This is a genomic window from Gemella haemolysans, from assembly GCF_901873445.1.
GTDB lineage: Bacteria > Bacillota > Bacilli > Staphylococcales > Gemellaceae > Gemella > Gemella haemolysans_C.
Window position 1 is genome coordinate 1 of record NZ_CABFLN010000012.1, and the last position, 43,414, is coordinate 43,414.

At 31.8% G+C, this 43,414-nt stretch carries 46 protein-coding genes; 7 read left to right on the top strand and 39 right to left on the bottom strand.

Annotated features, from left to right (window positions below):
* Positions 1-143: 143 nt before the first annotated feature.
* From tuf to rpsL, 4 genes are all read right to left on the bottom strand, one after another.
* Positions 144-1,331, bottom strand: coding sequence for an elongation factor Tu (gene tuf, locus JX287_RS01665; protein ID WP_048802541.1), 1,188 nt, complete (start codon positions 1,329-1,331; stop codon positions 144-146).
* A 122-nt stretch (positions 1,332-1,453) separates the two neighbouring features.
* A complete protein-coding gene (gene fusA, locus JX287_RS01670; protein WP_204641494.1) occupies positions 1,454-3,529 on the bottom strand; it encodes an elongation factor G in 2,076 nt (691 codons plus the stop codon).
* A 101-nt stretch (positions 3,530-3,630) separates the two neighbouring features.
* Positions 3,631-4,101: a 30S ribosomal protein S7 gene (gene rpsG, locus JX287_RS01675; protein ID WP_003144697.1), complete on the bottom strand. Its 471-nt coding sequence runs from the start codon at positions 4,099-4,101 to the stop codon at positions 3,631-3,633.
* A gap of 49 nt (positions 4,102-4,150) precedes the next feature.
* Positions 4,151-4,570 carry a 30S ribosomal protein S12 gene (gene rpsL, locus JX287_RS01680; RefSeq protein ID WP_003146927.1) on the bottom strand — a complete coding sequence of 140 codons (420 nt, stop codon included), beginning with the start codon at positions 4,568-4,570 and terminating at the stop codon, positions 4,151-4,153.
* 432 nt (positions 4,571-5,002) lie between these two features.
* Here rpsL and JX287_RS01685 point away from each other — a divergent pair, with 432 nt between their 5' ends.
* A complete protein-coding gene (locus tag JX287_RS01685) occupies positions 5,003-5,746 on the top strand; it encodes an ABC transporter ATP-binding protein (protein ID WP_204641495.1) in 744 nt (247 codons plus the stop codon).
* Between the two features lie 281 nt (positions 5,747-6,027).
* Positions 6,028-7,350: a hypothetical protein gene (locus JX287_RS01690; RefSeq protein WP_239650305.1), complete on the top strand. Its 1,323-nt coding sequence runs from the start codon at positions 6,028-6,030 to the stop codon at positions 7,348-7,350.
* A gap of 49 nt (positions 7,351-7,399) precedes the next feature.
* Here JX287_RS01690 and JX287_RS01695 read toward each other — a convergent pair whose 3' ends face one another.
* On the bottom strand, positions 7,400-8,737 hold the full coding sequence (locus JX287_RS01695) for a DUF438 domain-containing protein (RefSeq protein WP_204641497.1): 1,338 nt from the start codon (positions 8,735-8,737) through the stop codon (positions 7,400-7,402).
* Positions 8,737-8,970 (bottom strand): DUF1858 domain-containing protein, encoded by a 234-nt coding sequence (locus tag JX287_RS01700; protein ID WP_204641498.1) that lies wholly within the window; start codon positions 8,968-8,970, stop codon positions 8,737-8,739. Before JX287_RS01700 ends, JX287_RS01695 begins: the two co-directional genes overlap by 1 nt.
* A 618-nt stretch (positions 8,971-9,588) precedes the next feature.
* On the opposite strand from JX287_RS01700, the gene JX287_RS01705 reads away from it, so the two are divergent.
* On the top strand, positions 9,589-10,518 hold the full coding sequence (locus tag JX287_RS01705; protein ID WP_204641499.1) for an Abi family protein: 930 nt from the start codon (positions 9,589-9,591) through the stop codon (positions 10,516-10,518).
* A 344-nt stretch (positions 10,519-10,862) separates the two neighbouring features.
* On the opposite strand, the gene pyrE is transcribed toward JX287_RS01705, so the two are convergent.
* The 29 genes from pyrE to JX287_RS01840 form a co-directional block, all read right to left on the bottom strand.
* Complete coding sequence (gene pyrE / locus JX287_RS01710; protein WP_204641500.1) at positions 10,863-11,477, bottom strand: orotate phosphoribosyltransferase; 615 nt, start codon at positions 11,475-11,477, stop codon at positions 10,863-10,865.
* Positions 11,478-11,511: 34 nt separating this feature from the next.
* The gene (gene pyrF / locus JX287_RS01715) at positions 11,512-12,210 is read right to left on the bottom strand and encodes an orotidine-5'-phosphate decarboxylase (RefSeq protein ID WP_204641501.1); all 699 of its coding nucleotides are present in this window, start codon (positions 12,208-12,210) and stop codon (positions 11,512-11,514) included.
* A gap of 14 nt (positions 12,211-12,224) precedes the next feature.
* Positions 12,225-13,139: a dihydroorotate dehydrogenase gene (locus JX287_RS01720; RefSeq protein ID WP_102170187.1), complete on the bottom strand. Its 915-nt coding sequence runs from the start codon at positions 13,137-13,139 to the stop codon at positions 12,225-12,227.
* 9 nt (positions 13,140-13,148) lie between these two features.
* Positions 13,149-13,913 carry a dihydroorotate dehydrogenase electron transfer subunit gene (locus tag JX287_RS01725; protein WP_204641502.1) on the bottom strand — a complete coding sequence of 255 codons (765 nt, stop codon included), beginning with the start codon at positions 13,911-13,913 and terminating at the stop codon, positions 13,149-13,151.
* 109 nt (positions 13,914-14,022) lie between these two features.
* A complete protein-coding gene (locus tag JX287_RS01730) occupies positions 14,023-14,379 on the bottom strand; it encodes an Imm51 family immunity protein (protein WP_204641503.1) in 357 nt (118 codons plus the stop codon).
* 10 nt (positions 14,380-14,389) lie between these two features.
* Positions 14,390-17,566, bottom strand: coding sequence for a carbamoyl-phosphate synthase large subunit (gene carB, locus JX287_RS01735; protein WP_204641504.1), 3,177 nt, complete (start codon positions 17,564-17,566; stop codon positions 14,390-14,392).
* 45 nt (positions 17,567-17,611) lie between these two features.
* Positions 17,612-18,706 carry a glutamine-hydrolyzing carbamoyl-phosphate synthase small subunit gene (carA, locus tag JX287_RS01740; protein WP_204641505.1) on the bottom strand — a complete coding sequence of 365 codons (1,095 nt, stop codon included), beginning with the start codon at positions 18,704-18,706 and terminating at the stop codon, positions 17,612-17,614.
* Between the two features lie 31 nt (positions 18,707-18,737).
* Positions 18,738-20,018, bottom strand: a complete 1,281-nt coding sequence (locus tag JX287_RS01745) for a dihydroorotase (protein ID WP_204641506.1) — start codon at positions 20,016-20,018, stop codon at positions 18,738-18,740.
* Positions 20,019-20,031: 13 nt separating this feature from the next.
* On the bottom strand, positions 20,032-20,913 hold the full coding sequence (locus JX287_RS01750; protein ID WP_204641507.1) for an aspartate carbamoyltransferase catalytic subunit: 882 nt from the start codon (positions 20,911-20,913) through the stop codon (positions 20,032-20,034).
* A 194-nt stretch (positions 20,914-21,107) separates the two neighbouring features.
* Positions 21,108-21,632: a bifunctional pyr operon transcriptional regulator/uracil phosphoribosyltransferase PyrR gene (pyrR, locus tag JX287_RS01755; protein WP_204641508.1), complete on the bottom strand. Its 525-nt coding sequence runs from the start codon at positions 21,630-21,632 to the stop codon at positions 21,108-21,110.
* A 715-nt stretch (positions 21,633-22,347) separates the two neighbouring features.
* Positions 22,348-23,691, bottom strand: a complete 1,344-nt coding sequence (locus tag JX287_RS01760; RefSeq protein ID WP_204641509.1) for a DUF4026 domain-containing protein — start codon at positions 23,689-23,691, stop codon at positions 22,348-22,350.
* Between the two features lie 238 nt (positions 23,692-23,929).
* A complete protein-coding gene (locus tag JX287_RS01765) occupies positions 23,930-25,159 on the bottom strand; it encodes a DUF695 domain-containing protein (protein WP_204641510.1) in 1,230 nt (409 codons plus the stop codon).
* Between the two features lie 19 nt (positions 25,160-25,178).
* Positions 25,179-25,424: an immunity 17 family protein gene (locus JX287_RS01770; protein ID WP_204641511.1), complete on the bottom strand. Its 246-nt coding sequence runs from the start codon at positions 25,422-25,424 to the stop codon at positions 25,179-25,181.
* 118 nt (positions 25,425-25,542) lie between these two features.
* Positions 25,543-26,094, bottom strand: a complete 552-nt coding sequence (locus JX287_RS01775) for a DMP19 family protein (RefSeq protein WP_204641512.1) — start codon at positions 26,092-26,094, stop codon at positions 25,543-25,545.
* A gap of 145 nt (positions 26,095-26,239) precedes the next feature.
* Positions 26,240-27,445, bottom strand: coding sequence for a DUF695 domain-containing protein (locus JX287_RS01780; protein ID WP_204641513.1), 1,206 nt, complete (start codon positions 27,443-27,445; stop codon positions 26,240-26,242).
* A 121-nt stretch (positions 27,446-27,566) separates the two neighbouring features.
* Positions 27,567-28,214 (bottom strand): DUF4304 domain-containing protein, encoded by a 648-nt coding sequence (locus JX287_RS01785; RefSeq protein WP_204641514.1) that lies wholly within the window; start codon positions 28,212-28,214, stop codon positions 27,567-27,569.
* 55 nt (positions 28,215-28,269) lie between these two features.
* Positions 28,270-28,806, bottom strand: coding sequence for a DMP19 family protein (locus JX287_RS01790; RefSeq protein ID WP_204641515.1), 537 nt, complete (start codon positions 28,804-28,806; stop codon positions 28,270-28,272).
* A 103-nt stretch (positions 28,807-28,909) separates the two neighbouring features.
* Positions 28,910-29,545: a hypothetical protein gene (locus JX287_RS01795; protein WP_239650306.1), complete on the bottom strand. Its 636-nt coding sequence runs from the start codon at positions 29,543-29,545 to the stop codon at positions 28,910-28,912.
* Positions 29,546-30,038: 493 nt separating this feature from the next.
* The gene (locus JX287_RS01800; RefSeq protein WP_204641516.1) at positions 30,039-30,509 is read right to left on the bottom strand and encodes a hypothetical protein; all 471 of its coding nucleotides are present in this window, start codon (positions 30,507-30,509) and stop codon (positions 30,039-30,041) included.
* A gap of 100 nt (positions 30,510-30,609) precedes the next feature.
* Complete coding sequence (locus tag JX287_RS01805; RefSeq protein ID WP_204641529.1) at positions 30,610-30,906, bottom strand: hypothetical protein; 297 nt, start codon at positions 30,904-30,906, stop codon at positions 30,610-30,612.
* Between the two features lie 292 nt (positions 30,907-31,198).
* Positions 31,199-32,311, bottom strand: coding sequence for a tetratricopeptide repeat protein (locus JX287_RS01815; protein ID WP_204641517.1), 1,113 nt, complete (start codon positions 32,309-32,311; stop codon positions 31,199-31,201).
* A 54-nt stretch (positions 32,312-32,365) separates the two neighbouring features.
* Positions 32,366-33,040: a DUF6678 family protein gene (locus JX287_RS01820; protein ID WP_204641518.1), complete on the bottom strand. Its 675-nt coding sequence runs from the start codon at positions 33,038-33,040 to the stop codon at positions 32,366-32,368.
* 58 nt (positions 33,041-33,098) lie between these two features.
* Positions 33,099-33,383: a DUF2695 domain-containing protein gene (locus tag JX287_RS01825; RefSeq protein WP_204641519.1), complete on the bottom strand. Its 285-nt coding sequence runs from the start codon at positions 33,381-33,383 to the stop codon at positions 33,099-33,101.
* Positions 33,384-33,420: 37 nt separating this feature from the next.
* Positions 33,421-33,840, bottom strand: a complete 420-nt coding sequence (locus JX287_RS01830) for a hypothetical protein (RefSeq protein ID WP_204641520.1) — start codon at positions 33,838-33,840, stop codon at positions 33,421-33,423.
* Positions 33,841-33,880: 40 nt separating this feature from the next.
* Complete coding sequence (locus JX287_RS08890; protein ID WP_239650307.1) at positions 33,881-34,069, bottom strand: hypothetical protein; 189 nt, start codon at positions 34,067-34,069, stop codon at positions 33,881-33,883.
* A gap of 131 nt (positions 34,070-34,200) precedes the next feature.
* Entirely contained in the window at positions 34,201-34,386 is a 186-nt protein-coding gene (locus JX287_RS09100) for a Fic family protein (protein ID WP_239650309.1), read from the bottom strand.
* Positions 34,349-34,585, bottom strand: coding sequence for a hypothetical protein (locus tag JX287_RS08900; RefSeq protein ID WP_239650310.1), 237 nt, complete (start codon positions 34,583-34,585; stop codon positions 34,349-34,351). Before JX287_RS08900 ends, JX287_RS09100 begins: the two co-directional genes overlap by 38 nt.
* 109 nt (positions 34,586-34,694) lie before the next feature.
* On the bottom strand, positions 34,695-34,820 hold the full coding sequence (locus tag JX287_RS09020; protein ID WP_275576616.1) for a hypothetical protein: 126 nt from the start codon (positions 34,818-34,820) through the stop codon (positions 34,695-34,697).
* 390 nt (positions 34,821-35,210) lie between these two features.
* Positions 35,211-36,566 carry an ATP-binding cassette domain-containing protein gene (locus JX287_RS01840; protein ID WP_204641521.1) on the bottom strand — a complete coding sequence of 452 codons (1,356 nt, stop codon included), beginning with the start codon at positions 36,564-36,566 and terminating at the stop codon, positions 35,211-35,213.
* 207 nt (positions 36,567-36,773) lie between these two features.
* On the opposite strand from JX287_RS01840, the gene JX287_RS01845 reads away from it, so the two are divergent.
* Together JX287_RS01845 and JX287_RS01850 are read left to right on the top strand one after the other, a co-directional pair.
* On the top strand, positions 36,774-37,928 hold the full coding sequence (locus tag JX287_RS01845) for a M20 metallopeptidase family protein (protein ID WP_204641522.1): 1,155 nt from the start codon (positions 36,774-36,776) through the stop codon (positions 37,926-37,928).
* A 5-nt stretch (positions 37,929-37,933) separates the two neighbouring features.
* On the top strand, positions 37,934-38,215 hold the full coding sequence (locus JX287_RS01850) for a peptidase dimerization domain-containing protein (protein WP_204641523.1): 282 nt from the start codon (positions 37,934-37,936) through the stop codon (positions 38,213-38,215).
* 74 nt (positions 38,216-38,289) lie between these two features.
* Here the strand turns inward: JX287_RS01850 and JX287_RS01855 are convergent, their stop codons facing one another.
* The 3 genes from JX287_RS01855 to JX287_RS01865 all read right to left on the bottom strand — a co-directional run bounded on the left by JX287_RS01855 (position 38,290) and on the right by JX287_RS01865 (position 40,473).
* Positions 38,290-38,874, bottom strand: coding sequence for a uracil-DNA glycosylase family protein (locus JX287_RS01855; RefSeq protein WP_204641524.1), 585 nt, complete (start codon positions 38,872-38,874; stop codon positions 38,290-38,292).
* Between the two features lie 16 nt (positions 38,875-38,890).
* On the bottom strand, positions 38,891-40,246 hold the full coding sequence (rlmD, locus tag JX287_RS01860; RefSeq protein ID WP_204641525.1) for a 23S rRNA (uracil(1939)-C(5))-methyltransferase RlmD: 1,356 nt from the start codon (positions 40,244-40,246) through the stop codon (positions 38,891-38,893).
* Between the two features lie 71 nt (positions 40,247-40,317).
* A complete protein-coding gene (locus JX287_RS01865) occupies positions 40,318-40,473 on the bottom strand; it encodes an SE1561 family protein (protein ID WP_003144715.1) in 156 nt (51 codons plus the stop codon).
* A gap of 244 nt (positions 40,474-40,717) precedes the next feature.
* On the opposite strand from JX287_RS01865, the gene cls reads away from it, so the two are divergent.
* Positions 40,718-42,235 carry a cardiolipin synthase gene (gene cls, locus JX287_RS01870; protein WP_204641526.1) on the top strand — a complete coding sequence of 506 codons (1,518 nt, stop codon included), beginning with the start codon at positions 40,718-40,720 and terminating at the stop codon, positions 42,233-42,235.
* 62 nt (positions 42,236-42,297) lie between these two features.
* On the top strand, positions 42,298-43,236 hold the full coding sequence (locus JX287_RS01875) for a peptidylprolyl isomerase (RefSeq protein ID WP_204641527.1): 939 nt from the start codon (positions 42,298-42,300) through the stop codon (positions 43,234-43,236).
* Positions 43,237-43,333: 97 nt separating this feature from the next.
* Here JX287_RS01875 and JX287_RS09105 read toward each other — a convergent pair.
* Positions 43,334-43,414, bottom strand: an 81-nt coding sequence (locus JX287_RS09105) for an IS3 family transposase (RefSeq protein WP_430537379.1), incomplete at its 5' end; no start/stop codon positions are given.

The window sequence follows — 43,414 nt, forward strand, 5'->3', positions numbered from 1 at the left end:
ATCGAAGAAGGAACTCGTTTCTCAATTCGTGAAGGTGGACGTACTGTAGGTTCAGGTGTAACTTCAATCGTTAAATAATAATTGAATTGAAACACATAAAGCAAGGTGAAATTCACCTTGCTTTATGTGTTTCAATTCAATTATTATTTAACGATTGAAGTTACAACACCTGAACCTACAGTACGTCCACCTTCACGAATTGAGAAACGAGTTCCTTCTTCGATCGCGATTGGAGAAATAAGTTCTACATTGATTGATACGTTATCCCCAGGCATTACCATTTCAGTACCTTCTGGTAAAGTAACTACACCAGTTACGTCAGTAGTACGGAAGTAGAATTGAGGACGGTAGTTTGTGAAGAATGGAGTGTGACGTCCACCTTCTTCTTTAGATAATACGTACACGTCAGCTACGAATTGAGTGTGTGGAGTGATTGTTTTAGGAGCTGCTAAAACTTGTCCACGTTCGATATCTTCACGAGCAACACCACGTAATAATGCACCGATGTTATCTCCTGCTTCAGCGTAATCTAATAATTTACGGAACATCTCAACACCTGTTACAGTAGTTGAAGCTGGTTCTTCAGTTAATCCAACGATTTCTACTACGTCTCCAACTTTAACTTGTCCACGTTCAACACGTCCAGTAGCAACTGTACCACGACCTGTGATTGAGAATACGTCCTCAACTGGCATCATGAATGGTTTAGCGTTATCACGTTCTGGAGTTGGGATGTACTCGTCAACTGTTTCCATTAATTCGATGATAGCTTTTTCTGCATCAGCGTCTCCTTCAAGAGCTTTAAGAGCAGAACCTTTGATTACTGGTAGTTCATCTCCGTCGAATCCGTATTCAGATAATAGTTCACGAACTTCCATTTCAACTAATTCTAATAACTCTTCGTCATCAACCATATCACATTTGTTTAAGAATACAACGATTTTTGGTACTCCAACGTTACGAGATAATAGGATGTGCTCACGAGTTTGAGCCATTGGTCCATCTGTAGCAGCGATTACTAAGATAGCTCCGTCCATTTGAGCAGCACCAGTGATCATGTTTTTAACATAGTCAGCGTGTCCTGGGCAGTCTACGTGTGCGTAGTGACGTTTTGGAGTTTCATACTCGATGTGAGAAGTGTTGATTGTGATACCACGTTCTCTTTCTTCTGGTGCGTTATCGATTGAAGCGTAGTCTTTAGCTTCTCCACCATAAGTTTTTGCTAATACAGTAGCGATAGCTGCTGTTAAAGTAGTTTTACCGTGGTCAACGTGACCAATTGTTCCAATGTTAGCATGTGTTTTACTACGGTCAAATTTTTCTTTTGCCATTTTAAAAATGTCTCCTTCAAGTTAATAAAATTTTATTTTTTTTAATTAGTCACATAGCATTCTATGATAACTATATTTTATAATGTTACAACAAAAATTGCAACTATAAAGAATAATTTTTATTATCCTTTATTTTTTTTGATGATTTCTTCAGAAATTGATTTAGGTACTTCTTCGTAATGATCGAATACCATTGAGTAAGTACCACGTCCTTGAGTTGAAGAACGTAGAGAAGTTGCATATCCGAACATTTCAGATAATGGTACTGAAGCACTTACTACTTGAGCGTTACCACGAGCTTCCATACCTTCAACACGTCCACGACGTGAAGTGATATCTCCCATGATGTCTCCTAAGTATTCTTCAGGCATAACAACTTCAACTTTCATGATTGGTTCTAAGATTACTGGGTTACATTTTTTAGCAGCTTCTTTAAGAGCTAATGATGCAGCAACTTTGAACGCCATTTCAGATGAATCGACATCGTGGTATGATCCATCGAATAATTTAGCTTTAACGTCGATTAATTCGTATCCAGCTAATACCCCGTTTGCCATAGAGTCTTTTAATCCTGCTTCTACTGCTGGGATGTATTCACGTGGAACTACCCCACCAACGATAGCATTTTCGAATTCAAATCCTGCACCTGGCTCATTTGGAGTGAACTCAATCCATACGTCCCCGTATTGTCCACGTCCACCAGATTGACGAGTGAATTTACCCTGTACTTGTGCAGCTTGTTTGAATGTTTCACGGTAAGATACCATTGGAGCACCTACTGTACATTCAACTTTGAATTCACGACGCATACGGTCAACGATGATGTCTAAGTGAAGCTCACCCATACCTGCGATGATAACTTGTCCAGTTTCTTCGTCAGTTCCAGCACGGAATGTTGGGTCTTCTTCTTGTAGTTTTTGTAATGCTGTAGCCATTTTATCTTGGTCAGCTTTTGATTTTGGTTCAACAGAAAGTTGGATAACTGGTTCTGGGAATTCCATTGATTCAAGAATAACTTCGTTTTTCTCGTCACAAAGTGTGTCCCCAGTAGTAGTATCTTTAAGACCAACAGCTGCAGCGATATCACCAGCGTAAACTTCAGCGATTTCGTTACGAGTGTTAGCGTGCATTTGTAGGATACGTCCTACACGTTCACGTTTACCTTTAGTTGAGTTTTTAACGTATGAACCAGATGATAAGATACCTGAGTACACACGGAAGAAAGTAAGTTTCCCTACGAATGGGTCAGTCATAACTTTGAAAGCTAGGGCTGCGAATGGCTCTTCATCAGAAGAGTGTCTTTCTGTTTCTTCATCAGTGTTTGGATCGATACCTTTAATAGCTGGTACATCTAGTGGAGATGGTAAGTAGTCAACTACTGCATCTAACATAGGTTGTACCCCTTTATATTTGAAGGCTGATCCACATACTACAGGGAAGAATTCTACTGATAAAGTAGCTTTACGGATTGCAGCTTTAAGCTCGTCAATTGTAATTTCTTCTCCACCTAAGTATTTTTCCATGAAGTCTTCATCGAATTCTGCAACAGCTTCGATAAGTTTTTCACGGTATTCTTCAGCTTGATCTTGGTATTCAGCTGGGATTTCTTTTTCAACAAGATTTTCCCCAACGCTACCTTCGTTGTAGATAGCTTTCATCTCAACAAGGTCGATTACACCTTCGAATAAATCTTCAGCTCCGATTGGAAGTTGAATTGGGTGTGCGTTAGCTTGTAATCTGTCGTGGATTGTTCCTACAGAGTATAGGAAGTCAGCTCCTGTTTTATCCATTTTGTTAACGAATACAATACGAGGAACTCCATAAGTTGTAGCTTGACGCCAAACTGTTTCTGTTTGTGGTTCAACACCTGATTGCGCATCTAATACTGCTACTGATCCATCAAGTACACGAAGTGAACGTTCAACCTCAACTGTAAAGTCTACGTGTCCCGGTGTATCGATGATGTTGATACGGTGGTTTTTCCACTCAGCAGTTGTTGCAGCAGATGTAATAGTGATACCACGTTCTTGTTCTTGTTCCATCCAGTCCATTTGAGAGTTACCATCGTGAGTATCTCCGATTTTGTGGATTTTCCCAGTATAGAACAGAATACGCTCAGTAGCAGTTGTTTTACCTGCGTCAATGTGAGCCATGATACCGATATTACGAGTATCTTTTAAAGAAAATGCTCTAGTCATGAGTCAATTTTCTCCTTTCATAAATTTTTAAATGTTTTGAGTAATTTGTCTTTTATAGTGAAAAACTCAAGCTATAAAATAGCTTGATATTCACCCTATAATTACCAACGATAGTGAGCAAATGCTTTGTTAGCTTCAGCCATTTTGTGAGTATCTTCACGTTTCTTAACAGCTGAACCAGTGTTATTTGCTGCGTCTAAAATTTCATTAGCTAAACGTTGTTCCATAGTTTTTTCTCCTCTTAAACGAGAATAGTTAACTAACCAACGTAGACCTAATGTAGTTCTTCTTTCAGCACGTACTTCTACTGGTACTTGGTAGTTAGAACCACCAACACGACGAGCACGAACTTCAAGAACTGGCATAATGTTGTTTAATGCTTCTTCGAAAACTTCCATAGCATCACGTCCTGATTTTTCTTTAATTAAATCAAACGCTGAATATAAAATTCTTTGTGCTGTACCGCGTTTCCCATCTAGCATTAATTTGTTAATCAATTTTGTAACTAATTTTGAGTTATAAATTGGATCTGGCAAAACGTCACGTTTTGCAACTGGACCTTTACGTGGCATAGTGTCTGCCTCCTTTCACGAATTCTTTTTATCAAATTTTTATCTTATATTATTTTTTCTCTTTTGGTTTTTTAGCACCGTATAGTGAACGTCCTTGTTTACGGTCGTTAACTCCTGCAGTATCTAAAGCTCCACGGATGATGTGGTAACGTACCCCTGGTAAGTCTTTTACACGTCCTCCACGAATAAGTACAACACTGTGTTCTTGTAGGTTGTGTCCGATACCTGGGATATATGCTGTTACTTCGATTTGGTTTGATAAACGAACACGTGCATATTTACGTAAAGCTGAGTTAGGTTTTTTAGGTGTCATAGTCCCAACACGAGTACAAACTCCACGTTTTTGAGGTGAAGAAATGTTAGTTTCTTTCTTTCTTTGAGAGTTGTAACCTTTGTTAAGTGCTGGTGAATCTGATTTCGATACTTTTGATTTACGAGGTTTACGAACTAATTGGTTAATAGTTGGCATTTTCCTGATTTCCTCCTTCCCTGTTTATTTGTGAATCACCTATCCAGGTGTATCACATTTTTAAATTTTTTATAAGCCTTAGTGGCTTTACACAGAGTGCCGTAACACTCACGTACTAAATAATACCACTTTTATTTTTTCTTGTCAACACTTTTTTAAAATTTTTTTATATCTTTTTTACTTGTCATTATCACATTCTATTTTCACACTTAACCAGGTGTATCATTTTCAACTTATAAATAAACACTTCCAGGTGTATCATATATAGAGTTTTAGCTAACTTTTCCAGGTGTTCCACATACGAACTACAAAATTATGTTTTTATATATATATTTCTTTTATCATAATTATAGAAATAATTTATCCATCCCTCTTGTTGAATAAATCGATTTCAAGTATAATATAGCTATAGATAACATTGGAGGGATACTTATGATAAACATTAAAAATCTTACCGTAAAATTTGATACAAAGTGTGCTGTTGATGATTTAAGTTTTACAATCAATGATGGAGAAATATTCGGACTTATCGGACATAACGGAGCTGGTAAGTCTACTACAATCAAATCTCTAGTTAGTATATTAGAACCTACTTCAGGAGAGATTTACTTCAATGACCTACTTTTAAAAAATAATAGATTAGAATGTAAAAAACAAATTGGCTATGTTCCCGATACTCCTGATATGTTTCTTACATTATCAGCCTTTGAATATTGGTCTTTAGTCGCTAGCATATATGAAATCGATAATAAAACAAGAGATGATATTCTTAATAGGTACTGCAAATTATTTAATATGGCAGGAGTTGAGCATCAAGAAATTAGTTCTTTTTCTCACGGTATGCGACAAAAAGTATTTGTAATTGGTGCATTATTATCAGAACCTAAATTCTGGATTATGGATGAACCGATGACTGGATTAGATCCACAAGCTGCATTTGACTTGAAAAATTTGATGAAAGAACATGCCTCTAAAGGAAATAGTGTTCTATTCTCTACTCATGTCTTGGAGGTTGCTGAACATCTGTGCGATAGAATAGGTATCCTCAGCAAAGGAAAACTAGTTTTTATCGGTACACTTAACGAGCTTAAAGAACAATTTGAGGGAGATAATTTAGAAGAAATTTATCTTAATATAGTAAAAAATTCAAATTCAAATATTTTAGGTGGTGATTAAATATGAGATTTAGTGTAATAAAAGAGTTATTCTTAACAAATCTTCTTTATAGTTTTTCACCTCAAAGAATAAAATACAGAAAAAAACTTAGTGAAAAGAACGATATAAGACATAATCTTTTTAAAAATGTATTAATGATGAATTTTTTCAATTTCTTACATATTTTATTTTTATTTTCAATATTTTCTCGTGGTTTTAACTTTTCTGGACCGGGATATCGAAATATACTTTTCTTTATTTTATTATTAGTGTTTATTCAGATTTTAAATAATTTTATCAATATGTTTTACGAAAGTGATGATACATTAGCAATTATTCACTTACCTGTTACAGGCTCTGAAATATTTTTTAGTAAATTGTTTACTCTACTTTCACAAGTTATTAGTAATTTTACTCCTTTAATAGTTATAAACTTGATTATTGGATTAAATGCAGAGTTTTCAATTCAAAAATTTTTCTTCGTATTAGTATATAGTTTTGCATTTATCATTACTTTAATATGTTCTATTATGACACTACTTTCATTTATTACTTATATCCCAAATTTTAAGAAGAATAAAGGGAAAGTTAATGCAGCTACAATATTAATTGCGTTGATATTCTTCACAGGATACATATTTAATTTTGCTCATACTTTTAAAAGTTTTGATTCTGATTATTCAGGAGATTTATTTTTAAATATACTCGTATTAGATATTTCTAAGACTTATACTTACTTAATAGTAGTTATTATCTTAGCACTTATTTCTTTCTTTACTACATATATATTTGTAATAAGAAAATATATGAAAGACTTATATAGAATATCTGGTAATACATACACATCTAGTTCTAAAGCTGTAAAAATTAAAGAAAATACTAATAGTACACCAACTACACTATTTTCTAAACTAATTAAGAGAAATGTAAAACTATTGTTAAACAGTACAATTTCCACAACTGTATTTACTAATCTTATAATTACACTTGGTATATTTGTAATTCCGATTATAGAAATTAGAAAGCACGGAGGTATTACACTACCACCTATATTCTATCCAGTAGCTATGACTATAGGATTTACATTAGCATTGTACATTAATTCCAATCCTATGAATTTTACAAGTATAGCAATATCACTAGAAAAACAAGATTACTATTTTTTAAAATCTCTTCCTTTTGATTTCAAAAAATACCTAAAAATTAAATTAGCAATCGCCACTTGTTTACAACTTAGCTTTGGATTATTTGCTCTGATTATGATGTTAATTATAACTAAAACACCAATCTTATTAGCAATTGTAACAATAATATCTTATATTATTTCAAGTATTGTCTTTTCATTCTATAGTTATACAAGCGACTATAAAAAATTATATCTAAACTGGAACACTATCACAGATTTAGCTAATCGTAGTTCGATAAATCAAGTCCTATTAACTATTTTAGCTTTCGGAGTTATTCTATTATTAGTACTACTTAATGTAGCGACATTCTTCTTAATTGCTATGGTTCCATCATCAGCAAATATAGTAGGAATAATATATTCTCTAATACTAATTATATTGTTGATTTTTGCAACAAGAAAATTAAGAAAAAATGTTTTTGATAAAATATATTCATAAACAGTGTGAGTGACTCAAAAATCGATTTTGAGTCACTCTCTCTTTTATATTATTCTATTCCCCTATAATAATCACTGTCTATTTCTCTATAAGGAGCTATATCCTGAACGTATTCTAATACTCCTTGAAATTCACCATTTTCATCATAAACACCTGCATAAGTGACATGAACAAACTTCCCTCTTGATTCGGATTTGAACCACATTTCATACTTGTCTTTTTTCCTATCGCTCAAGTTCTTCATTATAGTTTTAACTTTCTCTAGATACTTCGGTGGATGACATAGTTCAACATTTCTTCCTACCTGTCCTGGCGTACGTTTGAATATCATCTCTTCTTCTGAACAATGATCATTGTAATATTGAAAAACTTCGTCTTTATTAACAAAGGTAATTTCCATTGGCAGATGATTTAATATCAAATCAATTTGATTTAATGATAGATAACCATTTCCGATTTTCTGAGGTGTATCTCTATTGAAAGTTTCTGTTTTAACTTCTTTCGGTTTATAGGTAATAGTAAACTCTCCTTCAGGAGTTTGTATTACTTTCGTTAATTCCCCTTCTGTAGGTTCTATTACTTCACTATCAACGCTAGTAATTTGCGTTTCAAAATCTTCTCTATGAGGTATCCACTCTTCTTGAGGTCGAATTATTGCATAACCATAAGCATCGCTATCCTTAGCAATACTTAACCAATCGTCTTGAGTAAATGTTTCTAATAATATCATCAGAAGAATCGACTCTTCCTTAAAGATCATTTCCTCAAATTCTTTAACAAAAACTTCAAACTTTTCTTTGACGACAGTTATCTCTGCATTAGGTAGTTTTTCCGCTTCTTCTTTAGCAAGTTTGAACAAATCTCTTATTTCATCATCAACACCCCACATAACCTTAGGTGGTGCATCATGTCCATATCTCTCCATTATAGGAAACATAAGTTCTTCTTTGCGTTTATAATGAATATCAAATTGCCCTAATAATTGCAACTGACGAAGTAATCCTTTTAAAACTGCTTCTTTAGTTTCACCATCATCAAGATTAGCATAATTATCTAAAATTCGACGAACTCGAATAATTGCAGCTCTTAAAGCTAAATTTTCTTGTTTAAACACTTGAACTGGATGTCCTGGATGCTCACTATCTTCAACTTCTACAGTTTTTATCGCACCTTTAAACAAATTAGCATGTACATTACATAACTTCATTACATCTTCAAAAGTTACGCCAGAATCTGAATTCATAAGCTCATGCTCCATTAAAGATATCTCAATAGCAGATACTCCAGAAAAATGCTCATTGAATTCATCTTGAACAGATTCTGCAGATTCACCTTTATGAAGTCGTAGTAGTATGTCGCGTAAAACTTCAATTCTCTTTGTAGCCATTAGTCTAATCCTACCACTTCATACCCGTTAGCTTCTAATGTAGCAATAATTTTTTCAAGTTTAATTCCTGCTAGCTTCGAACCCATTCTAAGTGAAGTCTTTCTACCTACAGTATTTCTCATAATCGGATTAGCCAAAGGCTTAAACCCTAAATCTACTAAAATATCCAACACTTCTGGGTGTTTATCAACAACTTGTGCAACTGGTATACTCACATCAATAATATTATCCATTTCTCATTACCTCACTACCTTATATTATTAATATAATTATATCATAAGCCATTGATAATCGCTATCAAATTAAAAATGATAATATAAAAAGATGTATCTTAAAACTTTCATCTAAGCTACATCTTTAATAATACTTTATATACTTTATTTCTTTTAATTTAACTTAGAGTCACACTTAAAAACTAGACACTATACTAAAAAATATAATATAATAAACATAAAGAGAAAGAGTTTTAATCAGAATGAAACTGACCAAAAAGTCCTAAAATTTAACAAAGTTCATACTCATAGACGCAGTGGTTTATTGATATCTAAATTCGCTTTAGAAAAAACTTTTTATATATCTAATGAACTGTGCGGGGTTGACTCTACAAAATCTTGTTTCTCCAAAATCACGATTTTTGAATCACTTCCATGCTATTCCATATCAAAGTGTGTCAAGAAAATATGGAAACTGTCTTTAAATTATCAATAAAAATAGCTTGAAAATATTAAAAAAAAATGCTAGAATGTAAATAAGGTATAGCACTAGAATGTACTGCGGACTTCTAGTAGCGTAAGCACGGTTTACATTTATTTGTAAGCCGTGTTTTATTTTATATGAAAGAGGTGAGAAATATGGGAAAACCTTTTAGAACAATAGATCAACAAATTGACTTATTAGAAAAAAGAAATTTAAAATTTAAAGATAAAGAAAAAGCAAGAGAAATATTATTAAAAAATAATTATTATAACCTTATTAATAATTACAGTAAATTTATGATAAATAGTTTTAATAGCTATGAAGATAATACTTATTTTGAAAATATCCTTATGGTACAAAATCTAGATAGAGAACTAAAGAAAATATTATTTGAATATCTTACTGAAATAGAAAGTATATTTAAGGCTATGTTAATTTATGAATATTGTAACAAGTATCAAGAAGAATATGCATTTTTAAATGTAAGGAACTATGATAAGAAAAACTTATCTTCTGCATTTAGTGTAATTAGTACATACACAAATATAATTAATTTTTACAGTAATGATAAAAAAGCTAATGCTATCAAACATTATATAAATAACCACAATGATGTTCCTTTATGGGTATTATCTAGCTTTTTAACTTTAGGACAAAGTATATATTTTTATAATACATTAACTCCTACATTGAAATATAGAATAGTGAGAAATCATATAAATAAAAACTTATCTTCTAAGGATAAAATTATTAGATTAGATGTATCTGTATTTTCATCTATACTTGAAAACATTAGACAAATTAGAAATGTGGTAGCTCATAACAATAGATTAATTAATTTTAAATGTAAAAATAACATAAAATACATTAATGGATTACATAATCAAGACAAAAGAGAATCTAGACAAACAGTATATAGTACAATTTTAACTTTTAAATGTTTTTTTAACATTATCGAATACACTAACTTAAAAGATCGATTAGTTTTACTGATAGAAAAATTTTATAACAGTATGGATAATAAAAATCATGCTACTAAGGTATTGGATTCGTTAGGTTTCCCCAGTGAATTGTATTTAAAATAGGAAAACTCTAAGAAGATAATTAGCAGTACTTAAAATTATATAAAATACTTGGATAAATAGTTGTTGTACTAAAAAATATAGTAGCATGAGATTACACAAACATTACTATATCAATGTTTTATACCCTCACTTGAAATCACAAATTGTTTGAATATCTTTAAAAAATTCTAATTTTTGATGGAAATAAATTATATTAACCTTCCTATATTTCTAAATTAATCGTACTTGACAAAGAGCCAATATAAAAAGATGTAACTTAAAACTTTCCTCTAAGCTACATCATTAATATTACTTTATAAATTTTATTTCTTCGAAACTAATCTCAATATGATAAAGAACTTTTATTATAAATTATTTCTCCACTCAAGAAGTTTTTCTACATCTTCTTGTTTGATATAATCACTTGCTACCGCTTCTTCGATTAAGTAGTTATAGTTAGTTAATGTGTGGTACTCTACTTTATCTGCTGCAAAGGCATCTTGTGCTTTCTTAAGCTCGTAACTAAATATCGCCACAACTCCTAGAACTACTGCACCAGCTTCCTCTAATGCTTTAGCAACTTTTAATGAAGATAGTCCAGTTGAGATTAAGTCTTCAATAATAACAACTTTTTGACCTTCTAGTAATCTACCTTCGATTTGATTTGTTTTCCCGTGCTTTTTAGCCGAATCTCTCACGTAAATCATAGGTAAGTCTAGTACTTCACTTACCCATGCAGCGTGTGGAATACCTGCTGTCGCTGTCCCAGCAACTACTTCTACTTCTGGGAATTTGGCTTTAATTACTTCACTCATACCAGTTGCTATTTCACGACGAATCGCAGGGTATGACATTGTAATTCTGTTATCACAGTAAATTGGTGATTTTATTCCAGATGTCCAAGTGAAATAATCATTTGGTCTTAATGCTACTGCTTCAATATCTAATAAGTGTTTTGCTATTTTTCTTTCTAACGCCATGTTCTTCTCCTTTATGTTAGCTGTATATTTAATATTATTTTACGAATTGACTTTTAATTAGTTTATAAACTTCAAGTGGATTTTCTGATTTAGTTATAGAACGCCCAACCACGATATGTGTACTTCCTTCTTCGTTAGCAACAGTTGGAGTTGCTACACGTTTTTGATCTCCTACTTCATCTGTTTCTAATCTTATTCCTGGAGTTACTTTTAAGAAGTTATCTCCACAGTTTTCTCTAATTAATCGTGCTTCCCAAACTGATGAAACTACTCCATCAAGTTCTGCTTTTTTAGCTAGTTTAGCATAATTTATGACACTTTCCTCTAAAGATACAGCAATTAGTTGCTCGTCTTTCATCGCTTCTTCTGATGTTGAAGTTAATTGTGTTATTGCTATTACATTAGTGTCTACACTACCACCTTCAACCATTCCTCGTTTTGCTGCTTTTAGCATTTCATAGCCTCCTGCAGCATGTACTGTAAGAATATCAACTTTGAATTTCGCTAATCCTTTTGTTGCACCATAAACTGTATTAGGAATATCATGTAGTTTAAGATCTAAGAATATCTTATGTCCTAATTCTTTAATTTTTTCAATAACAACAGGTCCATTTTGTAGGTACAATTCCATCCCTACTTTTACAAATAATTTTTCTTCACCAAATTTTTCTAAAAAACTTAAAGTATCTTCCAAAGTTGGAAAGTCTAACGCTATTATTACATCTTTATTCATAATATTTCTCCTTTTTATTTATATGCACGACCACGAAGTTCTAGTATATGTTCTACACCTAGTTCATCAAGTGCCGCTTCTAACTTATCGATAATTTTTGGACAAGCATATGGGTCTGCAAAATTTGCTGTTCCCACAGCTACTGCACTCGCTCCAGCAGAGATAAAGTCGATTACATCCCACTCATCCATAATTCCTCCCATACCTATAATAGGAATGTTTACAGCTTGGCTCACCTGATAAACCATTCTTATAGCTACAGGTTTTACTGCTGGTCCTGATAATCCACCCGTTACATTGGCTATAATTGGTTTTCCAGTCTTTTTATCTAACCTTACCCCTACTAAAGTATTTATCATTGTAATACCATCAGCTCCACCTTCTTCAACTGCTTTTGCCATGGCTACAATATCGGTAACATTAGGTGAAAGTTTCACATAAACAGGTACGCTAGATACTTCTTTAACTTTTCTAGTTAAGTTTTTAGCTGTTTCAGGATCTGTTCCAAACTGAATCCCACCATGTTTTACATTTGGACAAGATATATTTAATTCCAATGCATGAACATTTGGCGCTTTACTTATATGCTCCGCTACATAGACATAATCATCTATCTCACTTCCTGCCACATTAGCAATAATAGGAACATCATATTTTTCTAATTCTTTTAATTTGGTTTCTAATATTTCATGAACTCCTGGATTTTGTAATCCTATTGCATTTAACATACCACTAGAAGTTTCAGCGACACGTGGTGTAGGATTTCCAAAACGCGGTTCTTTAGTGGCTGCCTTAATCATGATTGCACCAAGTTTACTTAGATCATAAAAGTTAGCATATTCTAAACCAAATGCAAAGCATCCTGATGCTGGCATTACAGGATTTTTTAAATCTAATCCTGGTAATTTTACTCGTAATCTTTCGCTCATAAATTCCTCCTATAATGCTATTTCTTTCGAATCATAAACAGGTCCATCGTAACATACACGTGAGATCGAACCATCGATTTTTTCACAAACACATGCATAACATGCTCCAACTCCACAAGCCATTCTCTCTTCTAAAGAAATATATCCCATCTTTTCTTCATCCATCTTAGTTAATGCTTTTAACATAGCAAATGGACCACAACTATAATACTTATCATAGTCAACTTCATAATTTTTTATAACATCAGTAACAAAACCTTTTTCTCCGTAACTTCCATCAGCTGTAGCAACATAAGTTGTACCAAGCTCTGCAAATTTTTCTTCATAAAACACATCTTTCACATTATTAAAACCTAAAATATGTACAGTGTTTACCCCTTGTTTTCTAAATTGCTTTGCCAGTTCATATAACGGTGGAACTCCAATTCCTCCACCTACTAGCAACGCAGTTTGCCCTTTTTCTAGCGTATAAACATCATATCCTTTTCCTAATGGTCCTAATACATCTACTAAATCACCTGCTTCTAATTCAGATATTTTCTTAGTACCTGCTCCATCTGCTCTGTAGACCATGACAAATGTATTTTTTTCTTTATTAATTTCACAAATTGAAATTGGTCTTCTTAATAAAAACTCATAGCTGTTGCTAACTTTAATATTTACGAATTGTCCTGGTGTATTCATTTCTTCAACTACATCTCCTTGTAGTTCAATTCTAAATATTTTATCTGCTACTTGTTCATTACTGATTACTGTTGCTAAATAAGTATCCATCTACACACTCCTTCTCATGAAAAAGGAGAAGATAACTTTACATATTGATTTTATAAAATCAAATCTATCAAGTTAACTTTCTCCCCTTTTCATTAAATTTTTATAGCTATTAATCCCACTCTATATTAGCAGCTTCTACTTTTATAACTTCATATAATTTCTCTTCATTTTCTACTAAGTCCCTTATTATTTCTTTGAACTTTTCTGCTTTAATTTCATTTTCTGGTGAATAATCGCAGTAAGCTGTAAACATCCCTGCTTCTGAATCAAAATTTATCCCCTCTAATATTTCTGGATAATTTTTCCCAAGATAATAATTGAAAAATGCCCCCCAGTTATACCCATTCATATAAGCATCTTCACAAAGTTCATTCATTTTTTCACCAATATTAAATGGTTTATTATGTTCAATATTAAAAGTGACAATAATTTTATTACCATATTTCAAGATTTCTACATAATCCATACTTTTCCTCCTATAGTGGTAATATATCAAATGAGATTGATTCTAAAACTTTTAGTAGCGCATCTGCTGTATCTAATGATGTTAAACATACAACCTCTTGTTCACTCGCTACACGGCGAATCTTAAATCCGTCTTTTGTTACATCTTTATCTTTTGAAGTAGTATTTACTACTACATCCACATCTCCATTATATATAGCATCAAGTACACTGTAATCACTTTGATTAATTTTTCCTACTGGAGTAACTCTTAATCCGTGTTCATCTAAGTACTTAGCTGTTCCTTCTGTAGCTAATAAGTTGTATCCTAAGTCGAAGAATCGTTTTGCTATATTTAATGCTTCTTCTTTATCATCGTCACTAATTGTGAATAAGATATTTCCTTGATCACTTACTTTGATTCCTGCTGCAAGAAGTCCTTTGTAAAGTGATTTTTCTAGAGTTCTATCACTTCCCATTACTTCTCCAGTTGATTTCATCTCAGGTCCAAGAGTAGTGTCTACATCTTTTAATTTTTGGAAACTAAACACTGGTACTTTAGTGTACACATTCTCTGCTTCTGGTAATAGCCCAGTTTCATATCCTTTAGATTTTAGCGTTTCTCCAATGATAGCTCCGGCTGCAAGTTTCGCCATCGGAACTCCTGTAATTTTACTTAAGAATGGTACAGTTCTTGAGCTTCGAGGGTTAACTTCTAGTACAAACACTTCCCCTTTACTGATTACATATTGGATATTTAATAGTCCTACAATGTTTAATCCTTTTGCTAATTTAATTGTATATTCTATTAACTTAGCTTTTTCACCTTCTGTTAATGTTTGAGGTGGATATACTGCTATAGAGTCTCCAGAGTGAACCCCAGCTCTTTCGATGTGTTCCATAATACCTGGAATAATTACTGTTTCACCATCACTAATAGCATCTACTTCTATCTCACGACCAACTAAATATCTATCAGTTAGTACTGGATGTTCTGGCGTAAGTTTTACCGCTGTTTTCATATAACGACGTAATTCAGATTCTTCATAAACTATTTCCATAGCTCGTCCACCAAGTACATATGATGGTCTTACTAATACAGGATATCCTATTTCTTCAGCATTCTTAACCGCTGTTTCTACATCAAATGCAGTTTTTCCAAGCGGTTGCGGAATTTCTAGTTTATGTAATAATTCTTCAAATTTATCTCTATCTTCTGCATTATCGATTTCTTCTAAAGCAGTACCTAGAATTTTCACACCGTGTTTTTCTAATTTAGCCGCTAGGTTAATCGCTGTTTGTCCACCGAATTGCACTACAACTCCTAATGGATTTTCATGATTAATTATCGCCATTACATCTTCTTCAGTTAGTGGCTCAAAGTATAGTTTATCAGAGATTGTAAAGTCTGTAGAAACTGTTTCTGGGTTGTTATTAACAATGATTGCTTCATAACCTGCTTCTTTAATCGCCATTACCGCGTGTACTGTTGCGTAGTCGAACTCTACCCCTTGTCCAATTCGGATAGGACCAGATCCTAGTACAACAATTTTTTTCTTATCGCTAACGATTGATTCTTCCTCTTGTTCATAACTTGAGTAGAAATATGGAGTTTCTGAAACAAACTCAGCTGCACATGTATCAACCATTTTGAATACAGGAGTTATTTTATTTTCTTGACGAAGGTTGTAGATATCATCTTCTGTCACTCCCCATCTGTGGGCAATTACCTTATCAGAGAATCCATATTTTTTAGAATATTCTAGTAAATCTACATTTCCAACATTGTCTTTTAATTCATGCTCAATATCGATGATATTTTGCATTTTCTCTAAGAAGAACATATCAATTTTTGTAATATCGTGAATATCTTTTGTGCTTTGTCCACGTCTTAAAGCTTCTCCGATAAAGAATAATCTTTCATCTCCAGCTTGTTTAATCTTGTCAATAATTTCTTCTAATGTGAAATCATCTCCGTTTGGTAGCCCAAGGTGGTGCACCCCATATTCTAGTGAACGAATAGCTTTTAGCAAACTTTCTTCATAAGTTCTACCCATCGCCATTACTTCACCGGTAGCTTTCATTTGTGTTCCTAGTTTTCTATCTGCATTTTCAAATTTATCAAATGGGAAACGTGGAATTTTACTTACTACATAGTCAAGCGTTGGTTCGAAACAAGCATATGAGTTTTGTGTAACTGGGTTTATAATTTCATCAAGAGTTAATCCCACAGCAATTTTCGCTGCGATTTTCGCGATTGGATATCCTGTTGCTTTAGAAGCTAAAGCTGATGAACGTGATACCCTTGGGTTAACTTCGATAATATAGTATTTAAACGAATTTGGATCAAGTGCAAGTTGTACGTTACATCCACCTTCGATTTTTAAAGCTCTAATAATTTTTAATGATACATTACGTAGCATGTGGTACTCTCTGTCTGTTAATGTTTGAGAAGGTGCTACTACTACTGAGTCTCCCGTATGAATCCCAACAGGGTCAATGTTTTCCATGTTACATACAACAATTGCTGTATCATTAGAGTCACGCATTACTTCGTATTCAATTTCTTTAAATCCTGCGATAGATTTTTCTAATAAACATTGAGTAACTGGTGAATAGTGTAATCCACTACTTACGATTTCTTCTAAATCTTTCTCATCGTAACAGATACCACCACCTGTTCCTCCCATAGTGAAGGCAGGACGAACGATTACTGGATAACCTATTTCAGCAACGAAATCCCTAGCTTCGTCTAAATTTGTAATAATTGCTGATTCTGGAACTGGTTCGTTTAGTTCATTCATTAGGTTACGGAATAATTCTCTATCCTCTGCTTGTTCGATTGAACTTAATTTCGTTCCTAGTAATTCAACTCCGTATTTATCTAAGATTCCACTTTTGTGCAGCTCTACCGCAAGATTAAGCCCCACTTGTCCTCCTAATGTTGGAAGTAATGCATCAGGTCTTTCTTTTCTGATAATTTTACTTACAAACTCAAGAGTTAAAGGTTCCATATAAACTTTATCTGCAATTTCTTTATCGGTCATTATTGTCGCTGGGTTAGAGTTGACTAAGATAACTTCATACCCTTCTTCTCTTAAAGATAGACATGCTTGAGTTCCAGCATAGTCAAACTCTGCTGCTTGACCTATTGTAATTGGTCCAGATCCTATTACTAGTATTGTTTTTATATCATTACGTTTTGGCATTTTTATTCTCCTTAATTTTGCATCGGTACTATATAATTTCTCAGGTTATTTCCTATTTTTTTCTTTAAATTCTCTCATATAATCTATAAACTGATCGAATAAGTAGTTAGGATCGTGTGGTCCTGGTGATGCTTCTGGGTGATATTGTACTGAAAATACTGGGTATTTTTTGTGTCGTACCCCTTCACATGTTTTATCATTTACTGATAGGTGTGTAAGCTCTAAATCTGTATCTTTTAGTGAGTCGATATCTACACTGAAACCATGGTTTTGCGAAGTAATATCAACTTTTCCAGTTATTAAGTTTTTAACTGGGTGATTCGCTCCACGGTGCCCGAATTTAAGTTTATATGTTTTCGCCCCAGATGCTAGTGCAATAAGTTGATGCCCCATACAAATTCCAAAAACTGGGATTTTCGGCATAACTTCTTTAAGCATTTCGATTGTTTCTGGCACATCTTCTGGATCCCCAGGTCCATTACTTAACATAATTCCATCTGGGTTAAGTCTGAAAATTTCCGCAGCAGTTACATTATGAGGTACTACAACGATGTCACAATTACGTTCATTAAGTTCTCTTAGTATCCCTGATTTCATACCAAAGTCTACTAGTACTACTCTATATCCATTTCCTGAAGATAAGAACGCTTTTGGCGTTGAAACTTGTTCAATTTGATTCGTTGGTAAGTCAGTTTTTCTAAGATTTTCTAATTGTTCTTCCGGATCCATGCAAAGGTCTGTGATTATTCCTTTAATTGTTCCGTGTTCTCTTATTTTTCTTGTTAAACTACGTGTATCAATTCCTGATATACCTGGGATATTAAGTTCTTTTAACACCTCATCTAAACTGTATTCTGTTCTAAAGTTAGAAGGTTTTTTACAAACTTCCCTAACAATAAGTCCTTTAATACTTGGATTAATTGTTTCAAAGTCATCTCTATTGATTCCGTAGTTTCCGATTAATGGATAAGTGAATGTTACTATTTGTCCATTGTATGATGGATCTGATAGTGTTTCTTGATATCCTGTCATACCTGTGTTAAATACTACCTCTCCTGCTAGTGCTTTGTTAGCACCGAATCCATATCCTTTATATACTGTTCCATCTTCTAAAATTAGTTGTCTATCGTAACTGTACATCTTTGTTCTCTCTTTCTAAGTTATTTATTTTTTAAACTTCAAATACTTCGCTATCTTTATATGCAACTTGACCTTCGCATAATGTTAGTACTGGGATTCCATAAATTTCTTCTCCTACGTACGGTGTGTTTCTACCTTTAGATAAGAATTTTTCCGGGTCAATTTTTAGTGATTTTTCTAAGTCGATTACTACTAAATCTGCAAAACCACCTTCTTCTAAACGTCCATATGGTAAGTCGAAAGTATCTGCAACTTTTTCCGTCATTAACTTAACTAGTAAGTCTAGTGAGAATACTCCAGTTTTAACAAACTTCGTATAAAGCTGGCTGAATGCTGTTTCACTTCCAACAATTCCAAATGCAGCTTTTCTCATCGATAAGTCTTTCTCATGAGTAGCGTGTGGAGCGTGGTCTGTCGCTATTACGTCGATTGTTCCATCTAATAAACCTGCGATAAGTGCATTTCTGTCTTCACGTGCTCTTAGCGGTGGATTCATCTTCCACATTCCGTTATCTTCTGGGATATCCATTTCATCACTAATAAGGTGGTGAGGACACACTTCACAAGTTACTTTAATTCCTGCTGCTTTCGCTTCTCTTACTACCCTTACTGATTCTTTAGTAGATACGTGACAAACGTGGTAGTGACATCCTGCTGCTTCAGCTAAAAGAACGTCACGTGCAATCTGAACACTTTCACATACTGAAGGAATTCCTGGTAAGTCTAATTCACGACTTCTACGTCCACAGTGCATGCATCCTCCGCGGATTAATGAGTTATCTTCACAGTGAGCTACGATTGCTTTATTTAATTTAGCAGCAACCATCATAGATTCATACATCATGTTAGCATCCTGTACTCCTCTACCATCATCACTAAAGGCAAACACATGCTCAGCTAATTCTTCGAAATCAGCATATTCTTTTCCTTCTTCTCCTTTTGTTATAGCTCCAAATGGTATTGCTCTAATTACTGAATCACGTTCGATAATATCTAGTTGTAATTTTAGGTTCTCATAGTTATCTGGTACTGGATTTAAATTTGGCATTGGCATTGCTGTAGTAAATCCACCACGAGCCGCTGCTCTTGAAGCATGATAAATGTTTTCTTTATATTCAAATCCTGGTTCTCTCCAGTGTACGTGAACATCTATAAATCCTGGTGAAATGAATTTCCCTTCTAAATCTAGTACCTTAGCCTCACTTTCTTCGATGTTCTCAGAGATTTTTACGATTTTTTTATCATCAACTAAAATATCTCTTTCTACTAATACACCATTTTCTAAAATTTTACCGTTTTTTAAAAGTAACATATGCTTCTCCTCTTTATAAGTTATTATCTTTAATTATTTTTTCTATCATTGCCTGTCTCATGAACATTCCGTTTTTCATCTGTTCAAAGATTACCGATTTAGGCGCTTCAACTAGTTCTGAAGCTATTTCCATATCTCTATTAACAGGGGCTGGATGCATCACAATTGCAGATTCTTTTAATCTTTCATAGCGCTCTTTAGTTAATCCAAAGTTATTATGATATTCATCTTTACTTAGTCCCATCTTAGAGTCATGTCTTTCATGTTGAACTCTTAGCAACATACAAACATCAACTTCTCCAACTACTTTATCAAAGTCTACTACTTCTCCAAGTGTCTCATCTTTGAAAATATCAGGACAAACAAATCTTACCCTTGCTCCTAATCTAGTAAGCATGTTGTAATTACTTCTTGCTACTCGAGAATTTTTAATATCTCCAGCAATAATAACATTAAGATTTTCGAATGTCCCGAACTTCTCATACATTGTCATTAAGTCAAGTAAACATTGGCTTGGATGTTCTCCACTACCATCTCCTCCACTTAAAATCGGAATATTTAAATTAGTCAGTTCATTGTAGTAAGCATCTTGACCATGTCTAATAACCAACATGTTACAACCTAACATTTCTAACGTTTTACAAGTATCATATAAAGTTTCACCTTTATTTACTGACGAAGTTGAAGCCTCGAAGTTTATAACATTTAATCTATGTTTATGTTCAGCTACCTCAAAACTATGTTTTGTTCTAGTTGAGTTTTCAAAAAATAGGTTCGCTACATATAGATCTTCTCTTGGCTCTACCTGCTTACCATTTTTCAACTCTAAAGCTCTTTCTATCAGCTGATAAACTTCTTCATTTGTTAAGTCTGACATTTTTACTATATTTCTCATAGTACTTCCTCCATTTTGTATAAAAAAATACCTTGTATCCATTTGGCTACAAGGTATGACTGCTCATCAACTATTAAATTCAAGTTATTATCTGGGCATAGTTATATCTAAATATAGCCATACTCAAATAAAGTATAAACTTTAAATTCAATCCCTTGTTAGCCTCTCTGGACTACCTTAAAAAGATTTTATATTTAAATTAATAATATTTCTTCAACATCATCTACTTCATTCAAATGAACTTGTACATTTTCTTTTCTTGAAGTAGGAATATTTTTTCCAATATGATCTGCTCTTATTGGCAGTTCTCTATGTCCCCTATCTACAAGAATCGCAAGTCGAATTGCTTTTGGACGACTAGCATCCATAATAGCATCTATCGCTGCTCTTACCGTTCTTCCTGTATAAAGAACATCATCTACAATAATTACAACTTTATTTGTCAAATCAAGTTTAAAACGTGGAACTTTTATTTCAGGTTCTTCACTTATTTTTTCTAAATCATCACGATAAAATTTTATATCAAGTGTTTCTACTGGAATATTAGTATTTTCAATTTCTTTGATTTTTTGTTTTAATCTTTTGGCGATATGAATCCCTCTAGTTTGAATACCTACTAAAACTATATCATCTAATTTGTTTTGTTCGATAATTTCATTCGCAATTCTAGTAATCATTCTTGAAATCATTGTTTCGTCGAAAAGAATTCGTTTTTTCATACTTCACCTCAAAAAATAGCCTACTCTATTGAGCAGGACAGCATAAATAAACTTGGTTTTCCAATTAATAAATCTTTGCTGACCTCTCTGGATCACATTAAAGATGTGTTATTCAAATTATCAATATTATATACCATAATATGAGATTTGTCAAATGTATAATGGATTATTGGAGATAACAAGTATCTCTCGTAAATTCCCAAAGTAAATTCCAGTTCAAATAAAAAAGGAGTGACTCAAAAATCGTTATTTTGAAGAAATCGATTTTATTGAGTCACCCTCGCAAAGTTTATTAGGAATCTAAAAAGATTCTACAAAACTACTTTCGATATCAATAGAGCACTTCATCTAAAAATTCATATATAAACTTTTTTAAAAAATTTTGGGAATCCTCTCTCCTTATTTTTTATTGTTTTCCTTTGTGCTCATGAATTTGTGAAAGAAGATTTATAATTTCACTATCCCACTTACTTCTTGCTAGATTTTCATAACTAAAAAGTCGCATTCGCCTACCTCCTATTCTTTTCTCCTAATTATGTCATATTTTTAGACGATTATTAACACTTGCTTGAGTTGTAAAATAAAGTGAGACAACATAACATCGTTATTTTCTATTAAAATTATTTCATCAACCTTATTTAACAAAGAGCCATTTTACCATAGAAAGCTTGATTTGAATTTACAGACTTTTTATCATACGCTCTATTTTATTTTCTTATAAATCTAACAAATATACAGTCTCTGGTGTTATTACACCCTTTTCAGTATAAATCCTCCAATCACTTACATAATTTATAGAATATGTCCCCTCATCACCTTCATGTAAATCTGGAATATGATATGGTTCTTGAGTCAATACTGCCTTGAAACTATCTCCTTCCATAGAAATAGCTTCAAACCAAATATGTTCAAGATTTGTACTATCCAAATTATCTTCTTCATCTATTGTTTCAAGTCCTAATTTAATAATAATAGTAATATCTTCATTACCTTCTTGTTTTTTCTTAAGCATTCTTTCAACATAAGAAAATCTTTCTCTAGCTAAATCACTCATTCTAGCAGTTTCTTCAGTACTTAAGAACATTAATGGGTTATTATCAAACTTTTCTGTAAATTTTGAAGGTAAACTTACAATGTTATTATTATAATCTTCTTCACTTTCATATAGGAAAATTATATTTGTTTTAGAATTATGCGATTTTTTTCTGTCTTCAACCCCTCCAATATTAACATTAGGATAATATTTCAAAGCATCAATCCATTTTTTAGATGTAGCAACTATTGGCTCTCCATCATAAAACATTCCTAAATTTATCTCTTCTTCATCTTCATTAGAATAATTTCCATCTATCATTATAGAAGCATAATTAGAAAGTAAGCTATAATGTGATTCGTAATCTTTCTTATTTGAATCCAAAATCTCTATTTCGTGAAGATTACATCTACATAATCCATGAGTATGTAACCAAACTTCATTCTCATCACAAACAGCTTGAACAGTATATAGGCTTGATGGAGAAGGAAGTACATTTGATTTCGCTGCTAATTCAACCCATTTTTTACTTAACATTCTTTCAGCACTTTCATCACAAAGAGCAACCATTTCAGGAACCATAGCATATACAAGCTTAAGCTGTAAATGGTAACATATTTTAGCATCTCCTTCAAATTTCATATAAACAATTAAGGCATTCCTTGAATTTAAAATCTGTTCTTTTTCTTCTTCTGTAAAATATTGTAATTCCGATCGATGCATTCCTTCTGCATTAAAATCTCCAAGATAGAATCTTACATCAAAATCAGTTCCTTTATATGATAGAACAATCTTTCCAGGATAATCTTCACTTGGAAGACTTTTTTCTTTAATTTCAATACCATCTATAGCTTTAATATTTTCAAAAATATCTTCTGTAAGTGAGTAATTATTAGGTACTAAAGCTAACATATGTGAAAATTCTTCCCAATAAGCAAGAGGTGCTTCTTTAATCTTAGAATACTCTTCATTTTTTTCCTTTGAACTATTAAATAATCCGTTAATAACTTTTTTATAAAAACTCATATTTTTCTCCTTTTAAAACATAAAATATCACTGGTATCATATCACAATAATTGGGTAGTTTTAATTGTTTTTTACACTGAATCATTTACGCCTGAGTTGTAAAACAAAGTGAGACAACATAACATCGTTATTTTCTGTTAACATTGTTTCATCAACCTTATTTGACAAAGATCTTATTGAAATCTATATTTTAAGGACGTTTTCATCTCGCTTCATCTCTTTAAAGTGCTATTGCACGCTACTTTACAATATGGCATCCCCAGCCATCATATTCCCCGTCAAACTCTTCTGCCAAATCCATAAGGTACCAGACAATTTCATCGATATTTTCAAAAGCATCTTCCCTACCAATGACAAGTACATATGGATATTCCTTATCTATATCCTCATTGTCGCTCTGATTTTCTGATGAAAGTTTTATAAAATCGGCTTCCATCACTTTAGCTAAAAAGGCTTCCCCATTTTCTTCTGTTTTAAAGAGTAGGCAATGTTCGAGTACTCTCGGCACCATACTATCACCATCACTTTTAATATTTTCAATAAGCCTCATATTCATAATGTTTTGATATTCATATCTGTCAGGATACAGTGCCTGAAAATACAGTTCCCAGTCCGGTTCTTCAACGACTGCTAATGTATAGGCATAATCAGGGAATTTTTCTGACATCATCGCAAAAATTTCATCATAGTACCCCAACTCATTCTTAGTATAGGCAAAAATACGTACCCGCTCATCGCATTTCACAACGCCTACTAACATGTCTCCATGTTGTTCAACAATCTCTTCTACAGCATCTTCTATAGAATATACATATTCTCCTTCTTCTCTTGTAGGAAATCCGTTGTCATCAGCATTCTTATATAATATTTGTAAATGTAATCTGTTAGGGTAGTTTGCAGTATATTCAAAATCCCTAAGAGCTAAATTGACTCTAATCACAGCCGGCAAGTCGTAAGCAAATGAATTGCATAGATAAACGCCCCAGTCTTCATCAATTTCAGCAGTTTCTTGATCGATTACTTTCTCCGTAGCCACATTTGCTCTTTTTTCTATTTCTTCTTGGCACTCTTTTACTACTAACAATGCATCCTTATCCTCAGGATCTAACTCCGCCCAACGCAAGGCATAAGGAATAGCTCTTTCCTCCTCATGAGTCAAATATTGATAGGCATATGCCATACGCATATTCCATTCAGCTTTATCTTTCCCCTCTTCTCTAACCGAATTCAAAATATCTATCGATTTTAATAAAAATTTATCGCCAATAAAACTAGGTGTTCCTTTATCATCATTTCCGATAATCGCGAAGTTTTGATACGCACGAGCAAGCTGATACCATACTTGGTAATCCCGTTCTTCCATAGGGATGCTTTCCAATGCTGTCATACATTCCGTATATGTATCTTCATCCGTAAGCTTTTCTATATACGCAAAAAATTCTTCGCGATTGTCTGAATTCCATTTCATGTTAAGTTACCTCCACTTTTTATCGTTTATCTAACATTAAAAACACAACACCACAAATTACAAGTAACAATCCACATATTCCTATAAAGACTCTATATCCTTTCTCACCCCACACTTCAAAAATAAATGCGTGCCTTGCCTTATCTCCGACTGTAGCTTGATACACCCATTTCCAATCTCTTATAGCACCGATTAAAAATAGTAATCCACCTGCTATCAAGACATACTGGTAATGTGCTCTTAACCATTCAAATATTCCATCCATATCGTTTATCTACTTCCTATATCAAGTATTTCTCTCATTATTTCTCTTTTTCACACGCTAAAGATTCTTCACTCAAGCACCATTCTCTCAACTTTTTTAGAAGATTACTTTTTCTTTTTTAACGCCGATTGTAAAAGCTCTCGTATTCTCCTTCAAATACAAACTTTTCAGGATGAGATTTGATGTAGTTTAGTTCGTATTCTTCACCTTCATAATCATAAACGAAATCATCGGCTTCACCTAAAATATTAAAAAATTCCTCTCCGTATTTTTCTTCCAATATTTCTAGCATATGGTATCTTTCTTCTCTATCAAAAGATATTGTCCCACCACAATAGTCTACAACTTTTTGAAAATTACCTGCATATTCGTTCATTCCAAAATGTTTGAAACCTTTTATTGCATCTTCCCAAACTATCCCTGTAGGATTATATAAAAACTGATGATGACCTCCATTATTTACTTCTACAAAATACCAAGTAATGGCTAATAAATATCTTTGCTCTAAAGTGAAAGTCTGCGCTGATTGAATATACTCATCATATCCATCATAAATATTAATTGTTTCCCACATTGGATCAACAACATCATAATAAGAGTTTTCATCTAAACTTTTAATATTTTCTATGGTAATCTTTGCGTATGTTAATTTCTTTTCTGTTTCACCCATTTCAGTTGTCTCCTCTATATTTTCATTTTCTTAATTGATATATTCAAAACACTTCTCTGTTAAAATAGGAGGTTTATCCTTTATTTTTACCGAGATTTCCTCAAAATCACTAAAATCCACTTGAGCAAACTTGGGCTATTTCACGCTACTTTACAATATGGCATGCCCAGCCATCATATTCCCCGTCGAATTCTTCTGCTAGATCCATAAGATACCAGACAATTCCATCGATATTTTCAAAATCATCTTCTCTGCCTATGACAAGTTCATATGGATATTCTTCATCTATATCTTCATTGTTGCTCATGTTTTCTGATGAAAGTTTGTTAAAACCGTCTTCCATTACTTTGGCTAAAAATGCTTTTCCATTTTTTTCTGTTGTAAAGCACAGGCAATGTTCAAGTACTCTCGGCACCATACTATCGCCATGACTTTCAATATTCTCAATGAGCCGCATATTCATAATGCTTTGATATTCATATCGGTCAGGATACAGTGCATGAAAATACATGACCCAGTCCTTATCTTCAAATACTGCCAATGTATAAGCATAGTCAGGGAAGTTTTCTGACATCATCTCAGAAATTTCATCGTAGTACCCCCACTCATTCTTAACATACGCAAAAATGTGTGCCCGTTCATCGCATTTCACAACGCCTGCTAACATATCTCCATGTTGTTCAATAATCTCTACTACAGCGTCTTCTACAGGATATACATATTCCCCTTCTTCTCTTGTAGGAAAACCGTTGTCATCAGCATTCTTATACAATATTTGTAAATGTAATCTATTTGGGTAGTTTACAGTACATTCAAAATCCCTAAGAGCTAAATTGGTTCTAATCACAGCCGGTAAGTCACACGCAAATGCATTGCACAGATAAATGCCCCAGTCTTCATCAATTTCAGCCATTTCTTGATCGATTGCTTTTTCAGTAGCCGCATTTGCTCTGCACTCTCTTTTTTCTATTTCTTCTTTACACTCTTTTACTACTTCCAATGCATTCTCATCCTCAGGATTTAACTCCGCCCAACGCAATGCATAAGAAATCGCTTTTTCTTCCTCATGAGACAAATACTGATAGGCATATGCCATACGCATATTCCATCCAGCCTTATCTTCTCCCTCTTCTCTAATTGAATTCAAAATATCTATAGATTTTAATAAAAATTTATCACCAATAAAACTAGGTGTTCCTTTATCATCATTGCCGAAAATCGCAAAGTATTGATAGGTACGAGCAAGCTGATACCATACTTCGTAATCCCGTTCTTCCATAGGGATGCTTTCCAATGCTGTGATACATTCTGTATATTTATCTTCATCTCTAAGCGTTTCTATATACGCCAAAAATTCTTTCCTGTTTTCTTTTTGATATTTCATAATTTACTCCTTATTTATCTTATTTATCTTATTTTTACCAATTTCCTCAGTTTTCACAAATATATTTTAACTCGTTAAAAATTAAAACTTATTTTTCTATTTCAATACCATTCAAATATGCAAATTTAATCATAATAGCTCCGGAGAATTCTGAATAATTCAAATTAATATTTTCTGGAGGTAGCATTTTCAATGATTCGTAAAAGCTGATATACCTATTTCTTAATTTATTTTCCTTAAGAATTTTATTGAAATATTGCTGTGCTTTATTTTTTCCACCAAAATAAAATATATAGTATAGCAAACTATCTGACATATAACTTCCCGATATGATTCTATCAATATTTGCTTGCGTGTCCTCGAAATAATCAAATATTGGAATAATGTGTATTTTTATAAGCTCGCTTACTTCTTCCACAGTATATTTATAGCTTGCACCTGCAAGTTGCCACCACTCATAGTGTTTTCTTGAGATTAGTGAGCCTAAATCTCCACCATAGATAAAACCATTATTGATACCTGCCTTTTTCATTGATTTGGAGTATATACCAATATGTGGAATGAATTCTACGCTGCACTTATAATTACATCTGTTTGCTTGAAAAGATATTTCAAAGAAAATATCTTTATCTTTCGTAACTCTCTTTAATTTTTGACCTTTTGAAAGCACCTTAAAATCTGGGAAATGACTTGCTATTTCTTGCCAAGCCTCTTGACATAATTTTTTAGGTTCCATAATTCTCTTTAATCTCTATCCTATCGTTTATCTACTTCCTCTATCAGGCATTTCTCTAATGAAATCTCTCGTATTCTCCTTCAAATACAAACTTTTCTGGGTGAGATTTGATGTAGTTTAGTTCGTTTTCTTCACCTTCATAATCGTAAATGAAAACATCGGCTTCATCTAAAATCTTAAAAAATTCCTCCCCGTATTTTTCTTCCAATATTTCTAGCATATCCCACCGTTCTTCTCTAGCAAAGGAAATTCTTCCACCACAATAATCAATTACTTTTTGGAAATTAGCTGCAAACTCTGGCATTTTAAAATGTTTAAAACCATTTAACACATCTTCCCAAACAATTCCTGTAGAGTTATAGAAAAATTGATGATGCCCCCCGTTAATTACTTCTCCAAAATACCAATGAATAGCACATAAATATCTTTGTTCTAAAGTAAATCTCTCTGAAGTTTTTAAATATTTATCATATCCTTCATAACCCTTAATCATATTAAACATGGGATCACAGATATCCCAAGACTCCTCAATATTTAGAATGTCCTCTATGGTAATCTTTGCATATTTTAATTTCGTTTGTGTTTCACCCATTTCATTTGTCTCCTCTATATTTTCATTTTCGTAATTGATGTATTCAAAATATTTTTCTGTTAAAATAGGAGGGTTCATATTTTACGTCTCGTAATTAATAAACTTATGCAAGTTCTAACTCACAGATAACTCTTTTGTTATCCAGTTCGTCTATAGCAGTAATTTTTATATAATCAAATCCATTTCTCTTCACTTCTTCAAAAGAAATTTTTTCTCCGTTAATAGTTTCTGTAAAATCCTCTTCATCAAATTCAAAATCTTCTTTCTCTTCATCAAAATCAATGCTATAGGCAAAATCTATTTCAATGTTAGAGTCTGGAATTTCTAATTTAGAAAGTAGACGTTTTTTGATATCTTCTAAATTTATCTCATCGCAGAACATAGGGTTGTATCCATATTTAGCTTCATCATAGAGTAAAATTTCTTTTCCTGTATGTATACATTTTGCTACTATCATACAAGGATTGCTAATCTCATTTTTTTCATCATACATACCACAAATCATATGTCCTTCAAAAAGTGAACCGTAAAAATGAATTTCATACAGTTCGTTGGTATCTCCACTTTCTAAGTTGTTGCAAATACTAATACTTGTAAATGTATCATCTATATGTATTATATTGTAATTTTCTTCTTTAATATACGTTGGTACTCTCATTTTGATTTCTCTCTTAATTATTATATCGTTATTAAATACGTCATCATTTCTACAGAATGTTTCAGATACCCAAAGCCTCATATGTTCCCGAACTAACCTAATGACTAAATCGTATATCTATTATAACTAATTGTCAAGCGATATTCGCTATTGTATTCTTACTATAAATTATGCATTCGTTATAGTTATAGCATGCTTTTTTGTTATTCTACTTCATTATAGGTACGCTACTACTAGCTTTTTCTTAACTGTATTTAAGTATCATAGTAACCAGTACCCAATAACAGTTAATTTACTCATTATACATTATTGCAATACATTGAAGATTATAACATTTTAGAGTTTGTTAGTATAAAATGTTTGTTGGAAAATATAGTGGTCTGAATCTGGAAGAGTACAACTTAGCTTTTAAAACATTGTTAGAAATTAGTTTGACTTTCCTAATAGATTTGTTAGGTTTTTATTTCATTTTACTATAAATAAGAAAAAACAGCAAACCTTTGTGATTTACTGTTTCTAAAATTGTTCTATTCAATTAGACAAACTGGAATTGTTGAGTTTCATCTTATACGCATTAGCTTTCCCACGCAATGTTGCTATATTCAAAATCAGAGTGAAACTCAACACATAATATCTGGTCGTAGCCTAATGTAAAATCCACCACAAATGTTTGTTCATCTCCAAAGCCATGGCTTGCCATGCCTTCGAATTGCAAAAGATTTACCTTGTCTGCAAGAATAAGAGTTTTCGTCTTGTATGCTTCAAATACCTCTGGCACTTCTTCTTCAAAAAACGCAAAATATCCTTCTACATCACTGTCTGCGCTATTTTCGATGAAAAGTTTTCGGCAATATGTATTCCAGTAAACAGCCTTGTCAAAAAATTCCCCTGCTTTTTTCAGAGCAGTATCATTCGTGATTGTGTCTTTGCTAATAAACAAAGACACTTCATTATCAAAGCCCTTTGGCACAGTTTCATAAAGTCCAAAATCTTCATCTTCTGGGATTGTTAAATTTGAAAATAATTCACTTTGCAGTTCTTTCATGATAATCACCTTTCTTATTTTTATAGTTAATAATCTCTGCGTCAAATTTTAATTTGTTTCACTTAATATCTATAATATTGTATCATATTTTTACTAAGTTTTACAGTTCTAACTCATGCTTCTTTACCTGTGTTAGTTCCCTTTTTTCTTGCAGTAATTTATCTATACAACTTCTGACACTTTCAGCCTGTTCCACTTCTTTTCGTATATCTTTAATTTGAGAATATAGACTATCTTTTTCTTTCCTCAAAGTGCCAATTTCTACCTTCCATTTGGATATATTTAGAGTCTTGCTCTCGCCTAAATGTTCTTGGAGATATTTCTTTGCACTTTCAAATAAAATTAACGGTGTCATTGTCCATATAAGCGTCATAGAGCTTGTCCAAAGCACTTTCATCGTTGATACCTTTTTCCACGCTTATAATTGCCTTAACGAAGTCCTTGTGGTTATTATTGACCATATCTTCTATTTGATTTCTCATTTTTTAAATTTATATAATTTGCAATAAAAAGCGACAAATCCCCGAAATACAATATGTAAATCAGTCTGTCGCTTTTTCTATTTCTTCAAACACAGTGCCTGCTAGGATAATCAAAACTGCTATAGTTCCCCAAGACATATGCAACTTTTTTATAACTTATTTATTTATCATAATTGTTGCAGCACCAACTTCAAATTTTTTTACATTTTATTTAAATTTATGTCTCACACAGTCTACCATGAAGCAAGAAAACTCTGGATACAGCTTAAGCCTTACTTTTGGTTTGAAAGTTAGAGATTTTACACGAGAAATCATTTCTTCATATTCTCTTTTATCTTTTTCCAATTCCTCAATATATTTCTTCTTCTCTTCCTCGCTCACATAGTCATCATCAACTATAGCTTCTTTAATAGCATCCATTAAATAGAGTCTATTTTTTTCTTCAAGGACAAAAAACTTTGCTTTTTCGTCCTTTAGCCATAAAGCATAATAATAGTGTTCCCAGTCAGCTAGATAGTATTGACAAATAACTTCATCGCTATAGTAATCTAAAAATTCATCGAATTCTTCAAGTACATAATAGGCATCAAAAATTTGCTCCGCAGAAATATCATCTGTTTTCAAATTGTGATTTTCATCTTCTCCTGACTTTACTTTTTCTAACCAAGATATTGCTTTATCTTTATTACCAAGATATACTTCGCAGTATGCAATACTAAGCAATAGACTCATTCTATCAGGATATTGTTTTAATAATTCTAAAAATATTTCTTTAGCTTTCTCATATTCTTTGAGTTCATATAAAGAGACTGCATGATTGAAGGAATATTCGTAACTATCATCAATATTTTTAGCTTTTTCAAAATATTTTTGACTCAATATAAGCCATTCTTTATTTTCATTAGACTGGTACATACTAAAGTAATAAAGCCCCAATCCTGTATATGTTTCAACAAAAGGAGAATCTAAATCCTTTGCTTTTAGTAAATATTCTAATGTTTCTTCAGTATAATCATGGTTACATGCAATATTGGTGTAAACTCTTGCTTTTTGAGCATTATCTAAATAAATTTCAAATTTATCAAGAAAAGAATTTAAATATCTTATATACTCACCGCGTCTAAGCTCTAACTTTAACGAAGCAAGCGTACATACTATATCAATATCTGAAGGATATTCTTTTTGTTTGGATAACAAGTAGCTTTCCATTTTTTTAAGGTATTCTGTTGATCTTTCATAGTCCTTTAAAAATGTCTCTTTATATCTATCCTCATATTCTTTTTTCTGCTTGTCCCAATATGCTTTTATTTCATTTATCAAAATCTGTACTCCTCATTAGTTAAAATTTAAGATTTTCTAATTTTCAATTTTTCATTATCTATATCCAAAAATAGTAAAACATTTTTCAACATCATCATATTCATAAGGAATACTAAATCTATTAAGCATACACTCTATTTCTATTTTTTTATCAGTAACACATGTCTTTGGCTCAATTAAACGCCCTTGCCCAATAACTTTCTCAAATTTACTTCTAATTTTAAACCATTCAACAATGCCCATATTCATATGAAAAAAATGTTCATCAGTATCAATCGTCCAATACACGCTAGGCTCTTCTTCATCAAAAAACGTCTTATATTGTATCGGGATGTTTCTCATGTTCTCCATGATGGAATCTATCAGTTCTTTCCATTTTGTATTGTTCATAAAAGAGGTTAGATTTCTTTCTTCAAGAACCTGTTTAATTTTTTCTTTTTCAGTTTTTTTGTTGTTATATTTCCCATTTTCAATTTCGTCTATAATGTGTTGCATTACAGATAACGCTCTATCATCTATTCTTTGATAAACATAAGATGGCGATATACGTTGTTTATCTCTTTGTACATAATACCACCCGTAATGCACCCAACCAGTAACTATAAAATGGAAATCTCCCTCCCAACTTATATCGAAATAAATTCTATCTTCATCATTAGAACTACTTATTTTGATAACTCCACTTCTCGGATTTAGTTTTTCACATAAAATATCATTTATTAGTTTCATCTATCACTATTTTTCCTTACAACTTTAAATTTACCTGTCTATTTCTAATACAAACATTTTATTCTTCAAACTTTTCCTCAACATTAAAAATCACTTCACAATCACAACCAGCACCATTTTCTCGCAAAAATTCTATAACCTTTTCAATATTCGCATTTTTATCTTTCAAAAACTCATTTGTTAAAGAAAAATCGTTATTACACTCTACCGTTTCTGATTTGTCATTTAGATAATCAAATAATTCATAAAATAATTTCTTTTCCATCGGTAAGTTCTCTTCAAATTCTTCCATTTGTTTGACTTGATATTCTTGTAAAAATTTTCTCTTCTCAAATTTGTTCATGACTTTTCTCCTTTATTAAATTGTTGTTTCAAATAGTTTATTTTTTTACGTTATACACCATATCTCCGCTGTTCCAAACATACATAATTGCCGTTACTGGTCGTTCCCCATCTTCTCGCAGCCATCCTGTATATGTAGTTGTGTTGCCATAATAGCCTTCAACAATGATTTCAAATTCTGAGTTTGTATATTCATCCATAAATTGTTGTAAACCAATAGACTCTCCATTGAAACGTCCTTCACCTACAATTTTGTTAAATATCAATACATCACATAGGTCGATATCACATTTTTCAAAACATATTTCACCTGGGTATGATCTTTCTTCACCTTCCACAAATTCATATATTTTATTAACTCTTAACATCAAAGTTTCGTTGTGATATTGGATTTCTTGTACCCTGCTATCATGAAGGCTGAAAAGAATGTTGCTATTTCTATCGTGTATAAACTTCATACTGTTCCTCCTAATTTCACCTTAATATCTAGTTATTTAGCTACTTTTTTACATAAAAGGTCGCTCTTCCTTTACCATATCTTTCAATGTACTCTTCCTCAGTCAATTGCTTAAGCATATTTTCGATTGTAGCCTTTCCTACACTTGGAGCTAATTCCATCATATCGCTTTTAGTAAATTTACCTAATTTCCTATCAATTACATTTCTAACAAGTTCAATTGTAGGCACTTTTTCGCCTACATAATCAACTCTTTCTTCAAAATCAATATAAGCGGCTAATATCGTTCTAAGAATATATTTTATAAATGGTAAAGGATCTTCTTTGTTTTCATGCCAACCTATCCCACTTTTTTCTAAAACTATATAATAACTGTCTTTATTTTTTCTATTTTCCTTTCTAAACTGATATATTTCCCAATTACATATCCTTGTCTATATAACAAGAGAGTTGTTAATAAACGACTCATTCTCCCATTTCCATCATTGAAAGGATGAATACAAAGAAAATCATGAATAAAAATTGGGATTAAAAGCAACGAATCCACATATTTTTTTGTCAAAAGCTATATTCAATTCATTACAAATTTGCTCAATTGCGCCTGGTGTTTCATATGGAGATAATGGCTTAAACCTTTCGATAACATTATCATGATTATCTTTTTCTACAATAGAATTTTGCGTATTTTTATATCTACCACCAATTCCTTTTTCACTATACTTAAATAGTTCTCTATGAAGTTGCAAAATATAATTACTGGTAATTGGAATATATTCATAACTTTCATGAATTATATTTAGTACATCTCTATATCCAAGAATTTCTTCTTCATCCCTATTTCTAGGAGTTGTTTTTTTAATTCATTAACTCTTTTATTCTGACTGCTGTAGTAACAATTCCCTCTATTTTATTAGAATCCTCTACGTTTTGAATTTTAGCAATTTCTACCAATTTATCTAAAACAGCAGGTTTACGTGTCAAAAAAAGTTCTTATTTCCCCTATGTTCATGAATTTGTGAAAGTAGATTTATGATTTCACTATCCCACTTACTTCTTGCTAAATTTTCATAATTAAATAATCTCATTCACCTACCTCCTATTTACTTCGCCTAATTATAGCGTATTTTTAGGCGATTGTTAAGAATTTATGCGATTATTTATACTCTTTACTTTGTACTTCTGAGTTACTCCCATCAGTGGAATTTCTCCTTGATGACTAATCAATGATTTTCTTACTACATTTCCTCATCTTCATCTTTTTCTTTCCATCTCGCACTAGCAACCGCAGCTGAGACAAACCCTAATATTAAGAATGCAGCTATAATAATTTTCACCATAATTTTCCTCCTAAATATTATCTCAACTTCTAATTTACTCAAATTTTAAAACTTCTTTATTCGTGATATTTATAACCTTCGTTGCAACATTATCGATAAATTCCATATCGTGACTCACCATAATTAGTATACCAGGATATTTCTTTAATATCTTCTCTACCGCTTCTATCGCAACAACATCTAAAAAGTTAGTTATTTCATCTAATAATAGTACATCAGTTTTTCTAAAGAGTAAACTCACGAAATAAAGTTTAACTTTCTCGCCTTTGCTTAAAACTTTTATCTTTTTGTTAATATCGTCACCTCTGAAATTTAGTAAAGCTAGTATATTTCTCAGTTCAATATCATCTAATGTAGTAGATTCTTTCACAAATTCAAACAATGTTTTCTCTTCCTCAAAAATATCAAATCTATTTTGTTCAAAATATGCTACTTTCAAAGAACAAGGAATGGACTTTTTCACATATTTTAGAAAAGTAGTTTTCCCAGAACCGTTCTTTCCTTTAATTAAAATCTTATCTCCACTAGCAAAAGTAAAACCAGGTGATGTCCAAAGAATTTTACCGTCTATTTCACAGTTTTTCGCGTCAATACAAAAACTCTTGTTATGACTTTCCTTGAAAATTTCTAGAAACTCAATATCATACTTATCTTTTAACGACTTAGGTTTAATATTAGCCTGCAACTTATCTTCTTGTTTTGATATTTTTTTCTGCAATCTCTTTTGGTTTTTTGAAATTTTATTTTTTACACTTATAATTCTATAATCTGATCCACTCATATTCTTTGGCTTTCCAGATTTTTTCCCCTGTTCCTCTTTCATCTCTTGGATGCTTTTCTTTATCTTCTTAGCTTCTTTATTGTACTTTTGTAGTTCAGCTTCATACTCAGCAGTTTCAATTTCTTCTTGAAACTTGTACTCATGATAATTTCCATTAAATTCTTTTACTGTATTATTTTCGATTATCCATAACTTAGTACAAACATTATTTAGAAAATTTCTATCGTGACTTGCTATACAAAAAGTTGCTGGAGTTCTTTTTATAAGATTCGCTATTTTGTTAGCATTATTATAATCTAAGTATGTTGATGGCTCGTCAAGTAAATATATCTCAACATTCGATAATAAGCTACTTCTAATCTTGTTTACAACAACTTCTCCACCACTCTTTTTAAGAAGAGAATTTTCTCCAAATTCTAAAAACTCTGATGAAATGTTATTTTCATCTTTAAGCGAATCATCTATGTATTTTAACAGGGTTGTCTTCCCTGAACCATTTTTCCCTATTAAACCAATAATATCACCAGTATTTATACTCAATTTTTCAATTTTGAATAATATCTTCCCTTGTTTTTCAAACTCTATGTTTTTAATATTTAATATTTGCATACATTAACTCCTTTTTAATAAAATCTCTCTATTAATCTAATGTATCCATGCTTCCACCCCCGAATTGAGTTTTACTAGTGTTTATTTACCCATATTATACCAAAAATTAAAATAATTGAAAGCAATTTCTTTAACAATTCTCTATTTAATAATAATATTTATGCTATAATTATATTTATAATTTAAAATAGCAATCTGGAGGTTTTTATGATTGAAAAAATTATACAAGATGAACTTGAAAAATTTTATCCAGAAATGATTGAACTTCGTCGCTATATGCATATGCATCCTGAAGTTTCATTTAACGAAAAAAATACAGCGAGATTCATTAAAGAATATTTAGAAAAAATTGGAATTACTAATATTAAAACAAGCGTCGGCTTAAATGGTGTAGTCGCAAGAATTAAAGGACAAGATTCTTCAAAAACAATCGCTTTTCGAGCAGACTTCGATGCCCTACCTATAAATGATGCAAAAGATACCCCATACAAGTCTACAATTCCTAATGCAATGCACGCTTGTGGTCATGATGGACACACTACAGCATTACTTGCAACGTGTAAAGTTCTAATGGATTATCAAGAAGATCTTCCACATGATGTTGTCGCAGTTTTCCAATATGGAGAAGAACAAGCTCCAGGTGGAGCAAAACCTATGATAGATGCTGGTTGTTTACAAGGTGTTGATGCAATATTTGGTGCTCATCTTTGGACACCTCTTCCACTTGGAACTTTAGGACATAGTTACAGAGAACTATGTGCAGCTGCAGACAGATTTGAAGTAAAAATTAATACTAAGGAAAATGCAAATATTATTGCTGCTGAATTTGTTAGTATGACTCAACACATAGTTTCACGATTTTCAAAACCAAGAGAAACACTTGTCATTACTTTAGGAAAATTAGAAAGTTCTGTTAAAGAAGCAAGTATTACTGGTACGATAAGACATTTTAATAAAGAACTTCATAAAATGGTACTAACTAAGCTTCAAAATTTATGCAAAGCTCTAGAAAATGAATATCCTAGCACTAATATAGAATTTATTTATTACGGAGGTTATCCACCTCTTATAAATCACAAAAAAGGAACAATAGAAATACAAAAAGCAACTTCTAAAATTCTTCCTGATATTAAACAAGTGGAAATCGAACCTCTTATGATTGGAGAAGATTTTGCATATTATGTTGAAGAAGTACCTGGTACATTCTTCTTAATTGGTGCCGGAAATTCTACATTTGCTAAGTATCCACACCACCACCCAAATTTTGATTTTGAAGAAGAAGTAATGAAACAAACAGCTTCAATTTTCTTAACACTAGCATTTGATTCTGCTAATGTAATAATAAATCTTAAGGGGGAATAATAGATATGAATACATATTTAGTTACTATTTATGGTAAAGGCGGACACGGGGCTGAACCTCATGAAGCTATCGATACAACAGTTATCGCTAGTGAATTTGTTAGAAAAATCACAAAATATAAAAACATTGAGATAATCTCTGTAAAAAGTGGTGATGCTTTTAATGTAATCTCTGGTAAGGCAGAAATTAATTTAAAAACAGATAATTTAGAACAATTGAAATCAATACTATCTTCACTGCTTATATATTACGGTGAGCAGACTAGATTTGAAATAATAGAAAATTAAAAAGACTGAAAGTAGCTTGAAATCAAGATTTCATAGAAATCTTCAAGTTACCTCAGTCTTTATTTTTTAATGATTTATTTCTGTAATATTTCCTTCACCCTTTTTTGTAATTCTGGTACAACTTCTTTGATAAACCATGGATTTTTATTATGCCAACGAAAATTCAATGGTGACGGGTGAACAATTGGAAAATAACGTGGCAAATACTGTTTATAATTAAATACAGTTTCCGTTAGATTTTGTTGTTTCTCATTTCCCAAGTAATAATCTTGTGCGTATTTTCCTACAAGAATAATAAGCTCTAGATTAGGCATGAGTTCTAAAACTTTATCATGCCATTTTTTGGCAAAGTTTTTTCTTGGTGGTAAATCACCACTTTTACCTTTACCAGGATAATAGAAGTCCATCGGTACTACACCTATTAAACCAGATTTATAAAATATCTGATCATCTATTCCCATCCACTCACGAAGTTTAACTCCACTTTTATCATTGAAGAAAATCTTACTTTCTTGAGCTTTAATACCAGGAGCTTGACCTATGATTAATATTTTTGCTGTACTAGGTGTAGAAAATAAAGGTTCTATTCCTTCATCCGTATATTTTTTATTATCACTATCTTCCATTATTTCTTTTTTTAATTGTTCAAAACTATCCATATTTTTCCTCTAGAAATTATTTTCTGACTAATTCAACTACCGCTTCAACTGCCGCTGTTCCTGGGAACATGTCTACTGGTTGAATACGTCTAATTTTATATTTTCTTGTTAAAACTTTTAAGTCACGTGCTAATGTAGATGGATTACAGCTCACATAAACAATTTTCTTAGCGTCAACCGCTAATAAGTTTTTAGCTAGTGGTCCAAGACCTACACGCGGTGGATCTACTATTGCAACATCAAAGTTTATTCCTTTTTTCTTCCAATCTGGGACTATTTTATTAGCGTCTCCTGCAACATAAGTACAGTTTGTTAAATTATTTAATTTAACATTATCATTCGCGTCTTTAATTGCAGCAGGAATAATATCAACACCATAAACCTCTTTACAATTACGGCTGACATATTGTCCAATTGTTCCAACTCCACAGAAAGCATCTAATACAACATCTGTTTCTTTTAGTGCAGCAAACTCAACTACTTTATCATAAAGTTTCTTTGTTGCCAGTGGATTTAATTGGAAGAATGATTTAGCCGAAAGTTCATACTTAATATCTCCGATTTTTTCAACGATATAATCTGAACCATATAAAGTAACACTTTCTGTTCCCATTACCAGGTGATCTTTGTCATTTGTAATATTTAGTATTATACTTTTAACGATTCTTTCACGCTTAAGTTCATTAACGACCTTATCCATGTTCTTAATCTTATCAGTATTCGCTACGAATGTTACTTGAACATCCCCATTATAAAATGAAGTTCTTGTCGCAATATATTTCACACCGTAATTCTTTTTATTTGTAGAAATCTCTACTTTATATTTTCCTAGTAACTTCTTAGCTAGGTTTGTTATTTTATTACCATTCTCATGTAATGCTAAATCTTCATTAATTTCAACTAAATCGTTAGAACCTTCTTTATATAACCCTGCAATAACTCGCCCATTTCTAACAGCTAGTGGAAATTGATTTTTATTACGATACCCTTCTGTTACAGGACTCGCTAATGTTTTTAATACTAACTTATCAGGTTTTGGTAGTCTGTAGTATTTATCAAAAGCATCTAATAATATTGTACGTTTATATTCAAGTTGCTTTTCATAACTAACGTGAGCTAAACCATAAGCTCCACTCTCAGCATATTCCCTTTTGATTTCTACTCTATGCGGACTAGGTTCTTTTACTTTAACAAGTTTACCAATAATGTATTTTGGTGTTTCCTCAACTATTTCACAAACTATAACTTCGTCAGGTAGAGCACCTTTTACGAAAGTAATTTTCTTTTTATAATATCCTATCCCCTCACCATTAATTCCTATTTTCTTAATTGTAAGTAAGACGTTTAGTTTTTTACCGTTTTTATTTTTCATCGTATCCTCATTCATAAAGATAAGCTGAGTAAAAGCAAAACACTCCCACTTCAGCTTATCCAATTCTACTATTATTTTATAGTTTTAATTTCGTTATCTAATTCTTCTACTAATGCAATTAATCTATCAATTTGAGTTAAATCAACTTTTTCAGGTTCAATATTTTCTAACTCGCTTGCAAAATCTTCAAATTTCGTTTTTAATTCTTCTAAAATATTATTAGGCATAACATTCTCCTTTTTTGTTCTCTATTCCATTATAATATAAATTCACAAAAATTCAACTCATATCACAAAAATAAATTAATTATTTTAACTATTACTAATCCGCATACATTCAGAAATAAATAATCCATCTTATATTAGCATTAATTATATATTATTAGTAGAAAGAAAAATCACTATTTACGTAAATATTATTAATAGACTTTTAATATATTTTAAGGTACTATTAAGTTAGGAGTGATATATTATGAATTATATTGATTTACAATTATTAAACATTAATATTTCTAGTATTTTTTACTATATAACTTCTATTTTTAATGATATAAACTTTGATATTGTATTAACTATATTTTTAATAATAAATACATTATTAGCATTCTCTATTGTATTTATAGAATATCAAACTACAACGTCGTCTTGGGCTTGGATACTAGTTTTATTTCTAATACCATACCTAGGATTTATTCTATATTTAATTTTTGGAAGACCTATATATAGAGAAAAAATCTTCCCTTTCTCAGATGAAGAAAAAATAAAATATCAACAAAATCTCTTGAAAAGGGAGATGCCCTATGAAATTACTAAAAATGAACAGGTAATATATAAGCATAGAAATTTAATAGAACTTAACTTTGAAACAGATAAATCATTTCTATCAAAAAATAATAAAATACAAATAATTACAGATGGAAAAGAAAAATTTAGACTATTATTTGAAGATATAAAAAATGCTAAAAGTTACATTCATATTCAATATTATATCTTAAAAAAAGATGGAATCGGTAAACAACTCTTCCACCTACTAGAACAAAAACTTCTAGAAGGTATAGATGTATATATTCTTTATGATGATATTGGTTCAAGAAAATTAAGTATTTCTTCATTACGAAGACTTACTAAGAACAATGCAAAAATAAAAAAATTCTTTAAATCTAAGCTACCGCTTATAAATTTTCGTATGAATTATAGGAACCATAGAAAAATAGTTACAATAGATGGTAATATTGGTTATACTGGTGGATTTAACGTTGGGGATGAATATCTAGGATTAGATAAAAAGTTTGGATACTGGAGAGATACACATCTTCGAATTGAAGGAGAAGCTGTAGGATCTTTGGAGTATCGATTTATAGATGACTGGAATTCACAATCAACTAAAAAAACAGAACAACTAGAGTTAACTTCTGATCACATATCAACACCTGTTGATAATTATTTGCCTATCCAATTGGTTTCTAGTGGACCTGATAATAAGCTCCAAAAAATCAAATATAGCTATCTATATATGATTTCAAGAGCAAAAAAATACATCTATATTCAATCACCCTACTTCATCCCTGATGAGAGTGTTATGGATGCATTAAAAATGGCAATATTATCTGGAATCGATGTTAGAATTATGGTGCCTAATAAACCGGATCATATATTTGTTTATTGGGCAACATACTCTTTTATAGGAGAATTAGCTGAGTTAGGTGCGAAGACTTATATTTATGAAAATGGATTTATTCATACAAAGATGATTATCATCGACGATGAAGTTTCAAGTTTAGGAAGTGCAAACTTTGATTATAGAAGTTTTAAACTAAACTTTGAGCTTAATGCATTTATGTATGATTATAAAACTACAAAAAAATTTAGACACATTTTCTTAAAAGATATAGAAAAGTCTACCCTAGTTTCTTTTGCAAAATATCAACAAAGAAGTTTACTAATTAAAATTAAAGAAGCCTTTGCAAGGTTGATTTCACCGATTCTTTAGTTGTTTTATATTAAAAAATATGATATATTAATACATATGTACAAATAGGAGGACAAAATTTAATGAACAAATTTAAAAAAGCTATTTTACCTATAGCACTTAGTGTGTCAGTTATAGGTTTAGCAGGATGCTCTACTGGAGGAACTAAATTTATCTCTAGTAAAGCTGGAGATGTAACAGAAAAAGATATCGTAGAAAGCATCGGTGCTAGTCAGCTTTCTAAAACAGCTACTAGTATGATGATTCAAAAAGTACTTTTAGATAAATATAAAAACAAAATTGATCAAAAATCTATTGACGAACAACTTCAAAAAGCTCAAGAACAATACGGTGGTAAAGACAAATTCGAACAACTTTTAAAACAACAAGGATTTACTCTTGATAAATACAAAGATGGTTTAAAAGTTAAAGCGGCTCAAACATTACTAATTAATGACTACGCTGGAACTAACGACGATAAACTTAAAGAAAGTTACGAAAAAAATAAACACCAATATCACCTAGCACACATTCTTGTAAGTGTTAAAAGTGAATCAAATCCAAATGGATTAAGTGACGAAGAAGCTAAGAAAAAAGCGGAAGAAGTACTAAAAAAACTTAAAGATGGTGGAGACTTTGCTACATTAGCAAAAGAAAACTCTAACGATACTGCTAACGCTTCTAACGGAGGAGACTTAGGATGGTCTTCTAAAGAAGATAACTCATTCGTTAAAGAATTCAAAGATGCCGCATACGCATTAAGTAAAGATAAAACATCAGATGTTGTAAAAACTTCATTTGGATATCACATTATTAAAGTATTAGATGAAAAAGACTCATCATTTGATGAATTAAAACCAGCATTAGCTGAAAAAGCTGCTGAAGAAACTGTTAAAAAAGATAGTACAATTGTAAGTAAAGCTCTTAAAAAATTATTTGAAGAGTACAATGTTAAATCAAGTAACAGTGACGTTGAAGCATACATTAAATCAATGTTAGAAGGAAATTCTTCTGCACAATAATAAATATAAAGACGACTAAAAGCATGATCTGACCCCAAAAAGTTAGACTTAGAATAGCGTAGTAGTTGTAATGACTGCTACGCTATCTTTTTTATATTTATACAGTCATATGTTTTATTCTATATTGCTTAGGACTTAACCATCCTAGTTTCTCTTTTATTCTCTCTTCATTATAATA

Bases quoted from the DNA above. Each gene is read 5' to 3' on its own strand.
- tuf (WP_048802541.1), bottom strand. From the start codon at position 1,331: ATGGCAAAAGAAAAATTTGACCGTAGTAAAACACATGCTAACATTGGA.
- fusA (WP_204641494.1), bottom strand. From the start codon at position 3,529: ATGACTAGAGCATTTTCTTTAAAAGATACTCGTAATATCGGTATCATG.
- rpsG (WP_003144697.1), bottom strand. From the start codon at position 4,101: ATGCCACGTAAAGGTCCAGTTGCAAAACGTGACGTTTTGCCAGATCCA.
- rpsL (WP_003146927.1), bottom strand. From the start codon at position 4,570: ATGCCAACTATTAACCAATTAGTTCGTAAACCTCGTAAATCAAAAGTA.
- JX287_RS01685 (WP_204641495.1), top strand. From the start codon at position 5,003: ATGATAAACATTAAAAATCTTACCGTAAAATTTGATACAAAGTGTGCT.
- JX287_RS01690 (WP_239650305.1), top strand. From the start codon at position 6,028: ATGTTTTACGAAAGTGATGATACATTAGCAATTATTCACTTACCTGTT.
- JX287_RS01695 (WP_204641497.1), bottom strand. From the start codon at position 8,737: ATGGCTACAAAGAGAATTGAAGTTTTACGCGACATACTACTACGACTT.
- JX287_RS01700 (WP_204641498.1), bottom strand. From the start codon at position 8,970: ATGGATAATATTATTGATGTGAGTATACCAGTTGCACAAGTTGTTGAT.
- JX287_RS01705 (WP_204641499.1), top strand. From the start codon at position 9,589: ATGGGAAAACCTTTTAGAACAATAGATCAACAAATTGACTTATTAGAA.
- pyrE (WP_204641500.1), bottom strand. From the start codon at position 11,477: ATGGCGTTAGAAAGAAAAATAGCAAAACACTTATTAGATATTGAAGCA.
- pyrF (WP_204641501.1), bottom strand. From the start codon at position 12,210: ATGAATAAAGATGTAATAATAGCGTTAGACTTTCCAACTTTGGAAGAT.
- JX287_RS01720 (WP_102170187.1), bottom strand. From the start codon at position 13,139: ATGAGCGAAAGATTACGAGTAAAATTACCAGGATTAGATTTAAAAAAT.
- JX287_RS01725 (WP_204641502.1), bottom strand. From the start codon at position 13,913: ATGGATACTTATTTAGCAACAGTAATCAGTAATGAACAAGTAGCAGAT.
- JX287_RS01730 (WP_204641503.1), bottom strand. From the start codon at position 14,379: ATGGATTATGTAGAAATCTTGAAATATGGTAATAAAATTATTGTCACT.
- carB (WP_204641504.1), bottom strand. From the start codon at position 17,566: ATGCCAAAACGTAATGATATAAAAACAATACTAGTAATAGGATCTGGA.
- carA (WP_204641505.1), bottom strand. From the start codon at position 18,706: ATGTACAGTTACGATAGACAACTAATTTTAGAAGATGGAACAGTATAT.
- JX287_RS01745 (WP_204641506.1), bottom strand. From the start codon at position 20,018: ATGTTACTTTTAAAAAACGGTAAAATTTTAGAAAATGGTGTATTAGTA.
- JX287_RS01750 (WP_204641507.1), bottom strand. From the start codon at position 20,913: ATGAGAAATATAGTAAAAATGTCAGACTTAACAAATGAAGAAGTTTAT.
- pyrR (WP_204641508.1), bottom strand. From the start codon at position 21,632: ATGAAAAAACGAATTCTTTTCGACGAAACAATGATTTCAAGAATGATT.
- JX287_RS01760 (WP_204641509.1), bottom strand. From the start codon at position 23,691: ATGAGTTTTTATAAAAAAGTTATTAACGGATTATTTAATAGTTCAAAG.
- JX287_RS01765 (WP_204641510.1), bottom strand. From the start codon at position 25,159: ATGAAATGGAATTCAGACAATCGCGAAGAATTTTTTGCGTATATAGAA.
- JX287_RS01770 (WP_204641511.1), bottom strand. From the start codon at position 25,424: ATGGATGGAATATTTGAATGGTTAAGAGCACATTACCAGTATGTCTTG.
- JX287_RS01775 (WP_204641512.1), bottom strand. From the start codon at position 26,094: ATGGGTGAAACAGAAAAGAAATTAACATACGCAAAGATTACCATAGAA.
- JX287_RS01785 (WP_204641514.1), bottom strand. From the start codon at position 28,214: ATGGAACCTAAAAAATTATGTCAAGAGGCTTGGCAAGAAATAGCAAGT.
- JX287_RS01790 (WP_204641515.1), bottom strand. From the start codon at position 28,806: ATGGGTGAAACACAAACGAAATTAAAATATGCAAAGATTACCATAGAG.
- JX287_RS01795 (WP_239650306.1), bottom strand. From the start codon at position 29,545: ATGAGGCTTTGGGTATCTGAAACATTCTGTAGAAATGATGACGTATTT.
- JX287_RS01800 (WP_204641516.1), bottom strand. From the start codon at position 30,509: ATGAAAGAACTGCAAAGTGAATTATTTTCAAATTTAACAATCCCAGAA.
- JX287_RS01805 (WP_204641529.1), bottom strand. From the start codon at position 30,906: ATGAAAGTGCTTTGGACAAGCTCTATGACGCTTATATGGACAATGACA.
- JX287_RS01820 (WP_204641518.1), bottom strand. From the start codon at position 33,040: ATGAAACTAATAAATGATATTTTATGTGAAAAACTAAATCCGAGAAGT.
- JX287_RS01825 (WP_204641519.1), bottom strand. From the start codon at position 33,383: ATGAACAAATTTGAGAAGAGAAAATTTTTACAAGAATATCAAGTCAAA.
- JX287_RS01830 (WP_204641520.1), bottom strand. From the start codon at position 33,840: ATGAAGTTTATACACGATAGAAATAGCAACATTCTTTTCAGCCTTCAT.
- JX287_RS01840 (WP_204641521.1), bottom strand. From the start codon at position 36,566: ATGCAAATATTAAATATTAAAAACATAGAGTTTGAAAAACAAGGGAAG.
- JX287_RS01845 (WP_204641522.1), top strand. From the start codon at position 36,774: ATGATTGAAAAAATTATACAAGATGAACTTGAAAAATTTTATCCAGAA.
- JX287_RS01850 (WP_204641523.1), top strand. From the start codon at position 37,934: ATGAATACATATTTAGTTACTATTTATGGTAAAGGCGGACACGGGGCT.
- JX287_RS01855 (WP_204641524.1), bottom strand. From the start codon at position 38,874: ATGGATAGTTTTGAACAATTAAAAAAAGAAATAATGGAAGATAGTGAT.
- rlmD (WP_204641525.1), bottom strand. From the start codon at position 40,246: ATGAAAAATAAAAACGGTAAAAAACTAAACGTCTTACTTACAATTAAG.
- JX287_RS01865 (WP_003144715.1), bottom strand. From the start codon at position 40,473: ATGCCTAATAATATTTTAGAAGAATTAAAAACGAAATTTGAAGATTTT.
- cls (WP_204641526.1), top strand. From the start codon at position 40,718: ATGAATTATATTGATTTACAATTATTAAACATTAATATTTCTAGTATT.
- JX287_RS01875 (WP_204641527.1), top strand. From the start codon at position 42,298: ATGAACAAATTTAAAAAAGCTATTTTACCTATAGCACTTAGTGTGTCA.